The organism is Streptomyces mangrovisoli (assembly GCF_000974985.2).
In the GTDB taxonomy this organism is placed as follows: Bacteria; Actinomycetota; Actinomycetes; order Streptomycetales; family Streptomycetaceae; genus Streptomyces; species Streptomyces mangrovisoli.
Window position 1 is genome coordinate 1 of record NZ_LAVA02000005.1, and the last position, 57142, is coordinate 57142.

At 73.4% G+C, this 57142-nt stretch carries 48 protein-coding genes, 4 tRNA genes and 1 pseudogene (1 of these 53 cut by a window edge); 30 read left to right on the forward strand and 23 right to left on the reverse strand.

Annotated elements, in window-relative coordinates:
* Positions 1-203: 203 nt before the first annotated feature.
* Entirely contained in the window at positions 204-839 is a 636-nt protein-coding gene (gene upp, locus WN71_RS03050; protein WP_046583781.1) for a uracil phosphoribosyltransferase, read from the reverse strand.
* Positions 840-935: 96 nt separating this feature from the next.
* On the opposite strand from upp, the gene WN71_RS03055 reads away from it, so the two are divergent.
* The 9 genes from WN71_RS03055 to WN71_RS03095 all read left to right on the forward strand — a co-directional run bounded on the left by WN71_RS03055 (position 936) and on the right by WN71_RS03095 (position 6512).
* Positions 936-1130 (forward strand): hypothetical protein, encoded by a 195-nt coding sequence (locus tag WN71_RS03055; RefSeq protein ID WP_046583780.1) that lies wholly within the window; start codon positions 936-938, stop codon positions 1128-1130.
* Positions 1131-1408: 278 nt separating this feature from the next.
* Complete coding sequence (locus WN71_RS03060; protein ID WP_046583779.1) at positions 1409-1939, forward strand: tRNA adenosine deaminase-associated protein; 531 nt, start codon at positions 1409-1411, stop codon at positions 1937-1939.
* Positions 1940-2091: 152 nt separating this feature from the next.
* On the forward strand, positions 2092-2523 hold the full coding sequence (tadA, locus tag WN71_RS03065; RefSeq protein WP_046583778.1) for a tRNA adenosine(34) deaminase TadA: 432 nt from the start codon (positions 2092-2094) through the stop codon (positions 2521-2523).
* A 45-nt stretch (positions 2524-2568) separates the two neighbouring features.
* Positions 2569-2653: transfer RNA gene (locus WN71_RS03070), tRNA-Ser, on the forward strand.
* 182 nt (positions 2654-2835) lie between these two features.
* Positions 2836-3015 carry a hypothetical protein gene (locus WN71_RS03075; RefSeq protein ID WP_046583777.1) on the forward strand — a complete coding sequence of 60 codons (180 nt, stop codon included), beginning with the start codon at positions 2836-2838 and terminating at the stop codon, positions 3013-3015.
* 55 nt (positions 3016-3070) lie between these two features.
* Positions 3071-3364 (forward strand): Dabb family protein, encoded by a 294-nt coding sequence (locus WN71_RS03080; protein ID WP_046583776.1) that lies wholly within the window; start codon positions 3071-3073, stop codon positions 3362-3364.
* Between the two features lie 221 nt (positions 3365-3585).
* Positions 3586-4551 carry an RNA polymerase sigma factor SigF gene (locus WN71_RS03085; RefSeq protein ID WP_046583790.1) on the forward strand — a complete coding sequence of 322 codons (966 nt, stop codon included), beginning with the start codon at positions 3586-3588 and terminating at the stop codon, positions 4549-4551.
* 242 nt (positions 4552-4793) lie between these two features.
* Positions 4794-5699 carry an RNA polymerase sigma factor SigF gene (locus tag WN71_RS03090; RefSeq protein ID WP_046583775.1) on the forward strand — a complete coding sequence of 302 codons (906 nt, stop codon included), beginning with the start codon at positions 4794-4796 and terminating at the stop codon, positions 5697-5699.
* A gap of 84 nt (positions 5700-5783) precedes the next feature.
* Complete coding sequence (locus tag WN71_RS03095; RefSeq protein ID WP_046583774.1) at positions 5784-6512, forward strand: hypothetical protein; 729 nt, start codon at positions 5784-5786, stop codon at positions 6510-6512.
* 61 nt (positions 6513-6573) lie between these two features.
* On the opposite strand, the gene WN71_RS03100 is transcribed toward WN71_RS03095, so the two are convergent.
* Positions 6574-6771, reverse strand: coding sequence for a hypothetical protein (locus WN71_RS03100; RefSeq protein WP_046583773.1), 198 nt, complete (start codon positions 6769-6771; stop codon positions 6574-6576).
* Between the two features lie 195 nt (positions 6772-6966).
* Here WN71_RS03100 and WN71_RS03105 point away from each other — a divergent pair, with 195 nt between their 5' ends.
* The 3 genes from WN71_RS03105 to WN71_RS03115 all read left to right on the forward strand — a co-directional run bounded on the left by WN71_RS03105 (position 6967) and on the right by WN71_RS03115 (position 11000).
* Positions 6967-7467, forward strand: a complete 501-nt coding sequence (locus WN71_RS03105; RefSeq protein WP_046583772.1) for a MarR family winged helix-turn-helix transcriptional regulator — start codon at positions 6967-6969, stop codon at positions 7465-7467.
* An 81-nt stretch (positions 7468-7548) separates the two neighbouring features.
* Positions 7549-10074: an MFS transporter gene (locus tag WN71_RS03110; protein ID WP_046583771.1), complete on the forward strand. Its 2526-nt coding sequence runs from the start codon at positions 7549-7551 to the stop codon at positions 10072-10074.
* A gap of 104 nt (positions 10075-10178) precedes the next feature.
* Entirely contained in the window at positions 10179-11000 is an 822-nt protein-coding gene (locus tag WN71_RS03115) for a YceI family protein (protein ID WP_046583770.1), read from the forward strand.
* 48 nt (positions 11001-11048) lie between these two features.
* Here the strand turns inward: WN71_RS03115 and WN71_RS03120 are convergent, their stop codons facing one another.
* Positions 11049-11711 (reverse strand): GAF and ANTAR domain-containing protein, encoded by a 663-nt coding sequence (locus WN71_RS03120; RefSeq protein ID WP_046583769.1) that lies wholly within the window; start codon positions 11709-11711, stop codon positions 11049-11051.
* Positions 11712-11871: 160 nt separating this feature from the next.
* Between WN71_RS03120 and WN71_RS03125 the strand changes: the two genes are divergently transcribed.
* Positions 11872-12345 (forward strand): PPOX class F420-dependent oxidoreductase, encoded by a 474-nt coding sequence (locus tag WN71_RS03125; protein ID WP_046583768.1) that lies wholly within the window; start codon positions 11872-11874, stop codon positions 12343-12345.
* On the opposite strand, the gene WN71_RS39465 is transcribed toward WN71_RS03125, so the two are convergent.
* The 7 genes from WN71_RS39465 to WN71_RS03160 all read right to left on the reverse strand — a co-directional run bounded on the left by WN71_RS39465 (position 12275) and on the right by WN71_RS03160 (position 21599).
* A complete protein-coding gene (locus WN71_RS39465; RefSeq protein WP_240529546.1) occupies positions 12275-13132 on the reverse strand; it encodes a TetR/AcrR family transcriptional regulator in 858 nt (285 codons plus the stop codon). The two genes, WN71_RS03125 and WN71_RS39465, sit on opposite strands and share 71 nt — an antisense overlap.
* 160 nt (positions 13133-13292) lie before the next feature.
* The gene (locus tag WN71_RS03135) at positions 13293-15677 is read right to left on the reverse strand and encodes a mannosyltransferase YkcB-related protein (protein WP_046583767.1); all 2385 of its coding nucleotides are present in this window, start codon (positions 15675-15677) and stop codon (positions 13293-13295) included.
* Positions 15674-17095, reverse strand: a complete 1422-nt coding sequence (locus tag WN71_RS03140) for a bifunctional glycosyltransferase family 2/GtrA family protein (RefSeq protein WP_046583766.1) — start codon at positions 17093-17095, stop codon at positions 15674-15676. Before WN71_RS03140 ends, WN71_RS03135 begins: the two co-directional genes overlap by 4 nt.
* Before the next feature lie 14 nt (positions 17096-17109).
* Positions 17110-18759: a sensor histidine kinase gene (locus WN71_RS03145; RefSeq protein ID WP_046583765.1), complete on the reverse strand. Its 1650-nt coding sequence runs from the start codon at positions 18757-18759 to the stop codon at positions 17110-17112.
* Entirely contained in the window at positions 18756-19496 is a 741-nt protein-coding gene (locus tag WN71_RS03150; RefSeq protein WP_046583764.1) for a response regulator transcription factor, read from the reverse strand. The genes WN71_RS03145 and WN71_RS03150 overlap by 4 nt, the downstream gene beginning before the upstream one ends.
* A 225-nt stretch (positions 19497-19721) precedes the next feature.
* Positions 19722-20612, reverse strand: a complete 891-nt coding sequence (locus WN71_RS03155) for an amidohydrolase family protein (protein ID WP_046583763.1) — start codon at positions 20610-20612, stop codon at positions 19722-19724.
* Between the two features lie 69 nt (positions 20613-20681).
* A complete protein-coding gene (locus WN71_RS03160; RefSeq protein WP_046583762.1) occupies positions 20682-21599 on the reverse strand; it encodes a DUF2797 domain-containing protein in 918 nt (305 codons plus the stop codon).
* A gap of 131 nt (positions 21600-21730) precedes the next feature.
* On the opposite strand from WN71_RS03160, the gene WN71_RS03165 reads away from it, so the two are divergent.
* Complete coding sequence (locus WN71_RS03165) at positions 21731-23149, forward strand: FG-GAP-like repeat-containing protein (RefSeq protein ID WP_063777676.1); 1419 nt, start codon at positions 21731-21733, stop codon at positions 23147-23149.
* 51 nt (positions 23150-23200) lie between these two features.
* Positions 23201-24688, forward strand: a complete 1488-nt coding sequence (locus WN71_RS03170; RefSeq protein WP_046583760.1) for an FG-GAP-like repeat-containing protein — start codon at positions 23201-23203, stop codon at positions 24686-24688.
* A 118-nt stretch (positions 24689-24806) separates the two neighbouring features.
* Here WN71_RS03170 and WN71_RS03175 read toward each other — a convergent pair.
* Both WN71_RS03175 and WN71_RS03180 read right to left on the reverse strand, forming a co-directional pair.
* A tRNA-Arg gene (locus tag WN71_RS03175) sits at positions 24807-24879 on the reverse strand.
* A gap of 201 nt (positions 24880-25080) precedes the next feature.
* Positions 25081-25171 (reverse strand) — tRNA-Ser (locus WN71_RS03180).
* Between the two features lie 521 nt (positions 25172-25692).
* Here WN71_RS03180 and WN71_RS03185 point away from each other — a divergent pair.
* Positions 25693-30054 (forward strand): hybrid sensor histidine kinase/response regulator, encoded by a 4362-nt coding sequence (locus tag WN71_RS03185; protein WP_079177613.1) that lies wholly within the window; start codon positions 25693-25695, stop codon positions 30052-30054.
* 60 nt (positions 30055-30114) lie between these two features.
* On the opposite strand, the gene WN71_RS03190 is transcribed toward WN71_RS03185, so the two are convergent.
* From WN71_RS03190 to WN71_RS03215, 6 genes are all read right to left on the reverse strand, one after another.
* Positions 30115-31797 carry a long-chain fatty acid--CoA ligase gene (locus WN71_RS03190; RefSeq protein ID WP_046583758.1) on the reverse strand — a complete coding sequence of 561 codons (1683 nt, stop codon included), beginning with the start codon at positions 31795-31797 and terminating at the stop codon, positions 30115-30117.
* A gap of 152 nt (positions 31798-31949) precedes the next feature.
* Positions 31950-32504, reverse strand: a complete 555-nt coding sequence (locus WN71_RS03195; RefSeq protein WP_046583757.1) for a SigE family RNA polymerase sigma factor — start codon at positions 32502-32504, stop codon at positions 31950-31952.
* Between the two features lie 267 nt (positions 32505-32771).
* The gene (locus WN71_RS03200) at positions 32772-33938 is read right to left on the reverse strand and encodes a lipid-transfer protein (protein WP_046583756.1); all 1167 of its coding nucleotides are present in this window, start codon (positions 33936-33938) and stop codon (positions 32772-32774) included.
* Positions 33935-34453, reverse strand: a complete 519-nt coding sequence (locus WN71_RS03205) for a MaoC/PaaZ C-terminal domain-containing protein (RefSeq protein ID WP_079177614.1) — start codon at positions 34451-34453, stop codon at positions 33935-33937. The genes WN71_RS03200 and WN71_RS03205 overlap by 4 nt, the downstream gene beginning before the upstream one ends.
* Positions 34450-35400 carry a bifunctional MaoC family dehydratase N-terminal/OB-fold nucleic acid binding domain-containing protein gene (locus WN71_RS03210; RefSeq protein ID WP_046583755.1) on the reverse strand — a complete coding sequence of 317 codons (951 nt, stop codon included), beginning with the start codon at positions 35398-35400 and terminating at the stop codon, positions 34450-34452. Before WN71_RS03210 ends, WN71_RS03205 begins: the two co-directional genes overlap by 4 nt.
* 272 nt (positions 35401-35672) lie before the next feature.
* Positions 35673-35984, reverse strand: coding sequence for a hypothetical protein (locus WN71_RS03215; RefSeq protein WP_046583754.1), 312 nt, complete (start codon positions 35982-35984; stop codon positions 35673-35675).
* Positions 35985-36335: 351 nt separating this feature from the next.
* Between WN71_RS03215 and WN71_RS03220 the strand changes: the two genes are divergently transcribed.
* Entirely contained in the window at positions 36336-37214 is an 879-nt protein-coding gene (locus WN71_RS03220) for a bifunctional DNA primase/polymerase (protein WP_046583753.1), read from the forward strand.
* 67 nt (positions 37215-37281) lie between these two features.
* Positions 37282-37728, forward strand: coding sequence for a hypothetical protein (locus WN71_RS03225; RefSeq protein WP_338058672.1), 447 nt, complete (start codon positions 37282-37284; stop codon positions 37726-37728).
* 66 nt (positions 37729-37794) lie between these two features.
* Here the strand turns inward: WN71_RS03225 and WN71_RS03230 are convergent.
* Both WN71_RS03230 and WN71_RS03235 read right to left on the reverse strand, forming a co-directional pair.
* Positions 37795-37879 (reverse strand) — tRNA-Ser (locus WN71_RS03230).
* Positions 37880-37997: 118 nt separating this feature from the next.
* A complete protein-coding gene (locus tag WN71_RS03235) occupies positions 37998-39491 on the reverse strand; it encodes a S1C family serine protease (RefSeq protein ID WP_046583751.1) in 1494 nt (497 codons plus the stop codon).
* 287 nt (positions 39492-39778) lie between these two features.
* Here WN71_RS03235 and WN71_RS03240 point away from each other — a divergent pair, with 287 nt between their 5' ends.
* The 3 genes from WN71_RS03240 (at position 39779) to WN71_RS03250 (ending at position 42834) form a co-directional block, all read left to right on the forward strand.
* A complete protein-coding gene (locus WN71_RS03240; RefSeq protein ID WP_046583750.1) occupies positions 39779-40606 on the forward strand; it encodes a glycerophosphodiester phosphodiesterase in 828 nt (275 codons plus the stop codon).
* A 106-nt stretch (positions 40607-40712) separates the two neighbouring features.
* A complete protein-coding gene (locus WN71_RS03245; protein WP_063777675.1) occupies positions 40713-41381 on the forward strand; it encodes an ATP-binding protein in 669 nt (222 codons plus the stop codon).
* A gap of 487 nt (positions 41382-41868) precedes the next feature.
* Positions 41869-42834, forward strand: a complete 966-nt coding sequence (locus WN71_RS03250) for a DUF5926 family protein (protein ID WP_046583748.1) — start codon at positions 41869-41871, stop codon at positions 42832-42834.
* 245 nt (positions 42835-43079) lie between these two features.
* Here WN71_RS03250 and WN71_RS03255 read toward each other — a convergent pair whose 3' ends face one another.
* Together WN71_RS03255 and WN71_RS03260 are read right to left on the reverse strand one after the other, a co-directional pair.
* Entirely contained in the window at positions 43080-43823 is a 744-nt protein-coding gene (locus WN71_RS03255; RefSeq protein WP_046583787.1) for a hypothetical protein, read from the reverse strand.
* Between the two features lie 56 nt (positions 43824-43879).
* Positions 43880-44545, reverse strand: coding sequence for a bifunctional DNA primase/polymerase (locus WN71_RS03260; RefSeq protein ID WP_046583747.1), 666 nt, complete (start codon positions 44543-44545; stop codon positions 43880-43882).
* A 634-nt stretch (positions 44546-45179) separates the two neighbouring features.
* On the opposite strand from WN71_RS03260, the gene WN71_RS03265 reads away from it, so the two are divergent.
* The 4 genes and pseudogenes from WN71_RS03265 to WN71_RS03280 all read left to right on the forward strand — a co-directional run.
* Positions 45180-46586 (forward strand): PP2C family protein-serine/threonine phosphatase, encoded by a 1407-nt coding sequence (locus WN71_RS03265; RefSeq protein WP_046583746.1) that lies wholly within the window; start codon positions 45180-45182, stop codon positions 46584-46586.
* A gap of 563 nt (positions 46587-47149) precedes the next feature.
* The gene (locus tag WN71_RS03270) at positions 47150-48625 is read left to right on the forward strand and encodes an aminopeptidase P family protein (protein ID WP_046583745.1); all 1476 of its coding nucleotides are present in this window, start codon (positions 47150-47152) and stop codon (positions 48623-48625) included.
* Between the two features lie 78 nt (positions 48626-48703).
* Positions 48704-50080, forward strand: coding sequence for a MocR-like pyridoxine biosynthesis transcription factor PdxR (pdxR, locus tag WN71_RS03275; protein ID WP_046583744.1), 1377 nt, complete (start codon positions 48704-48706; stop codon positions 50078-50080).
* Between the two features lie 142 nt (positions 50081-50222).
* Positions 50223-51437, forward strand: a pseudogene (locus tag WN71_RS03280) (MFS transporter); the annotation flags it as partial.
* A 15-nt stretch (positions 51438-51452) separates the two neighbouring features.
* Here WN71_RS03280 and WN71_RS39470 read toward each other — a convergent pair.
* The gene (locus WN71_RS39470; protein WP_079177621.1) at positions 51453-51896 is read right to left on the reverse strand and encodes an ATP-binding protein; all 444 of its coding nucleotides are present in this window, start codon (positions 51894-51896) and stop codon (positions 51453-51455) included.
* 211 nt (positions 51897-52107) lie between these two features.
* Between WN71_RS39470 and WN71_RS03285 the strand changes: the two genes are divergently transcribed.
* From WN71_RS03285 to WN71_RS39475, 5 genes are all read left to right on the forward strand, one after another.
* Entirely contained in the window at positions 52108-52989 is an 882-nt protein-coding gene (locus WN71_RS03285) for a hypothetical protein (RefSeq protein WP_046583743.1), read from the forward strand.
* 124 nt (positions 52990-53113) lie between these two features.
* Entirely contained in the window at positions 53114-53848 is a 735-nt protein-coding gene (locus WN71_RS03290) for a YcnI family copper-binding membrane protein (protein ID WP_046583742.1), read from the forward strand.
* A gap of 98 nt (positions 53849-53946) precedes the next feature.
* The gene (locus tag WN71_RS03295) at positions 53947-54597 is read left to right on the forward strand and encodes an SCO family protein (RefSeq protein WP_046583741.1); all 651 of its coding nucleotides are present in this window, start codon (positions 53947-53949) and stop codon (positions 54595-54597) included.
* On the forward strand, positions 54594-55052 hold the full coding sequence (locus tag WN71_RS03300) for a copper chaperone PCu(A)C (protein WP_046583740.1): 459 nt from the start codon (positions 54594-54596) through the stop codon (positions 55050-55052). Before WN71_RS03295 ends, WN71_RS03300 begins: the two co-directional genes overlap by 4 nt.
* Positions 55053-55065: 13 nt before the next feature.
* A protein-coding gene (locus tag WN71_RS39475; protein ID WP_046583739.1) for a copper resistance protein CopC crosses the window boundary here: on the forward strand, positions 55066-57142 show its 5' portion. Its footprint extends 368 nt past the window's final position; 2077 of the gene's 2445 nt are visible here — the first part of the coding sequence; it begins with the start codon at positions 55066-55068; the stop codon falls past the right edge of the window.

A 57142-nucleotide genomic window follows, 5' to 3' on the forward strand; every position in this document is an offset into this window, starting at 1 on the left:
GCAGGTGCGCTACGACCCGCAGGCACGTCGTGGCTGATCGCGCAGTTCCCCGCGCCCCTGGGGGAGCCGCCCAGCCGTACTCCCAGGGGCGCGGGGAACTGCGCGAAAGAGCCCCACCGGGTCGCAGGCGCAGGACGACCCGCGGGCACGTCATGGCCGGTCGCGCGGTTCCCCGCGCCCCTGGGGGGCGAACCGCCGGACCGCTACTCCGCCGCGCCGTACAGGCGATCCCCCGCGTCCCCCAGGCCAGGGACGATGTAGCCGTGCTCGTTGAGGCGCTCGTCGACGGCCGCCGTCACGACCGTCACCGGCGTGCCCGCGAGCTCGCGCTCCATCAGCTCGACGCCCTCGGGGGCGGCCAGCAGCACCACGGCGGTGACATCGTCCGCGCCGCGCCGGATCAGCTCCTGGATCGCCGCGACCAGCGTGCCGCCCGTGGCGAGCATCGGGTCCAGGACGTACACCTGGCGCCCCGAGAGGTCCTCCGGCATCCGGGAGGCGTACGTCGACGCCTGGAGCGTCTCCTCGTTGCGGACCATGCCGAGGAAGCCCACCTCGGCGGTCGGCAGCAGCCGCACCATGCCGTCCAGCATCCCGAGGCCGGCCCGCAGGATCGGGACCACCAGGGGGCGCGGGTAGGAGAGCTTGACGCCGGTGGTGGCGGCGACCGGCGTCCGGATGTCGACGACCTCGGTGCGCACGTCCCGCGTGGCCTCGTAGGCGAGCAGGGTGACCAGTTCGTCGGCGAGCCGGCGGAAGGTCGCGGAGTCGGTGCGCTCGTCGCGCAGCGTGGTGAGCTTGTGGGCGACCAGCGGGTGGTCGACGACGTGGAGACGCATAAGCACCACATTAACCGTGCTCGATGTCCCCACGCGCCCGCATCAAACCGCCCGTCCGAGGGAAAGTGGGAGGGACGGACCTGGGGTGATGCACCGATGCCTGACCTGCCCGAGCGGAACGCCGAAGGACAGCAGCAGCCGCGCGAGACGGACGCCGAGCGCCGCCGACGGCGCGCCCAGTTCCTGCGCGATCTCGCCGAGGCGCGGGAGTTGCGCGACCGGGTGCAGCCGCGCCGCGCCAAGGCCGCCCGGCTGCGACATGCCATGCGGATGCGGACGTTCCGCTGGTAAAGAAGATCACGGCCGGTATCGGGGCGGGGCGGGCGGCCGTGCCGAGGCCGCGGCCAAACCCGCGTACGATCCGCAGGTGGCGGCAACGAGCGCGCTGGTGAGTCGTTTTCGGATGTGCGATCAAAACCACCGGACACAGGGTGCCGAAGACGTCCCCTGAACGCTTTGTTTCTGCCACGATTCCGAGTGGGTGGGGCTCGGAGCACAGCTCTTCCCGCCCAGAACCTCCGCCGGGGGGACCCCCAACCGGCACGCCTATGACCAGTGGGAGAGTCACGGTGTACTTCGCCGCACTGCTCGCGCGCACCGAAGACGGGTGGGAAGCGAGCGACACAGAGCTCGACGATGTGGAGACCCTGTCGGACCTGGCCGACCTGGCCCGTGAAGCCTCGCCCGAGGACGACACGGTCCTGGTGCTCATCGAGCAGGAGGACGCGTGGTTCGGCGTCGTCCGCATCGACGGTGAGGACGACCCGCGTATCTACGTCTCGGACGCCGCCGCCGCTGCCCGCAGCTCGTACGGCGAGATCCTGCTCACCGACGAACTGCTCGGGCGGGAGCCCGGCGACGACGCGGCCGATCTGGACTCGCTGGACCTCGACGGCACCGAGGACGGTGAGCCCGACGACGATGACGACGAGGAGGGCTCCGGCGCCGATTCGGTGCCGCACAGCCCCGTCGGCGACAGCGAGATCCTCGACGACCTGGGCGTCAGCGAGAAGGAGCTGCGCGCCCTGGACGCGGAGGACGCGCTGAACACGATCGCCGAGGCCCTCGGGGCCTCGGAGGTGCTGGAGACCGTCCGCTGACCGCACCGCACACCGGACCGGCCGCGCCCGCGGATCCGCCGGCGCACTCCGGCCACGGGCCCGGACCGCATTCCGGCCCCCGGCCCGGACCGCCCCCCGGTCGCGGACCGGGTCCGGCGCCGGACCCGGTCCGCGACCGCTGGCGGGCGGCCATGCGGCTCGCCCTGGACGAGGCCGGGCTGGCCGTCCGGGGCGGGGACGTCCCCGTCGGCGCCGTCGTGCTGTCCGCGGACGGTACGACGGTGCTGGCGAGCGGCCACAACGAGCGGGAGGCCACCGGGGACCCCACCGCGCACGCCGAGGTCCTCGCGATCCGGCGCGCCGCGGCGCGGCTCGGCGAGTGGCGGCTGGCGGGCTGCACGCTGGTCGTCACCCTGGAGCCGTGCACGATGTGCGCCGGGGCGCTGGTGCAGTCCAGGGTGGACCGGGTCGTCTACGGTGCCCGCGACGACAAGGCGGGCGCGGCCGGCTCCCTGTGGGACGTGGTCCGCGACCGCCGCCTCAACCACCGCCCCGAGGTGATCGAGGGCGTCCTCGCGGACGAGTGCGCGCGGCTGCTCACGGATTTCTTCCGGGACCGCTGAATACCGATTTCAGCGAGGGCGACACTGTGCTGTAGGGTCTCCCTCGGTAGCGTGTCCGAGCGGCCGAAGGAGCTCGCCTCGAAAGCGAGTGTGGCGCAAGTCACCGAGGGTTCAAATCCCTCCGCTACCGCCGAAGAAGGGCCCCGTCGCGAGACGGGGCCCTTCGTGCGTCCGCGGGCGTGGACGTCGTGTCCGTGCGGGCCCTTCGGCCCCGGTCATCGCCCATCTGCGGCCACCCCTAAAGGCGTTGTGCCGGTTAAACTCGCGCCGGCAGGCAGAGGCATTGGCCAGGGCATCACAGGGGAGGCCGCGATGGCGGTGAACGCGAAGAAGATCGCCGTCTATGCGCTCGTGGTCTTCGTGCTGTACGTGATCATCACGGATCCGGCCAAGGCCGCGGACTACGTGCAGATAGGGTTCGAGGGCATATCGGACGCCGCCAAGGCCATCGGCACCTTCATGACCTGGCTGGCCGACGGCGCCCAGAACTAGGGCCTGCCGACGGAACGGCCCAGGCCCCGCCGACAGAAAGGCCCCGGGAACCCGCATGATGCGCCATCTGGTCCTCTTCAAGCTCAACGAAGGTGTCGAGCGCGACGACCCCCGGGTCGTGGCGGGCGTCGAGGCGTTCCGGGCACTGGACGGGAAGATCCCCGAGATCCGGTTCTGGGAGCTGGGCTGGAACGTCAGCGACCGGCCCATCGCCTACGACTTCGCCATCAACTCCGGCTTCGACGACGCCGAGTCGCTGCGCGCCTACGTGGAGCACCCCGAGCACCAGGCGGGCGTCGCCCTCTGGCGCGAGTTCGCCACCTGGGTGATCGCCGACTACGCCTACTGAGCGCCCGCCGAGCCTTCCTCGGACCGGGGCGCGCGCCCGTTCGCGCGGCGCGATCCCGACCCTGTGCAGCCCCCCGCCGGAACGCGGGGGGCTGTGCCACGTTGCGTACCTCGACGTGCCCTCAACACGACGTAAGGGGGTGCTTGCACACAGTGCACATGTCTTGTGATGCTATGACCGCTTTTGACGGTTGATTGATCGAAGAAGAGGTGGCGTTGACCGTGTCGGCCAGTACTGCGCCGCCCCAGGACGAGGTGCCCGCCCAGCCTCCCGCGCCCGACGAGCGCCCCGCGCCCGACGAGCCTCCGGGGAGCGGACCGGCCGCCGGGAACGCGCAGCCGCCGGGGAGCGGACCGGTCACCGAGACCGCGCAGACTCCCGGGCCGGCCCAGCCGCCCGCACCCGCACCCCCCGCGGAGAAGCGCCGCGGCGCGGACACCCGGGCGCTCACCCAGGTGCTGTTCGCACAGTTGAAAGACCTCCGGCCGGGCACGCCGGAGCACGACCGCGTGCGCGGGGCGCTCATCGAGGCCAACCTCCCGCTCGTGCGCTACGCGGCCGCCCGCTTCCGCTCCCGCAACGAGCCGATGGAGGACGTGGTCCAGGTCGGCACCATCGGGTTGATCAACGCCATCGACCGCTTCGACCCCGAGCGCGGCGTGCAGTTCCCGACGTTCGCCATGCCGACCGTGGTCGGCGAGATCAAGCGGTACTTCCGGGACAACGTCCGCACCGTCCATGTGCCGCGCCGGCTCCACGAGTTGTGGGTCCAGGTCAACAGCGCCACCGAGGACCTCACCACGGCCTTCGGGCGCTCCCCCTCGACCGCCGAGATCGCCGAACGGCTGCGCATCGGCGAGGACGAGGTGCTCTCCTGCATCGAGGCCGGGCGGTCGTACCACGCGACCTCCCTGGAGGCCGCGCAGGAGGGCGACGGGCTGCCCGGACTGCTCGACCGGATCGGCTACGAGGACCCCGCCCTGGACGGCGTGGAACACCGCGATCTGGTACGGCATCTGCTGGTCCAGCTTCCCGAGCGGGAACAGAGAATCCTGCTGCTGCGGTACTACAGCAATCTCACCCAGTCGCAGATCAGTGCGGAACTCGGCGTCTCGCAGATGCACGTTTCCCGGCTACTCGCGCGTAGCTTCCAGCGCCTCCGATCCGCAAACAGGATCGAGGTGTAACCGGCACGAGCGAATCGCTCACCAGGGCGGTTCCCGACAGTTGTGCGCCGATAGACCGTCAGACCCCCTCTTTCCAGGGCCGATTCGCGCTCAACATGTCGACTTATCACTTCAGGGTGTTGCCGACATGTGACATTCTGCGGGAAGCGCGTTTGCCGCGGCTCCGGCTCCGGTATTCAGGTGAAGGCATCGTTCCTCCACGGAACGACGCCGCGACCGTCCCGCGACCCAAAGGGGGTGGCATGTCCGCAGAACAGGGCAGCTCGAAGGTGCTCACGCTCCAGAAGAGCGACACCACGACCGAGGCGCTCGACACACTCGGCGGCCCCATCGATGAGGTCGTGGCTCCCGAGACCGAGCCGGCTCCGGCTCCTCCCGTCTCGGAAGCCATCGACACCCGCACCCTGTCCCGCTCCCTGTTCCTGCGGCTCGCCGCACTCGACGAGCACAGCCCCGAACGCGCCTACGTCCGGGACACCCTCATCGAGCTCAACCTCCCCCTGGTCCGCTACGCGGCCGCCCGCTTCCGCTCCCGCAACGAGCCGATGGAGGACATCGTCCAGGTCGGCACCATCGGCCTGATCAAGGCGATCGACCGGTTCGACTGCGAGCGCGGCGTCGAGTTCCCGACGTTCGCCATGCCGACCGTGGTCGGCGAGATCAAGCGGTTCTTCCGCGACACGTCGTGGTCGGTGCGGGTGCCGCGGCGGCTCCAGGAGCTGCGCCTGGCCCTGACGAAGGCCAGCGACGAGCTGTCCCAGAAGCTCGACCGCTCCCCGACGGTGACCGAACTGGCCGCCGTGCTCGGGGTGTCCGAGGAGGACGTGGTCGACGGCCTGGCGGTCGGCAACGCCTACACCGCCTCCTCGCTGGACTCCCCCGCCCCGGAGGACGACGGCGGCGAGGGCTCCCTGGCCGACCGCCTCGGCTACGAGGACACGGCCCTGGAGGGCGTCGAGTACCGCGAGTCGCTGAAGCCGCTGCTGGCCAAGCTGCCGCCCCGCGAGCGGCGGATCATCATGCTGCGGTTCTTCGCCAACATGACCCAGTCGCAGATCGGCGAGGAGGTCGGCATCTCCCAGATGCACGTCTCCCGGCTGCTCACCCGGACCCTGGCCCAGCTGCGCGAGGGTCTCATCTCGGACTGACCCCCGCCGGGTCCCGGTCGGGCCGGGTCTCGCGGATCCGCCGCGAGGGTTCCTATTTGACGGAGCGTCAGCCACCATGGCGCGATGCTTCGAGCGACAGTGACGCATGGCCGTCGGGGCGCCGCGATCGGCGCGTCGGCGGCCGTCGCCGTGCTGGGCGTGGCGCTCGCGGCCTGCGGCGGGGGCGCGGGCGGCGGCTACGCGGCGGTGGGGCCCGCGGACGGCCCCTCGGGGACTCCGACGACGGGTCCGACGGGAGCGGTACGGCTCGTCCCGCTGGACGGCGCCTCCGACTCCCCACGGCCCGGAGGCGGTTCGGGCGACAGCAGCGACACGAGCGACAGGAGCGGCAGCCGCGGCGAGGGCGCCGAGGACCGCGAGAGCGGCGCGGGCGGCTCGCCCGCCGCCGCGGCAGCGGGTCCGGGAACGGACGCCGGCGCCACGGCCCCCTCCGGAGCACACGGCTCCCACACGTCACCCACGCCCACGTCGTCCCGTACGGCCGCGCCCGCGGCGCTCGCCTGGAGCGGTCCCGCATGGCAGGCCGGAGACCGGCGCTGGTGCGACGAGGTGACCGTGGAGTTCCGCAACTCCGGCGGCACACCGGTGCGTTCGGGCACGGTGACGTTCGGGACGCACATCATCGGGGCGCTCGGCATCGACTGGGCGACCGTCACGTCCACCGAGGACCTCCCGGCGCCGATCGGCGCCGGGGCGCGCACGTCGGCGACCTGGACGGTGTGCGTCGACGCCTGGCGGGTTCCGCTGGGGATGCACGTCGAGACCCGCGACGCGTCCGTCCGGTGGACGTAGCCACGGGTCCGTGCGAACCCCGGCCGTGAAGTGGAACGGGCGTGCCCCGCAGGGCACTTCGTCACATCAGCGCCAGCCAGGCCACCGCCGCGACGATCACGACCGCGGCGACCACGCCGACGATCAGGCCGATGCGCGGGCCCGCGGGCGCCGCCTGCTGCTGCTGTTGGCCCTGCGGGGCCTCGTCGACGAAGGCGCGGAACATCTGGGTGCTGCCGGCGGGGTCGTAGTTGCCCTGGGGGCCCTGGGTGTTAGCCATGGCCCGAGACACTAGCGAATCGGCGGCAGCGGCCCAAGTGGGGGACCGTGCGCAAAACCGGCCGTAGCCGTACGCGGATTTACGGTTGCCATACTTGCCTTTGCCAAGTTTTTAGCCCTGAAGCCCCCCAATTATTTGCCTGTAACAACCAACCGGTCATATGGTTGCCCAAAGCAACGAGTAGCGGGAGGTGTGATGGCGGAGCAGGCGCAGTTCGAGGAGCTGGCCCGTCAGCTCAGCGCCGTCGGAGCCGTGAAGCGGGACATGGGCCGGATCCTGCCGCCCGACTGTCCGGCCGGCTCCGCGGCCGTGCTGACCGTGCTCGGCCGTCACGGGGACATGCGCATGAGCCGGCTCACCGAGCTGCTCGCCGTCGACATGTCCGTGACCAGCCGGCATGTCGCGCACCTCGCCGACCGCGGCTGGCTCGAACGGTCCCCCGACCCCGCGGACGGACGCTCCCGGATCCTGCGGCTCACCCCCGCGGGCCGGACCATGCTCGGCGAGCTCTACGAGCGGATGACCGAGCTGCTGGCCCACCGGCTGAGCGACTGGACCGACGACGAGATCGGGCAGCTGACCGGTCTGATGACCCGGCTGCGGGAGAGCTTCGGCGACTGCCGCTCCCCGCACTCCCGGGCGCCCGCCCTCACCCCCGCACTCACCCCGACCACCCGTACACCCGCGACCACGTAGAAAAGGAAACCCATGGCAACGACCACACCAGCAGGTGTGCGGGCCCACGCGAAGCACGGGGGAGGCGCAGGCCAGGCCCCGATGTCCCATCGGCAGATCATGGAGGCGCTCTCCGGTCTGCTGCTCGGCCTGTTCGCCGCGATCCTCTCGTCGACGATCGTCACCAACGCCCTGCCGACCATCATCGGCGACCTCGGCGGCGGCCAGTCCGCCTACACCTGGGTCGTCGCGGCCGCCCTGCTGGCGATGACCGCCTCGGTCCCGCTGTGGGGCAAGATGGCGGACCTGGTCAGCAAGAAGACCCTGGTCCAGACGTCCCTCGGGATCTACATCGTCGGCTCGATCGTCGCCGGTCTCTCGCAGAACCCGGCGATGCTGATCAGCGCCCGTGTCATCCAGGGCCTCGGCGCCGGCGGTCTGTCCGCCCTGGTGCAGGTCATCCTGGCCGCGATGATCTCCCCCCGGGAGCGCGGCCGGTACTCCGGCTACACCGGCGCCACGTTCGCGGTCGCGACCGTGGGCGGCCCGCTGCTCGGCGGCGTGATCACCGACACCTCGTGGCTCGGCTGGCGCTACTGCCTGTTCGTCGGCATCCCCTTCGCGCTGATAGCGCTCGTGCTGCTGCAGAAGACGCTGCACCTGCCCGTCGTCAAGCGCCAGGTCAAGGTCGACTGGCTGGGCGCCTTCTTCATCACCGCCGCGGCCTGCCTGCTGCTGCTCTGGGTGACCTTCGCCGACGACAAGTACGACTGGGTCTCCTGGCAGTCCGGCGTGATGGTCGGCGGCACGATCGTGCTGACGCTGCTGTTCCTGCTCACGGAGACGAAGGCCAGCGAGCCGATCATCCCGCTGCGCCTGTTCCGCAACCGCACCATCTCGCTCGCGTCGCTCGCCTCGATGTTCGTCGGCGTCGGCATGTACGCGGGCACCGTGTTCTTCTCGCAGTACTTCCAGCTGGCCCGCGACAAGTCCCCGACGATGTCCGGCGTCATGACCATCCCGATGATCGGCGGCCTGTTCCTGTCGTCGATGGTCTCCGGCCAGGTCATCACCCGCACCGGCCGCTGGAAGGCCTGGCTGGTCGCCGGCGGCGCCTCGCTCACCGCGGGCCTCGCCCTGCTCGGCGGGATGCGCTACGACACCCCGTACTGGGAGCTGTCGATCTACATGGCGCTGCTGGGCATCGGCGTCGGCATGATGATGCAGAACCTGGTGCTCTCCACGCAGAACCAGGTCGCCCCGCGCGACCTCGGCGTGGCCTCCTCCGTCGTCAGCTTCTTCCGCTCCCTGGGCGGCGCGGTCGGCGTCGGCGTGCTCGGCTCGGTGATGTCCACCCGGATCACCCACTACGCCAAGGACACCATCACCGCCCTGGACCCGCAGAGCCAGGCGGCCGCGGCCAAGGCGGTCGGCGGCAGCGCGCTGCCCGACATGGACGCCCTGCCCGGCCCGATCCGCACCTGGCTGGAGGGCGCCTACGGCCACGGCATCGGAGACGTCTTCCTCTTCAGCGCGCCGGCCGCGTTCATCGCCTTCCTGGTCGTGATCTTCATCAAGGAGGTCCCGCTGCGGACCACCGGCGCCCTCGCGCAGGCCGCCGAGCAGGAGGGCCTCGCCGTCGCGGACGCCGCGGCCGTCGCCGGGGCCCCGGTCCCGGTGGAGCCGGTCTCCGACGCCGATGTGGAGGGCGCCCCGACCGGGTCGGCCGCCCCGGTCCCCGACCCGGTCCCCGCCGCGGCGTTCGCCGGGGCACCGGCCGCCCACGCCCCGGCCACCGAGGGCACGGCCCGGCTCGCCGCCGTCGCCGCACCGGCCGCCGCCTCGGCGACCGTCACCGCCCACGGCGCGGGCGTCCCGGTCCGCGGCCAGGTCCGCGGCGCCGAGAGCGCGCCCGTCGCGCAGGCCGCGGTCACCCTGATCTCGCTGACCGGCAGCCAGCTCGGCCGCTCGGTCGCGCGGGCCGACGGCTCCTACGCGGTGAGCGCGCCGGGCGCGGGCAGCTACGTCCTGATCGCCTCCGCCGACGGCTACCAGCCGCAGGCCTCCACGATCGTGGTGAACGGCGAACCCGTCGACTACGACATCCTGCTCAGCGGCACCAGCGGCCTCGGCGGCACGGTGCGCGCCACCGAGAGCGGGCAGCCGGTCAAGGACGCGATGGTGATCGTCACCGACGTGCGCGGCGATCTGCTGGCCACCGGCACCACCGGCGAACAGGGCGAGTTCGCCTTCGCCGAGCTGGTGCCCGGCACCGTGACCCTCGCGGTGAACGCGGCCGGCTTCCGGCCCCGGGCGCTGCCGGTCGAGGTGGGCGGCACCGGCGTCACCCGGATCGAGGTCGACCTCGACTCCGGCGCCCGGCTCCTGGGTGTCGTACGGGCCCCGCACGGCCCGCTGGCCGACGCCCGGGTCACCCTGGTCGACGCGGCGGGCAACGTGGTCGCCACCGCCACCACCGGCGCGGACGGCGCGTACGCCTTCGGCGATCTGGACGGCGGCGAGTACACCGTCATCGCGACGGGCTACCCGCCGGCCGCGACCGCGCTGACGGTCACCGGCCAGGGTGTCGACGGACACGACATCGAACTGGCCCACCCGGACGAGTAGTCCGGCCCCGGCCCGTGGCGCGCCCCGCGCCACGGGCCGGTTCCCTTACAGGCACGTACCGGCATTCGCCGGCAATCGCAGCGCTTTCTCCAGGAGTTGACGGGATGGGACTGACCGCGAAGATCCGTACGCGGGACGGCTGGGCCGTGTCGCACGCGGTCGTCACGGTGACCGACATGACGGGCGCGCAGGTGCTGCGCGCCGAGGCGGACCCCGAGGGGGCGGTGCGCGATGCCACCGCTCTCGCGCCGGGCCCGTACACGGTGATCGTCACGGCCGTCGGCTACGCCCCCGCCGCCGCGACCGCGCTGGTCACCGCGAGCGGCCGGGCCGAGGTCGGCACGGTGACGCTGACCCGGCAGGGCGGCACCGAACTGCCCCCGCCCGGCCCGTGGACGATCGACCCGGCGCACTCCGCGGTCGCCGCCGTCGCCCAGCACCTGGGGATCTCCAGCGTGCGGGGCCGGTTCACCGCGTTCACGGGCGCGATCGAGATCGCCCCGGACGACGTCGCCAAGTCCCGCGTGGAGGCGGTGATCGAGGCCGCGTCCATCGACACCGGCAACCACACCCGGGACGAGCACCTGCGCTCCGCCGACTTCCTCGACGTGGCGAACCACCCGGAGATCACCTACCGGAGCACCGGCCTGACCGCGGCGGGCCCGGACCGCTGGACGGTCCACGGCGACCTCTCGATGCGCGGTGTCGTACGGCCCGTCGACCTCGACCTCGCCTACCTCGGCACCGGCGCCGACCCCTGGGGCGGCACCCGGGCGGCGTTCCGCGCCACGGCCGAGCTGCGCCGCGAGGACTTCGCGATGAACTACAACCAGGTCCTCCAGGCGGGCATCGCCGCCATCGGCACCACGCTGCGGATCGAGCTGGACGTCCAGGCGGTCCAGGGCGAGTCCCTGCCGGCCGTCTGACGACCGCGGCGACCTGGCCCCGGCGGTCGTACGTCCTTCATCAGGACGTCAGTTGTCCGTCGACGCGACGATCCGCCGGGCCAGGTCGCGGAGCTTGACGTTCTCCCGCTGCGAGGCGCGCACCAGGCTCTCGAACGCGGCGACCGCGTCGATGTCCAGCCGCTCCATGAGGATGCCGGTGGCCTGCCCGATCAGATCGCGGGTGTGCATGGCCTCGGTGAGCTGCTCCCGCACGGTGACGGAGTTCAGCGCGAGGCCGACATGCGCCGTGAGCAGCCGCCCGACCCGGGTGGCGGACTCGTCGAAGGCGTACGGGTCCCGGGAGTACGCGGTCAGGACGGTGAGCCTGCGCTTGTCCGCGCGCAGCCTGAGCGAGAGCACCGAGCGCACCCCGACGCCGGCCAGCGGTCCCTCGCCGAGACCGTTGTCACCGGCCGCCACGCGCACCACCGGCGAGGCCCACAGCCGCTCCCGGTGCGGGAGTTCGGGGCTCGCGGCGTCTCGCACCAGGTCGTCGCTCCAGGCGAGAGTCCGCAGGCCCTCACCGCGGTCGATCTCCGACACACCGGCGTGGTCCGCGCCGGGCAGCAGGTCCACCGTCAGCCGGACGGCCGTGCGCAGCGTGTCCTGCGGAGTGGTCGTCCCGTGCAGTTGCCGAGCAGCATCGGTGAGTGCCTCGGCCAGCTCAAGACCGGCCGACAGGCGCGTCATATCGGAAAATTCAGACGAAGCCACCACGAACCTCTCGAATGGCATGGCCCTCGGCCATGCTCAGGGAGAGCTCCGCAGCACATTCCCGACTGCGAGCACACGACACCTGCACTTTATCTGTTCCGACTCGATCCCGGACATGCCGTCTAGGCTCGGCCCCATGGCACCCACTATCGCGACGAACACCCGTGTATCGCTGGCCGAACTGCTGGACTTCGTGCGCCCCCGGCACCGCGCGCTCCTGCTCACCCGCCGTGCCGACGGCGGTCCTCAGGGCTCCCCGCTGACCTGCGGGGTCGACGACTCGGGGCGGATCGTGGTGTCGACGTATCCGGAGCGGGCCAAGACCCGCAACGCCAAGCGCGACGAGCGCGTCGGGCTCATCGTGCTGAGCGACGAGTGGAACGGCCCGTGGGTGCAGATCGACGGCACGGCGGAGGTGATCGACGCGCCCGACTCCGTCGAGCCGCTCGTGGAGTACTACCGCAACATCGCCGGTGAGCACCCGGACTGGGACGAGTACCGGGCAGCGATGCTCAAGCAGGGCAAGTCGATCATCCGGATCACCCCGGAGCGCTGGGGGCCGGTGGCCACCGGCGGCTTCCCGGCACGGCTGGTGGACGAGGAGGCGTAGGCCGGCCCTCGCGGGCGACCGTCGCCTCGATGCCCGCGACCAGCAGGTCCAGGGCGACGGCGAAGTCCCGGTCCAGGGGCTCCGCGAGCGAGTCGGCGGCCGCCCGCTCGTCCCGGGCGGCGACCCGGCCCTCGACCGTCCCGTGGCCGTAGACGAATCCGAAGACGGCCGAGATGGCGCCGGTGATGCCGTGGGCGGGCAGGCCGGTGCGGCCGACGACCTGGCGCACGGCCCGGGAGAAGGCCGTGGAGCGCGGGCCGATGTCGGGGTAGCGGCCGACGAGCGGGGAGAGCCAGGGATGGCGGACCAGCAGCGCGCGGTACTGCGCGGCGAGCGCGCGCAGTTGGTCCCGCCAGTCCTCGGCCCCCCGGTCCCCGCCCCGGTCTTCCCGGTCCCCGCCACCCACACCGCCCTCCCCGTCCTCGCCGCCCTCTCTGTCCTCGCCACCCGCTCCGTCCTCGCCACCCGCTCCGTCCTTGCCTCCCTCTCCGTCCTGCGGTGCGGTCGGCAGGTCCAGTTCGCCGTGGACGGCGTCCAGGGCCAGTTCGAGGAGGTCGTCCTTGGTGTCGACGTACCAGTAGACGGACATCGCCGTCACGTTCAGCTCGGCGGCGAGGCGGCGCATGGAGAACCGGGCGAGGCCCTCGGCGTCCAGCAGCCGTACAGTGGCCTCGGTGATCCGTTCCCGGTCGAGCCCGGAGGGCTGCCCGCCGCCGCGGCCGCCGCGCCGCGGCCGGTCCGTGAGCCAGACGCTGGTCCGCGCGGGCCGCTCGGCCGCCTTCGCCATGGCTCACCTTCCTCGGCAGTCGCTTCCTCGGTACTCGCGTCGCCGGGGCGAACACCCGGCCGCCGCCTTCGAGTCTGCCCGTCCGGCGGCGCGGACGCGAGAAGGGCGGTGACCGTGGTCACCGCCCTTCGCTCCGCTCACCGCTTCCTGCGGCCGGCCGTCAGCTGCCGCTGCTCGTCTGCTGCGTGAGGTCGTAGAAGGTGGCCGAACCGACCGTCACCTTCTTGAAGTTGCTCTCGACCCACGAGGAGATCTGCGAGGCGGTGCCGTTGCTGCTGCCGCCCATGCCACCGCCCATGCCGCCGCCGGAGATGAAGTAGTGGATCTTTCCGTCGGCCACGTACTTCTTGAACTGCGCCAGCGTCGGGGACGGGTCGGTGCCGTTGAAGCCGCCGATCGCCATGACCGGGTCACCGGTGGCGAGCTGGTAGCTCGCGGCGTTCTGGGAGCCGATGGACGCGGCGACCCAGGTGTACGAACCGGCGTCCTTCTCCAGCAGGGTCTTCGCCTCGGAGGAGACGTTCGCGCCGTTCAGCAGGCCGCCGGCGCCACCGCCGCCGCCCATGCCGCCACCCATGCCGCCGCCCTCGCCGAAGCCGCCGCCGGGGAGGCCGCCCCCGTTCTGGGTGCTGCCGCCGCCGTTCTGCTGGTTCTGGCCCGGCATGTTCCCACCGGGGAAGCCGCCGTTGCCGTTGCCGTTCCCGTTCCCGTTGCCGCCGAAGCCGCCGCCGCCCGGGAAGCCGTTGCCGTTCTGCGTGTTCCCGCCGCCGTTCTGCTGGTTCTGGCCCGGCATGTTCCCGCCGAACCCGCCGCGGTTGCCGCCGAAGCCGCCCCGCCCGCCGCCCATGCCGCCGCCGAAGCCCATCGAGCTCGCGCCCGCCGGACCGGCCGTCGGGATGGAACCGGTGTGCGCGGAGTTCACCGTGCTCAGCGTGTACGCCGTCGGACCGGCCAGCGCCGCGACGATGCCCACGGCCGCGGCGCCCAGCGCCAGCTGCCGGGTCACGCGGCCCGCGAAGATCAGGCCGAGGGCGCCGGCCAGACCGCCGATGAGGACCAGGAACCGCAGCCAGGGCAGGTAGTCGGGGGTCCGGTTGAGCAGGACGTAGCCCCACACGGACGCCGCCACGACGGCACCGGCGAGGGTGATCGACGCCCAGTACTCCCGGCGCCGCTCCCACAGCAGGCCCGCGCCCATGCCGACCACGGCCGCGATGTACGGCGCGAGGGCGACCGTGTAGTACTGGTGGAAGATGCCCGCCATGTAGCTGAAGACGATCATGGTCATCAGCAGCGCGCCGCCCCAGACCAGGAACGACGCCCGGGTCACCGACGTCCGCCGCATCCTGCGCGTCGCGACCAGGCCGGCCACGAGCAGGACCAGCGCGGCCGGGATCAGCCACGAGACCTGGCTGCCGACCTCGGAGCCGAACATCCGGTCCCAGCCGGTCGAGCCCCAGCGCCCGCCGCCCATGCCGCCACCGCCGCCGACGCTGCCGGTCTCGTCGCCGCTGATGCGGCCGAGGCCGTTGTAGCCGAAGGTCAGCTCCAGGAAGCTGTTGTTCTGCGAGCCGCCGATGTACGGGCGCGACGAGGCCGGCCACAGCTCGACGATCGCGACCCACCAGCCGCCCGCCGCCACCAGCGCCGCCGTGGCCAGGGCCAGTTGCTTGCAGCGCTGCTTCACGCTCACCGGCGCGACCACCGCGTAGACGATCGCCAGCGGCGGCAGGACCACGAAGGCCTGGAGGGTCTTGGCGAGGAAGGCGAACCCGATCGCCACGCCCGCGTACACCAGCCACCTGGTACGGCCGTCCTCGACCGCGCGCAGCACGAAGTAGCAGGACAGCGCCATCAGGAGGGCGAGCATCGCGTCCGGGTTGTTGAACCGGAACATCAGCGCCGCGACCGGAGTCAGCGCGAGCACGGCGCCCGCGATCAGACCGGCGGCGGGGCTGAACCGGCGGCGCACGGAGGCGTACACCACCGCGACCGCACCGACGCCCATGAGCACCTCGGGGGTGAGGATCGCCCAGGTGTTCAGGCCGAAGATCCGCACCGACAGCTCCATCGGCCACAGGAAGGCCGACGGCTTGTCCACGGTGATGGCGTTGCCCGCGTCCAGCGAGCCGAAGAAGAACGCCTTCCACGACTTGCTGCCCGCCTGGACGGCCGCCGAGTAGAAGGAGTTGGAGTACCCGTTGACGCCCAGGTTGTACATGTACAGCACGAACGTGGCGACCAGCAGGCCGAGGAAGGCCGGGCGCACCCAGCGCGGGTCCTCCGGCCGGCCCCGCCACAGCCGCCGGTGCAGCGGCTGCTTCGGCTCACCAGCGGCGGGCTCGGGCGCGGGGGACTCGGGCGCGGGGAGAGCCTGCGCGGGCTCCGCGCCGGACGCCGGGGGCGTCGGCGAGGGGTCCAGGGCGAGCGGGGTCGCGGCCCCCTCGATCGCCTTCGGGCCGGTCGGCGGGGCGGTCTCGGGCGGTCCCCAGACGGAGGGGCTGTCACCCCCCGCGGGGCTCGTCCGGTCGTAGTCCGTGCTCATCGGGTGTCCCTCGGGTCGGTGTCGTGCGGGCGCACGGGCTGCAGATGCATCGTGGCGTCCCTCCAGGTGCCGTCCGCGGCTGCACCGGCGCGGACCTGATCGGTGTCGTACGAGCGGGCGGCGGGGGCGCCCGGCTGGTGCCCGGCGACCACGGTCGAGGGCCGTCGTTCGCCCTCGTCGCCGTCGTCGGAGAACACCCACGCGCGGAAGAGCAGGAACCGCAGCACGGTCGCCGCCAGGTTGGCCGCGATCAGCACCGCCAGTTCGGTGGAGTGCGCCGGGTTGCCGGTGGCCGCGTTCAGGGCGGCCAGCGAGCCGCTGGTCAGGACGAGTCCGATGCCGAACACGACCAGGCCCTGCGCCTGGTGCCGTACGGCGCCGCCGCGGCCGCGCACCCCGAACGTCAGGCGCCGGTTGGCGGCCGTGTTGGCGACGGCCGAGACCAGCAGGGCCAGCGCGTTGGCGACCTGCGCCCCGGAGAACGTACGGAAGCCGCTGTAGAGCAGCAGATAGAACAGGGTCGACAGACCGCCGATCACGCAGAACCCGACGAGCTGGCGGGCCAGCCCCTTGGGCACGTCCTGGATGTCGCGGTCGCGGGGGTCGTCGCCGAACGGCCGGGCGAGCCGGTCCAGCGGCAGGGACCCGGTCGCGAGGGCCTTGCCCACCCGCCACACCCCCTTCAGGTCGTCGGTGGCCGTCTTGACGATGTGCACCGTGGAGTCGGGGTCGTCGACCCAGTCCACGGGCACCTCGTGGATGCGCAGCCCGGCCCGCTCGGCGAGCACCAGCATCTCGGTGTCGAAGAACCAGCCGGTGTCCTCCACCAGCGGCAGCAGCGCCTGCGCGACGTCACGGCGGATCGCCTTGAAGCCGCACTGGGCGTCCGAGAAGCGGGCCTGGAGCGAGCCGCGCAGGATCAGGTTGTAGGCCCGGCTGATGAACTCGCGCTTGGGCCCGCGCACCACGCGGGAGCTGCGGGCCAGCCGGGAGCCGATCGCCAGGTCGGAGTGGCCGGAGATCAGCGGCGCCACCAGGGGCAGCAGCGCGTTCAGGTCGGTCGACAGGTCGACGTCCATGTAGGCGAGGATCGGCGCCTCCGAGGCGGACCACACCGTCCGCAGGGCGCGGCCCCGGCCCTTCTGTTCGAGACGGAAGTTGGAGACCTCGGGGATCTCCGCCTCCAGCCGGGCCGCCACCAGCGGGGTGGTGTCCGTGGACGCGTTGTCGGCGACGGTGATCCGGAACGCGTACGGGAACGTGCGGCTGAGGTGCTCGTGCAGTCTGCGCACGCACGGCTGGAGGTCCTTCTCCTCGTTGTAGACGGGGATGACCACGTCGAGTACAGGCGTTCCGGCGTCACCGGCCGGGAGGTGCTCCCGCGCCGGCAGAGTGGGGGGTGCGGAGTCGGTTCGCATAAAAGGGACTTTCGTCAGGCGCGCTGTCGCACCCATGTGGTGGTCCTGTGCTGTACCTGTGAGTGCGATTGCCAGTTTGTTTCGGGGGCCGGTCGGGGGGCCGTCGAGAGGGCCGGCAGATGCACGGTGAACACCGTGCGGCCGGGGACGCTGTCCACGGTCACCGCGCCGCCGTGGGCGGTGGCCACGGCCTGCACGATGGCGAGGCCGAGTCCCGTGGAACCGGTGGAGCGCGAGCGGGCGCTGTCGCCGCGCGCGAACCGCTCGAAGACGTGCGGCAGCAGATCGGGCGGGATGCCCTGGCCGTTGTCCTCGACGTCGATACACATCCACGGCCCGCGCCGCTGGAGCCGCGCCGTGACCGTGGTCCCGGGCGGGGTGTGGTTGCGGGCGTTGCCGAGCAGGTTGACCAGCACCTGCTGCAGGCGCGCCGCGTCCGCGGAGACCAGCGCCGGCTCGTCGGGCAGGTCGAGGCGCCAGTTGTGGTCCATGCCGGCCGCGCGGGCGTCGCTGATGGTGTCGACGACCAGCGGGATCAGGTCGGTCTGCTCGAACTGGAGCGGACGCCCGGCGTCCAGCCGCGCGAGCAGCAGCAGGTCCTCCACGAGCAGGGTCATCCGGCCCGCCTCGGACTCGATGCGGCCGAGCGCGTGCCGGGTGTCGGGGCCGACCTGTTCGCGGCCGCGCCGGGTCAGCTCCGCGTAGCCGCGGATCGACGCGAGCGGGGTGCGCAGCTCGTGGCTGGCGTCGGCGACGAACTGGCGTACCCGCATCTCGCTCTGCTGGCGGGCGTGCAGGGCGCCGTGGACGTGGTCGAGCATCCGGTTGAGCGCGGCGCCGACCCGGCCGACCTCGGTGTGCGGGTCGGTCTCGGACTCGGGGACCCGCTCGCTGAGGTTGACCTCGCCGGTGTGCAGGGTCAGTTCGGAGACGCGGGTGGCCGTGGCGGCCACCTTGCGCAGCGGACGGGTGGCGACCCCGACGATGACCCAGCCGGCCAGCGACGCGGCGATCAGGCCGGCCGCGCTGACGCTGACCTCGACGAGGATCAGGGTGCTGATGGTGTTCTGGACGTCCTTGGTGCTGACGCCGACGTAGTAGGTGCCGTTGTTGCCGTCCGCGTACTGGACGCGGTATCCGCCGAGGCCGGGGATGTCGACCGTGTGCTGCTTGCCGTCCTTGGGGACGGTCGCGAGCGCCGCGATCTGCGCCGCGGAGAGGGTCTTGGGCTCCATCTGCGGCACGTTGTTGTCGTCGTTGGTCTTCTTGCTGACCTTGGCGTCGGTGACCGTGCCGTTCTCGACCGTGGCCGCTATCGTGCCCGTCGGCTGGGGGCCGTGCACGACGAAGTCGCTGGGCTTGGTGGCCTTGCTCTGCACCTGCGGCGCGGCGCCACCGCCGGCGGCGTTTGCGTTGCCGTTGCCGACGCCCTTGAGCCCGCCGCCGGGCGGACCGAAGCCGCCCGCCGCGCGGGCCGCGACCTCGGTCAGCTGCCCGTTGAGCTGGTCGTAGAGGTGGGACCGCAGCGCGAGCGTGGTGACCGTGCTGATCACCGCGCAGACCACGGCGATCAGCGTCACGGATGCGACGACGAGCCGGGTCCGCAGGGTGCGCGGCGTACCCGCAACTCGCTTCTGCGGACGAGGCCGTCGCCGCCCGCTCATGACGCCGCGGGCTTGATCAGGTACCCGGCGCCGCGCCGGGTGTGGATCATCGGCTCGCGCCCGGCGTCGATCTTCCGCCGCAGGTAGGAGATGTACAGCTCGACCACGTTGGCCTGGCCGCCGAAGTCGTAGGACCACACCCGGTCCAGTATCTGAGCCTTGCTCAGCACCCGGCGCGGGTTGCGCATCAGGAAGCGCAGCAGCTCGAACTCGGTGGCGGTCAGGTGGATCGAGTCGCCGCCGCGGGACACCTCGTGGCTGTCCTCGTCGAGGGTCAGGTCCCCGACGACCAGCACGGAGTCGGAACGGCGGTCCGCGGCGCCGGAGCGGCGGATCAGCCCGCGCAGCCGGGCGACGACCTCCTCCAGGCTGAACGGCTTGGTGACGTAGTCGTCGCCACCGGCCGTGAGCCCGGCGATACGGTCCTCGACCGCGTCCTTGGCGGTCAGGAAGAGCACCGGCACGTCCGGCAGCTCGCGCCGCAGCCGGCCCAGCACGGTGAGCCCGTCCATGTCGGGCAGCATCATGTCGAGCACCACGGCGTCCGGCCGGAACTCCCGGGCCGTCTGGATCGCGCCCTGGCCGTCGCCCGCGCTCCTGATCTGCCAGCCCTCGTAGCGGAGAGCCATGGACAGGAGTTCGGTGATCGACAGCTCGTCGTCCACCACCAGCACGCGGACGGGGCTCCCGTCCGGCCTCAGCAGTTCGGTGCGCCCCTGGGGCGAGGTCGTGGTCATGGTGGACACCTTGTCGGGGCGCTCTGAGAACACGCTTTCACGAATCTGTGATTTCCCTGAGAAACCCACAGGCGCCTCAAAGGGAACCCCTTGCATCCCCTTGGCCTGGACCTGGCGGGCACCGATCCCGCACGCCGGGGCCATGGGCCGGCGACCCGCGTCACATCGGAAGCACCCGGTCCGCAGGGCGGATCGACAGGTTCCACACAGCCTGGAGGGGGGCGGTCACAGACCGAACAGCCGCGCCCCGTTGTCGTGGCAGACCGCCCGCAGCCAGGCGTCCCCGAGACCGAGCCGGGCCAGCGCGTCCAGCTGGTGGACGTAGGGGTACGGGATGTTCGGGAAGTCCGAGCCCAGCAGGATCCGCTCGCCCAGGCCGGCCAGCCGGGGCAGGGCGTCCTTCGGGAACGGGGCGAGCCGTTCGGCGAAGTCCGTGAACGCCATGGTGGTGTCCAGGCGCACCTCGGCGTACCGCTCGGCGAGGCCGAGGAAGTCCTCGTACTCGGGCATCCCGAGGTGCGCGACGACCAGCCGCAGCCGGGGGTGCCGGGCCAGCACCCGGCCGACCGGCTCCGGCCCGGTCCACCGGCCGGGCGCCGGTCCGGAACCGCAGTGGATCACCACGGGGATCCCGGCGTCGGCGAGCAGCCCCCAGGCCTCGTCGAGCAGCGGATCGCCCGGGTCGTACGCCCCCACCTGCACATGCGCCTTGAAGACCCGCGCCCCGGCGTCGACGGCCTCCCGGACGTAGTCCCGTACGTCCGGTTCGGGGAACAGGGTCGCGGTGTGCAGGCAGTCGGGGGTGCGGCGGGCGAAGTCCACGGCCCAGGCGTTGAGCCAGCGGGCCATCTGGGGCTTGTGCGGGTAGAGCATCGCGGTGAAGGCCCGCACGCCGAAACTCCGCAGCAGGGCGGCCCGTTCGTCCTCTTCCTTGCGGTAGCGGATGGGCCATGCGACGCCGCCGGTGAGCGGCCCCAGGGAGTCGAAGTAGCCCCAGACCTTGGCGAGTACGCGCTCGGGCATGAAGTGGGTGTGCACGTCGACGAGGCCGGGCAGGCCGAGGCTCTGCCAGAAGTGGCGTACACCGGCGGCCTCTTCGAGGGGCTGATCACTCATACGGCCACCTTGTGCCGCGGGACGGCCCGGAGTCCAGGGACCTTGCCGGACGGGATTGCGGAGACCTTCTCAGAACAGTCCGTCCTGCACCCCGGGCGCCTCCTTGAACTCTCTTACAGGCACGGTGAGTTCGCCCTCCCGCGGCGACGCGGGCCCGGCTGCGCCCGGCGCCGACGAGCGCGCCTGGGCCGGAACGAGCTGCCACCCGGTCATCAGCCGGGTGTCGAGCACGACCACCCCGCGTCCGGTCGCCAGGTGCAGATCGGGCCCGGCGGCGGCCACCAGTTCCCCGCCGACCGTGCCGCCGCCGGTCAGCTCGGTCACCTCGGCGGCCGCGGCGGGCAGCCCGGCGAGCCCGAACACCCCCACGTGGTCGACGACTTCGCAGGGCGAGCGGGTCAGCGACTCGGGCCAGCCGCCGAGCGCCACGGCCCGCGCGTGCAAGGCCTCGACCTCGGCGGCCCGCTCCGCCGGGGACCCCGGCAACCGGGACCGCACCGCCCGCTTGGCGCCGTAGGGGATGCGGTCCGGCACCCCGAGCGCGGCGCGCAGCAGTTCCTCGGCCCGCCGCGCGGCCATCAGCGGCCCGGCGCCCAGCCAGCTGAAGCAGACCGCGCCCTGCTCCAGCAGCCGCGCGGGCCCCCGCTCCAGGGCGGTGATCCCGACCTTGACCATGCCCGGCCCGAACCAGGCGAGATAGACGCGGTAGGGCCGCGGGTCGTCGGCCAGGGTGTCGGCGGCCACCGAGTGCGCCCGGTCCAGCCGCGCGCACTCCTCGCACCGGGCACCCCTGCTCCGCCCGGACACGGCCGCCCGCACGGGACACGGGTTGCCCCGCGCCCCCACGCAGCCGCGCACGGCCCCCGCGGCGACCCCGAAGGCCACCCGCTTCCCCCGCGGCAGCGGGCTCGTCCGCCCCCCGCCCCACACCAGCTCGGGCCCGCTCCCCGGCCAGCGCAGCCCCGTGCACGTCCATGCCTGTCCCATCACCGTCGAGGGTAGGCGGTGGGACCGACAGCGACCGGCGCCTCGAACGCGTTCACCTGGCGCCCCATCCGGCACAACCCTTTGTTCACCACGCAGGTCATATCCCGCTGAAGCACCTCGCTGACAGGAGCATGACTTTGCGGACTCGTACCTGCGCCGCCGTGCTGGTGGCCGCGCTCGCCCTCGCCGGGGCGGCCGCCCCGAGCGCCTCCGCGGCGCCGTCCCGGCTGTGGGACGACTTCAACGGCGACGGCTATCGCGACCTGGCCATCGGCACGCCCGGGGAGGGCGGCGGCACGGTCACCGTCCTGTTCGGCTCGGCCTCCGGCGTCGCTCCCTCCCGCTCGGTGAACATCACGCAGAACACCGCGGGCGTCCCCGGCACCGCCGAGCCCGAGGACCGGTTCGGCGCGAACGTCACCAGCGGCGACGTCGACGGCGACGGCTACGCCGACCTGATCGTCGGCGCGCCCGGCGAGCGGGTCGCGGGCAAGCCCGACGGATCGGTGACCGTCGTCTGGGGCGGAGCGCACCCCTTCACCTCCGGCGCCACCGTGCTCGACGCCCCCACTGCCGACGCGACCGCCTTCGGCACCGGCGTCGCCTTCGCCGACCTCGACGGCGACGGCATGGGCCAGCTGGCCGTCGTCGGCGACCACTCCTTCTTCTACTACGGCGAGGGGAAGCCCGGTCTCGGCGGCCGGGCGCTGCCGCCGGACGTGGACTTCCTGCCCGCGGGGGTGCGCCTGACCGGCGTCGCCGCCGGTCTCTTCTCCGACAGCGGCGTCCACGACTACGTCCTCTACGGCACCCGGACGGACGGCGGCGGCACCTATCTGGGCCTGCTGGGCGGCGGCTCCGGCGACATCGGCTATTCCTACTCCGTACTGGCCGACGGCGGCGGCGAGGCCGGCACCGGCGACCCGTCCGTCGCCACCGGCGACCTCAACGGCGACGGCTACGACGACCTCGTCACCGGCGACACGCGGGCGGGCAGGGGCGGCGCGGTCACCGTGCGGTACGGCAGGGCGGCCGGTCTGGCCACCAAGGCAACGACCTACACCCAGGACAGCCCCGGCGTGCCCGGGGCCGACGAGACCGGCGACGACTTCGGCGCGTCGGTCGCGGTGGGCGACGCCACCGGCGACGGCTACGCGGACATCGCGGTCGGCGCCCCGCAGGAGGACGTGGACGGCCACCAGGACGTCGGCGACATCGTGCTCCTCAAGGGCGGCCGCTCCGGGGTGACCACGACCGGGGCCCAGGCCTTCCACCAGGCGACGCCGGGCGTACCGGGCGCGGCCGAGGACGGCGACCGCTTCGGCTCCGCCGTGCGGCTGCGCGACATCAACCGCAACGGCAGGGCCGACCTGGCGATCGGCGCGTCCGGCGAGGACGTGGCGGGCGGCGGCCGGGACGACGGGGCGGCGTGGGTGCTGCGCGGCACGGCCACGGGCCTGACGGCGTCGTACGCGACGGCCTTCAGCGCCCCGGCCTTCCACTACCCGGTCGTCGCCGGCAGCGGCTTCGCGGACGTCCTCGCCCGCTGACGCCTCGCGCCGCGTACACACATACACACACGCACTGGAGACACGACGACGATGAGCAACAAGATCCTCTCCGCGGCAGTGGTCTGCGCGGCGACCCTGCTGGGTCTCGCCGTGCCCGCGGCGGCCCACGCCGCGCCCGCCGCCCCGCCGCAGGGGGACTTCAACGGCGACGGCTACCCGGACCTGGCGGTGGGCGTGCCCGCCGCCGCGGTCGACGGCAAGGCCGGGGCCGGCTATGTGAACGTCGTGTGGGGCGGCCCGGACGGACCCGGGAAGTACGGCTCCGTACGGATCAGCCAGGCGACGAGCGGAGTGCCGGGCACCCCCGAGGCGGGTGACTCCTTCGGCTCCGCGGTCGCCGTCACGGACGTCGACGGCGACCGCTACGCCGACCTGGTCGTGGGCGCCTCCAGCGAGTCGCTCACCTCGGACAAGAACGCCGAGCAGGGCACGGTCACCGTGCTGCGCGGCGCCGCCTCCGGTCTCACACGCGGCGGCTACACGGTCGCCCGGGGCACGAACCCGTACTCCAAGGTCGGCGCGAAGATCGCCGCCGCGGACGTGACCGGCGACGGCCGGGCCGACCTCGTGCTCAGCCTCAACGCGTCGGAGCACGGCGGCGCGGTGCTGCGTCCGGGTCCGCTCACCGCCGACTCCCCGGACACCCTGAGCGGGGAGATCGCCGGGGCCGACGAGGGCGCCGGTGTGATCGCCCTGGCCACCGGCGACTTCGACGGCGACGGCGCCGACGACCTCGCGGTCTCCCTCCAGGGTTCGGAGAGCAGGACGGTCCAGGTCTACCGCTGGCGGGCCGGTGCCCCGGAGCGGCTGTGGAGCACCCCGGCCGCCGCCTCCCTCGCCGCCGGCGACTTCGACGGTGACGGCACGGACGACCTGGCCCTCGGCTCCTGCTCGCCCGACTACGAAGCCGACACCCCGGACTGCGCGGACCGCTCCACGGGCACGCCCGAGATGTTCAAGGGCGGCCTGGTGAAGGTGGCGTACGGCTCCAAGTCGGGCGCTTTCGGCGCGCGCACCGCGGAGATCCAGCAGGACACCCCCGGCATCGCGGGCGCCGCCGAGTCCGAGGACCGCTTCGGCGCGTCGCTCTCCGCGGGCGACGTCGACGGCGACGGCTACGCCGACCTCGCCGTGGGCGACCCGTACGAGGCGGTCGGCACCCTGCAGAACGCGGGCTCCGTGGTCCTCGTGCACGGCACCGCCACCGGCCTGCTGACCGCCGCCGGCACGGCCGTCGGCACCGGTTTCACGCAGAACAGCGCCTCGGTCCCGGGCACCGCGGAGATCGGCGACCGCTTCGGCGCGTCGGTCGTCCTGCGGGACTACGACGCCGACGGCCACGCGGACCTCGTGACGGGCGCCCCCGGCGAGAACTCCTCCTCCGGCGGCGCCTGGTTCCTGCCCGGCACGGCCACGGGCCTCACGGGCACGGGCTCCCGGTCCCTGACCCCCCGAAGCCTCGGCCTCCCGGCACCGACGAGCGCCCTCCAGTACGGGCTGGTGACCGAACGCGGCTAGGACCTGTCCCACCGTCAGGTGCGGCCGCCCACCGCGAGGTGCGCGGCCGCACCTGCCACACCACCGCACCTCGGAAACGCCAGAGGCCCCGGATCTCTCCGGGGCCTCTGAACCGATGTGCACTCGGCAGGATTCGAACCTGCAACCTTCTGATCCGTAGTCAGATGCTCTATCCGTTAAGCTACGAGTGCTTGTTCTGTTGTTGTCTTCGCTTCCGGCCTTTTCGGCCGCTCGCGGCGACAGGAAGAACATTACATGACTGCCGCCGTCATGTGAAATCCATTCCGTCCACCCCTTGTGACCTGCGAAAACGCCGTACGGGTGGTCTCGGAGGCGCAGTGCGTGAACGCCGAAGCCCCGGTCCTCAGGACCGGGGCTTCGGCGATCAGGTGCGGAGGCGGAGGGATTTGAACCCTCGATGGAGCGTAAACCCCAAACCGCATTAGCAGTGCGGCGCCATAGACCGGACTAGGCGACGCCTCCAGCACAACCTCCCGCGCGACTACGCGAGTGGTGCGTGCAGATGATGACACAGTCGAGCGTGCTGTCACCAATCGCCCCCCACGGTACTAGGAGGGGCGGCCGGAGGGCAAAGGACTTCGGGACGGGTGGGCCGGGTGTGGCGCGCGGGGCGTAGCCGGGGCACTGGCCGCGGGGGCGCCCACAGGGGAGTCATGACGGAGTCATAGAGACTCCGGGACCGTTGCGCGGAGGGTGTGAAGAGCGCGCTCCCGGGCCGGCGCGCGCCCGGGGACGCGGGCCTCGCCGTCCGGGACGTGAAGGGCGCGGTCACCGAGGGCCGGACCCGCCGGAGGGCGCCGCTCGTGACCGGTTCCGGCGGGCCGCCGCCGTCACGCCGTCGTCACGTCGGCGTGCGACCTCCCTCTCATCCGGCGTCGCGAGCGCAACCACAGCCCTTAGACTCCCTCGCGTGACACGCCGCGGGCCGATTGGCAAGATGGCCTCCGCGGTCGGCAACACGCGGTAACAGGGAGGAAGCGCTCGTGAGCAGCAGGCCATCCCGAGGCGCTGCTCGCCTCGCAGCCATACTCGACGCGCTTCCGGACGCGTTGGTGCTGGTCAACGCCAACGGAACAGTCGTCAACGCCAACACGATCGCCCTCGAGGCGTTCGAGGCGCCGGGCACCGCCCTGGTCGGGCGGGGCCTTTTGGACCTGTTGCCGGAGTTCGACTCACGGCTGATCCCGGGCTCCATGCGGCGACCCGACCACATGGACCCGCAGGGCCGCACCAAGCCGACCCGCATGGTCGCCCGACGCACCGACGGCAGCGAGTTCCCGGTCGAGGTCACCAGCGCCAACCTGGAGAACGGACAGCAGGCGTACGACGGCTACGGCTACACGGGCGACGAGCTGCTGATGCTCGTCGTACGCGACCTGTCCGGGACCGTCGACACCGAGGCGGAGCTGGCGCGTTCCCAGCGCCAGACCGAGATGATCCTGCGGGCCGCGGCCGAGGGCGTCGTCGGCACCGACACCGACGGACGGGTCGTGCTCGTCAACCCGGCCGCCGCCCAGATCCTCGGCTACCGGGCCAGCGACCTCGGCGGCAAGGAGCTGCACACCCTCGTCCTGCACTCGCGGGCCGACGGCTCGCCGTTCCCGTACGACGAGTCCCCGCTCGCCGACACCCTGCGCTCCGGCCGCAAGCACCGGGTGCGCGGACAGGTGCTGTACGCCAAGAACGGCGACAAGGTCTCCGTCGACCTGACCACCGCGCCGGTGCGCGACGGGGACCAGCTCGTCGGCGCCGTCATGACCTTCACCGACCGGCGGCCCTACGACCAGCTCGCGCAGGAGAAGGTCGACGACGAGAAGAAGTACGAGGAGGAGCTGGAGCGGCTCTCCGAGGAGCACGCCTCCGACCTCACCGCGCTGCGCCAGAAGCACGTCACCGAGATCGAGGACCTCGAGGAGCGGCACGCCGAGGAGCTGGCCGCGGGCGAGGAGCGCTACGCCGCGCTCGGCGAGCGCGAGAAGGACCGCTTCGACGCGCTGGCCGGCCGCCACGACCAGCTGCTCACCCTGCTCGGCGGCTCGCTGCGCGGCCCCCTCGACGAGCTGCGCCGCGAACTGGCCGCGCTCGCCGCGGACGACGCCGGGCAGCTGTGGCCGGAGGCCAACCAGGTGCTGCACCACCTGTCGGCCGGCTACGCGCGGATCACCACCCTCATCGACAACGTCCTCGCCTTCCAGCGCCTGGACGCGGGCGGCGAGGAGATCAGCCGTACGAACGTGATGCTCGACGCCGTCGTCGCGGCCGGTGTGGAGGGCGCCGTCGACCTGATCGGGCCCGGCCGGGTGCAGTTCGCCGTGCACGCGCCGCCCATCGAGGCCGAGGTCGACCCGCAGCGGCTCGCGACCGCGCTCGCGCATCTCGTCGCGGACGTCGCCGGCGTCGACGCCACCGGCAACGCGCCCGTCTCCGCGGGCGGTTACATGGACAACACGGTCGTCGTGGCGGCCGCCCAGCGCGGCGAGGTCGTCCGCATCGAGGTGCGCGGGCCGTACGCCGGCGGGGACGCGGTGCACGAGCCGATCGTGCGCGGGATCGTGCGGGCGCACGGCGGCGTGCTCCAGACGCACGAGGTGCCGGGCATGAGCGGCAGCGCCTACGTCCTGGAGGTGCCCCTCGGCGGTGGCGCGGGAGCCGTGCAGGCTCCGCAGCCGCTCGCCGTGGAACCGCCGGCCGCCACCGGGGAGCCCGGCCGGGTCACCGGCGGACGGCGCCGGGCCCGGCGCTCCTCCGTGGACGCCTTCCTGGAGAGCGAGACGCCCGCCGAGACCGAGAGCACGGAGGCCCCCGCGCCGACCGGCCGACGGCGGCGCCGCGCGGCCGAGCAGGCCGCGATGGCCGCCCTTCCCGCCGCCGAGAGCACCGAGGCCTCGAACGGCACCGGGCGCCGGCGCGGACGTGCGGCCGACGGCTCCGCGGACGGCGGCGGCGTCGACGCGGTGAGCGAGGGCGCCGTCATGACGGCCGCCGAGCACGCCGCGGGCACCGCGGCCGTCGGCACCGGTCTCGGCGGCACCGTGCCGCCGGGCGGCGTGCCCGCGCCGAACGGCGCCCAGGACGGCGACGGCCCGCAGGCCCTGCCGGCCGCGCTGCCCGCGGGCGGCGAACAGCCGGACGACTCCGACGGCGGCGGACAGCCGACCGGGCGGCGCCGGCGTGCCCTGGCGGCGGCCAACGAGCGGGCCGCGGCGGCTCAGGAGGGCCCCCGACCGGTCTTCGCGCTGCCGCCCGCCGAGGCGGACCGCACCCCCGACGACGCGGGCGCCCAGGCGGCCGTCGCCGTGCCGGTGCCCGGTCAGCCGGTGGCCCCGGGCGTGCCGGGTGGCGCGGCCGGCGACTCCGGGCGGCACGACGCCGCCCCGCACGACCAGGCCGACGACCACACCCCGCCGCAGCCGCACCCCACGGCCGCCCCCACGGGCCGCCGTCGCCGGGCCGCCGCCCAGGCGGCGGAGCAGCAGGGCGTCGTGCAGGTGCCGGAGCAGGCTGTACCGGCGCAGGGTCTTCCACAGCAGGGACTTCCGCAGCAGAGCCTTCCCCAGCAGGCCGTGGCGCTCCCGGCGGGTGCCGAGGCGCCGCAGGCCGTGCCGGTGGCGCAGAACGTGCCGGTCGCGCCGGGGCACCCCGCTCCGGGGCAGGCCGTGCAGATGGCGCCGGGTGCGCCGGTCCAGGTCGCCCCCGGGCAGGCCGTGCCCCTCCCCGCGCAGGCGTTCGCCGCTCAGCCGGTCCCGGCGCAGGGCGTGCCCGGTCAGCCGGTCCCGGCCCAGGGCGTGCCCGGTCAGCCCGTGCCCATGTACGGCGCCCCCGCGCAGGCCCCCGTGAACCCGGCCGTCCCCGGCGGTCCCGCCGCACCCGTCGGCCAGGGCCCCGCCGGACAGCCGCAGCCCCAGCCGCTGCCGCTGCCGCCCGAGGCGGTGCCGGCCCAGGGCGGCCCCGTCGCGAGCGAGCAGGCGCAGGCGCCCCAGGCACCGCAGCCCGGCGCGCTGCCCGCGGCCCCCGGCACCGGCGCTCCCGGCACCGCTCCCGCGGCCGCCGCCCCCGGTGTCACGCCCGGCGCGGGCACCCCGCTGCCCCCCGAGCACCTCTCCGCCGTCCGGCCGCGCCCCGCGCAGCCGCTGCCGGCCGAGGCCGCCGCCCCGGTCGACCCGCACTCCACGCAGGGGCGGGCCATAAGCGTCCGCACGCTGGGCCAGGGTGTGCCGTTCAGCAGGCAGGCGGCGCAGGTGCAGGCCCCGGTGCCGGCCTCGGCGACGCCGCCGCACGGCACGTCCAGTGCGGGCCGCCGCCGCAAGCTGGGCACCCCGCCCGACCCGGCCGCGGGCCGTACGGACCAGACCGGCCGCCCGCATCCGCCGGCCGAGCAGCCCGCCCCTCAGGCGCCCGCGCCCGCGCAGCCGGCCCCGGCCGTGGCGCAGCAGGCCGCCCCGCCGGCCCAGCCGTCGCCTGCCGGTCAGGCGCTGCCGGGCCAGCCCGTCGAGCAGGCCGGACGGTCGTACGCCATAGGAGCACCGGACGAGAACGCCGCCGAGGGGCCCGAGCCGCTGGACGGTCCGGGCGGTGCCGTGGAGATCGCGGACAGCCCGCGGCTGCAGCCCATGGACGACGAGCTGCCGCCGGAGCCGCTGGACAACCCGCGGCGGCTGCTGGTGTGGCCCGCGCCCGACGCGATGACCCAGCAGGCGCTGAGCGACCGCGGCTACCGGCCGGTCATCGTGCACTCGCGCGAGGAGGTCGACGCGCAGATCGCGGCCTTCCCCGCCGCGCTGTTCGTGGACCCGCTGACCGGCCCGATCACCCGCACCGCGCTCCAGTCGCTGCGCCAGGCCGCGGTGGCGGCCGAGGTGCCGGTGATGGTGACAGCCGGTCTCGGGCAGGCGACCCGTGAGGCGGCGTACGGCGCCGACCCCGCCGTACTGCTGAAGGCGCTCGCGCCGCGGGACAGCGAGCAGCACCCGCCGCGGGTGCTGCTGATCGAGGAGCACGCGGAGATCGCGCTGGCCCTGACCGCGACGCTGGAGCGGCGCGGGATGCAGGTGGCGCGGGCCGCGAGCGACGCCGACGCGGTGGCGCTCGCCGGGCAGCTGCGGCCCAACCTGGTGGTGATGGACCTGATGCAGGTGCACCGCCGGCAGGCCGGGATCGTGGACTGGCTGCGCGCGAACGGGCAGCTCAACCGGACCCCGCTGGTCGTCTACACGGCCGCGGTGGACCAGGCGGACCTGCCCCGGCTGGCCTCGGGCGAGAAGGTGCTGTTCCTCGCCGAGCGCTCGACCAGCGACGAGGTCCAGACCCGGATCGTGGACCTGCTGGCCCGCATCGGCACCAACTGACCTTCGACAGGACGCAGTCGAGCCCCGGGCACCTTCTGGCGCCCGGGGCTCGCGCCGTACTCAGCCGAGGCGGGTGACGTCCAGGTCACCGTCGGCGTACTGGCGGCGCAGCACCTTCTTGTCGAACTTGCCGACGCTGGTCTTCGGCACGGCCGCGACGACCGTCCAGCGCTCCGGCAGCTGCCACTTGGCGATCTTGCCCTCGGTGGCGAGGAAGGCCCGCAGCGTCTGGAAGTCGGCGGTGGAGCCCTCCTTGAGGACCACGGTGGCGAGCGGCCGCTCGCCCCACTTCTCGTCCGGTACGGCGACCACCGCGGCCTCCGCGACGTCCGGGTGGGCCATCAGGGCGTTCTCCAGCTCGACCGAGGAGATCCACTCGCCGCCGGACTTGATGACGTCCTTGGCGCGGTCGGTGAGGGTGAGGAAACCGTCGGCGCTGATGGTGCCGACGTCGCCGGTCTTCAGCCAGCCGTCCTCGCTGAACTTGTCGGCGGGGCGCAGGGGGTCGGCGTCCGGGCCGTTGTAGTAGGCGCCCGCGATCCAGGGGCCGCGCACCTCCAGCTCGCCCGCGGACGCGCCGTCCCAGGGCAGGTGTTCGCCGCCGGGGCCGACCAGGCGGGCCTCGACGCCGGCCGGGAAGCGGCCCTGGGTGAGGCGGTAGGCGAACTCCTCGTCGGTGCCGACCGCGTGGGCCGGCGGGCGGGCGACCGTGCCGAGCGGGGAGGTCTCCGTCATGCCCCAGGCGTGGCAGACCCGCATGCCGAGCTCGTCGAAGGCGGCCATGAGGGCGGGCGGGCAGGCCGAGCCGCCGATGGTGACCTGGGTCAGCGAGGAGACGTCGCGCGGCCGGGCGGTGAGTTCGGCGAGCAGGCCCTGCCAGATGGTGGGGACGGCGGCCGCGTGGGTCGGCTTCTCGCTCTCGATCATCTCGGCGAGCGGGGCGGGCTGCAGGAAGCGGTCCGGCATCAGCATGTTGACGCCGGTCATGAAGGTGGCGTGCGGCAGGCCCCAGGCGTTGACGTGGAACTGCGGCACGACGACCAGGGAGGTGTCCTGGTCGGTCAGCCCCATCGACTCGGTCATGTTGACCTGCATCGAGTGCAGGTAGATCGAACGGTGGCTGTAGACCACGCCCTTGGGGTCGCCGGTGGTGCCGGAGGTGTAGCACATGGCGGCGGCCTGGAGCTCGTCCAGCGCGGGCCAGTCGTAGGCGGTGGGCTTGCCCGCGAGGAGGTCCTCGTACTCGTGCACGCGCGCGGTGGCGCCGTCGAGCAGGGAGCGGTCGCCGGGGCCGGTGACGACGACGTGCTCGACCGTCTTCAGGTGCGGCAGCAGCGGCGCGAGGAGCGGCAGCAGCGAGCCGTTGGCGATGATCACGCGGTCGGCGGCGTGGTTGACGATGAACGCGAGCTGCTCGGCCGGCAGGCGCAGGTTGAGGGTGTGCAGGACCGCCCCCATGGAGGGGATCGCGAAGTACGCCTCGACGTGCTCGGCGTTGTTCCAGGCGAGGGTGGCCACCCGCTCGTCGCCGGTCACCCCGAGGTCGTCGCGCAGGGCGTGCGCCAGCTGGGCCGCGCGCGCGCCGATCTCGGCGAAGGAACGGCGGTGGGGCTCGCCCTCCCCGGTCCAGGTGATCACCTGTGAGGTGCCGTGGATCCGCGACCCGTGGGTCAGGATCCTCGAGATCAGCAGCGGTACGTCCTGCATGGTGCTCTGCAGCACGGCGTCCTCCCAAGGCGACATTGCCTGCGTGGCGGTGAGTGTTCGCGCTGATTCTGCGCACATACCACGCGGTATGTCACTAGGGGAGGCGGTACGACGATGATCGATCAGGCGGCGGAAGCCCTGGGCTTCTCGGACCGGGCTCTTCGGGCCGGACTGGGGGAGGGCCGGGTTCAGGCCGCCGGGGCCTGCCGGGCCAGGCCCAGTTCGGGGTCCTCGCGCAGTTTGCCGAGGGCGCGGGAGACCGCGGACTTCACCGTCCCTATCGAGACCCCGAGCACCTCGGCCGTCTGCGCCTCGCTCAGGTCCTCGTAGTACCGCAGCACCACCATCGCCCGCTGCCGGGAGGGGAGTTTGAGGATCGCCCGCCACATCGCGTCGTGCAGCGCCTGCCGCTCCGCGAGGTCACCGGCGGCCGTGTCGGGCTCCGGCTCGGGCAGCTCGTCACAGACGAACTCGTCGACCTTGCGCTTGCGCCACTGCGAGGTACGGGTGTTGAGCAGCGCCCGGCGCACGTAGCCGTCCAGCGCCCGGTGGTCCTCGATCCGCTCCCACGCCACGTAGGTCTTGGCGAGCGCGGTCTGGAGCAGGTCTTCCGCGTCGTTCGGATTGGCGGTCAGCGACCGGGCGGTACGCAGCAGCACCGGCTGGCGGGCCCGGACGTACGACGCGAACGACGCGTAGGCGTACGCCGCGTTCGAAGCGCTGGTGCAGACGGGTGTGGTCATGACTCCACGCTAGGAGCGGGCCTCTCGCGGCGGATCGGCCGCAGGTCCCGAAGCGGACTCCGCCTCAGGTTGTAGGGGTGGGGCCGACCCCACCTCCTGAAGGTGGACAAAGAGGTGGGGTGTACTGCGGGATGACCCCTGGGGGGCGCGCCCGCATCCCACCCGGGGGCGCGCCCCTACAGGGGTCATCCCGCCCGGGGGCGCGTCCGCGTCCCGGGGCCGTCAGCGGTCGCCGGTGAGGACCAGACCCGACGCAGCCGCTGGCCGTCAGCCGTCATCGGTGAGGACCAGACCCGACGTCGGCACCCCGGTCCCCGCCGTGACCAGGACCGCAGCGGCCCCCGGCACCTGGTTCACGGCCGTGCCGCGCACCTGCCGTACCGCCTCCGCGATCCCGTTCATCCCGTGGAGGTACGCCTCCCCCAGCTGCCCCCCGTGCGTGTTGAGCGGCAGCGACCCGGCGGCCACGAAGTCCGCCCCCTCGCCCCGCCCGCAGAACCCGAACTCCTCCAGCTGCATCAGCACGAACGGGGTGAAGTGGTCGTAGAGGATGCCCACGTCGATGTCGTCGGGGCCGAGCCCCGAGGTCCGCCACAGCTGGCGGGCGACGACGCCCATCTCGGGCAGGCCGGTCAGGTCGTCGCGGTAGAAGCTGGTCATCTGCTCCTGCGCCCGGCCCGCGCCCTGCGCGGCGGCGGCGACGACGGCGGGCGGCCGGGGCAGGTCCCGGGCGCGTTCGAGGGAGGTCACGACGAGCGCCTGGCCGCCGTCGGTCTCCTGGCAGCAGTCGAGCAGCCGCAGCGGCTCGGCGATCCAGCGGGAGGCCGCGTGGTCGGCGAGGGTGATGGGCCGCCCGTGGAACCACGCCGCCGGGTTGGTCGCCGCGTGGCGCCGGTCCACGACGGCCACCTGCCCGAACGCCTCCGGGGTCAGCCCGTGGGCGTGCAGATAGCGCTGGGCCGCCATCGCCACCCAGGACGCGGGCGTGAGCAGCCCGAACGGCAGCGACCAGCCGAGCGCGGCTCCCTCCGCCGAGGGCTCCCGGTGGGTGACGCCCGAGCCGAAGCGGCGGCCCGAGCGCTCGTTGAAGGCCCGGTAGCAGACGACGACCTCCGCGACGCCCGCCGCGACCGCGAGGGCGGCCTGCTGGACGGTCGCGCAGGCCGCGCCGCCGCCGTAGTGGACCCGGGAGAAGAAGGACAGCTCGCCGATGCCGGCCGCCTGCGCGACGGTGATCTCCGGGCTGGTGTCCATGGTGAAGGTGACCAGGCCGTCGACGTCCGCGGGGGTGAGCCCGGCGTCGTCGAGGGCGGCGCGCACGGCCTCCGCCGCGAGGGCGAGTTCGCTGCGCCCGGAGTCCTTGGAGAACTCGGTGGCCCCGATCCCCACGACGGCGGCCCGGCCGCCCAGCCGGTCGGCGGTTCGCACGCTCATGCCGGACCTCCTGCCGGGCGTCCTGCCGGGCGTCCTGCCGGGGCTCCTGCCGGGCCTCCTGCCGGGCGTCCTGCCGGGCCTCCTGCCGGGCCTCCTGCCGGGGCTTCCTGATGATCGGCCGTGGCCGTCACCGTCACTGTCACCGTCACCGTCACCGTGCCGGTCACATGGCGGCCGAGGCTGTTGGCTCCGGTGATCCGCACGGTCGCGGTGTCCCCGTCCACCTCCTCGACCGTGCCGGTCAACACCATCGTGTCCCCCGGATAGTTGGGCGCGCCGAGCCGGATGGCGACCCGGCGCAGCACGGCGGTCGGGCCGAAGTGGTCGGTGACGTAGCGGCCGACGAGCCCGTTGGTGGTGAGGATGTTCATGAAGACGTCCGGGGCGCCCTTGCGGCGGGCCAGGTCGGGGTCGTGGTGGACGTCCTGGTAGTCGCGGGAGGCGATGGCCCCGGACACGACGAGCGTGCGGGTGATCTCGATCTCCAGCGGCGCGAGCCGCTCCCCGGCCTTCACGACGCCACCGGCCGGAACACGGGAAGCGTCAACTCGTCGTCGTAGGACTGGAATTCCAGCCGTACCGGCATACCGATGCGCACTTTGTCGTACGGCGTCCCGACCACGTTGCTGACGATCCGCACGCCCTCGGCGAGTTCGACGAGGGCGACGGCGTGGGGCGGGTCGAAGGCGGGGAAGGGCGGGTGGTGCAGGACGGTGTACGAGTACACGGTCCCCTCGCCGCCCGCCTCCACGGTGTCCCAGCCGGCGCCGCCGCAGGCGTTGCAGCCGGGGATCCAGGGGTGCCGCAGGGTGCCGCAGCCGGTGCAGCGCTGGATGAGCAGCCGGTGGTCCCTGATCCCCTCCCAGAAAACGGAGTTGTCGCGGTTGACGACGGGGCGGGGGCGGCGGGGTGCGGAGATCCGCCGATCCTCGGCGCGCGGGGCGGAAGATTCGGCGACGGGAATCCCGGCCGAACGCGCGGCTGCGGGGGCGTACTTGAGGACCCGGAAGCGGTGGGTGGCGACGAGTTCGCCGCCGACCCGGATGTCGGTGCGGGTGGTGATGAAGTAGCCGGTGCCGAGCTTGGTCGTCTTCCGGCCGGAGACCGACTCGATCACCGTGCCGAAGACGATCTCGTCGCCGGGGCGCAGCGGACGCAGGTACTCCTGCTCGCAGTCGGTCGCGACGATCGAGAGGTAACCGCCCTCGTCGAGGAGGTCGGACAGCTCGTCGTAGGCGCCGGTGCGGTCGGCGTGGCCACTGAGGCCGCCCATGGTCCAGGCCTGGAGCATGGTGGGCGGGGCGATCGCGTCCGGGCCGGTGTAGGCCGGGCTGGTGTCGCCGACGGCCTCGCACCAGTGGCGGATCATGGGGGCGTTCACCGGGTCCTTGCCCCTGACCGCCACGGCGGCGGCCCGCCCCTCGAACGCCCGCAGCCGCACCGCGAGTTCGTCGTCGTCCACGGCCGTCCACTCCTTCCCGCACGGGCAGGTCGGGGCCGACGAGAGGGCCCGCGACAGATTTCTGACTGTCCGTCAGATATCGGGGCCTGTCAAGGTCGCCGCCCACACGTCCGCGCGGCGCGCGTCCACGGATCCGCAAGCCGACGCGCCCACACGTCCGCGCGGCGGCGCCGAAGCACCACCGCGCGGACGAGTCACCCCCGGAGGTCTACCGGAGCACTACCGGAGCCCCTGGCGATGCGCCCGGAACCCCTCCCCCCTCCCCCTCCGGCTCACCACAGGTTGACGAAGTTGACGTGGACGGTCTCGTTGCCCTGGTTGAGGGCGGTGAAGGCGGAGCCGTTGACCTGCGCGGTGTTGCTCTGGTTCGTGGCGCCGGCGCCGACCGCGTTCTGTTGTGTGGTGGACGAGTTGCCGCTGTTGTCGCGGCCGACGCCGCTGCCGACGACGCTCGCCACCCCCGCGTTCGATCCGTCGCCCGCGCCGGCGCCGCTGTCCGCCGCGGCGACGCCGGTGAAGAGCGCGGCGGCCAGCGGAAGGGCGGCTACGGCGGCGAGTACGCGAGCGGTACGGGTGCTTGCCATGGTGCTTCCTCCAGAACCCGGCCCGGTGGCCGGCGGTACGTCAGGTGGGTCCTTGCGCCGGGCGGTCGGCCGACCGCCCGAGGTGTGGTGCACGACGTCGCGGGACCAGGCTGACCCGCGAAAACCCCGGCGAACCACCCCATCAGGGCTGATTCCCACTGAAGCGTGATGACAAGTCGATAAACCAGTTCACTATCCCTGGAACGGCCTGCTCAGGACAGTTCGGGCCGCCCTTACCAACGGGGGCGGGCGAGGAAGCGTTCCGGCAGATTTCCGGCAGACCGCACCGCCCTGGGCGAGTCGTCGCCGCACCCCCTTTCTTTATTCGAACGCTCGTACGAAAATGGAGTCATGGCCACCACAGACCGGCAGGCCACCACGCTGGCCCTCGCCCACGCACTGTCAGCCGCCGAACGCGGGCTGGCCGTCATCCCTCTGTCCCGGACCAAACTCCCGGCCCTGCGCTCGCCCCACCGAGACGACCCCGCGCCCGCGCCGATCTGCCACGGCGAATGCGGGCGCTTCGGGCACGGGGTCTACGACGCCTCGACCGACCCGGTGCGCATCCGCGCGCTGTTCGCCGCCGCACCCTGGGCCACCGGCTACGGCATCGCCTGCGGGCTGCCTCCGCACCACCTCATCGGCCTCGACCTGGACACCAAGGCGGACACGGACTCCTCGGCCGCGCTGCGCGAGCTGGCGCTGCGTCACTTGTTCACCATCCCGCCGACGGTCGTCGTGCTCACCCCGTCCGGCGGGCGCCACCTCTGGCTCACGGGCCCGGCCGAGGCGGTGATCCCCAACTCGGCCGGGCGGCTGGCCCCGGGCATCGACATCCGGGGCGCCGGCGGCTACCTGGTCGGCCCCGGCTCCCGCACCGACCACGGCGTCTACCGGACCGCCCCCGGCACGGCGCACCTGGCGCCCGCCCCGTGCCCCCGCGCCCTGCTGCGCCTGCTGCTGCCGCCGCCCCGCAACCCCGACCACGCCCCGCCCGCTGGGGCGGCGGGCGAGCGGCACGGGCAGGGGCTCGTGCAGTTCGTACTGGCCGCGCACGAGGGGCAGCGCAACACCCGCCTGTTCTGGGCCGCGTGCCGGGCCTACGAGGACGGCATCGGCGCCGCCCTGGTCGAGCCGCTGGTCGAGGCGGCCCTCAACACGGGCCTGACGGAACGCGAGGCCCGCACCACGATCGCCTCGGCGGCCCGCCTGACCGGCCACCACCCCTGACAGCCCGCCCCTTCCCCTCGCACTCCTCATCTCTCCCGATCGGAGCCGAATGCACCACCGCCCCAGGGTGCGGACCACGTTCTCGACCCTGACCCAGCTACTCCTCGCCTCCGACCGGACGATCGGCCTCACCGACCTGCGGTTCTGCGCCACGTACGGCGGGATCCCGCCCGGCTATCCCTGCAAACCGGTCAACGACCTGCGGATCGAGTCCTTACTCCGCCACGCCGAACTCGCCCACCCCACGGCCCCGGTCCACCTGCTGCCGCCCCCACGGGAACACCCCGCCCTGTACTCCGGCGCCTCGGGCCCGGTGGAGGTCCTCCCCCCGATCGCCTGCACGGGAACCTTCCACTCCGCCCCACTGGACCCGTCCCACGACCCGTCCCTCTACCGCTCGACCCTGACGATCGTCTGGTTCCAGCACACCCCGACCCTCCCGACGGCCACCGGAACGGACCCACCCCTGCACACCGTCCCCTGGGACCACCTGGCCCGGGACCGACGACTGTGACCCCGAAAAACACGCCGGCCCCCGACCGGACTCGCCGATCGGGGGCCGTGCGCTTCGCTCATCACGCGGTGGGTGTGGGATTTGAACCCACGGTGACTCGCGCCACGACGGTTTTCAAGACCGTTCCCTTAGGCCGCTCGGGCAACCCACCAGAGCCCTCGCCCACCTGGGGCGGAGCGGGTACAGCCTACTGGGTGGGAGCGGGGTGGTGGGGGCGCGCGTCTGTACGGCGGGCAGGGGTGGGTTCCCCTGCCCGCCTCCTGGGTGGGTCAGTTGTCGCCGACGCGGGAGCCGAGGGTCAGTTCGACCGTGTGTTCCGAGCCGCCGCGCTTGTAGGTGATCTGGACCTTGTCGCCGGGCTGGTGGGTCCAGATCTCGCCGATCAGGGTGGGGCCGGAGTCGATCACCGTGTCGTCGAGCTTGGTGATGACGTCGCCGGGCTTCAGGCCTGCCTTGTCGGCCGGGCCGCCGGACTCGACCGCCGAGGCGCCGCTCGCGCCCTCCTCGGTGATCTGCGCCCCGTTCGTGGAGTCGCTCAGGGAGACCGACGCGCCGATCTTCGCGTACACCGGCTTGCCGGTCTTGATCAGCTGCTGGGCGACGTACTTCGCCTGGTTGATCGGGATGGCGAAGCCGAGGCCGATCGAACCGGACTGGCCGGAGCCGCCCAGGCCGCTGCTGCCGGTCGACTGGATCGCGGAGTTGATGCCGATCACCGCGCCGGAGGCGTCCAGCAGCGGGCCGCCGGAGTTGCCCGGGTTGATGGAGGCGTCCGTCTGCAGGGCGCTCATGTACGACGACTTGCTGGTGGAACTGCCGTCGCTGGAGGCCACCGGACGGTTCTTCGCGCTGATGATGCCGGTGGTCACCGTGTTGGACAGGCCGAAGGGCGCGCCGATGGCGATGGTCTCGTCGCCGACCGCCACCTTGTCCGAGTCGCCCAGCGCCAGCGGCTGAAGGTCGGACGGGGCGTTCTTGAGCTTGATCACCGCGACGTCGTAGCCCTGGGCGTGGCCCACGATCTCGGCGTCGTACTTCTTGCCGTCGGGGAACGTGGCGGTCAGCTTGCCGCCGTCCACCGCGTCGGCCACCACGTGGTTGTTGGTGACGATGTGGCCCTGCTTGTCGAAGACGAAGCCGGTGCCCGTGCCGCCCTCTCCGCTGGTCGACTCCGCCTCGATGGTGACGGTGCTGGGCAGCGCCTTGGCGGCCACCGCCGCGATCGTGCCGGGGCTGCGCTTGACCTGGGCCGCGCCGCTGTCGGTGGACGCGGAGACGGTGGTGGAGCCGGTGTCGTCGTTGTTCTTGGCCAGCGTGTAGCCGAGACCGCCGCCGAGGCCGCCCGCGACCAGCGCCGCGATCAGCACGGCCGCGATCAGACCGCCGCGGCCGCCGCCCGAGCGGGGCGCCGACTGCTGGTACGACGAGCCCCAGCCGCCCGCGCCGGAACCGCCGGCGTCGGCGTAGGACGGGGTGGCGGGGGGCGGGGGCGGCCACGCGCCCGCGCCCTCGGGGTTCTGCCCGCCGTACTGCTGGTCCCCGCCGCCGTACTGCGGGCCCCCACCGTGCTGCGGGTCCCCCGGCGCTCCCGCCGACGCGTACGCCGGCGCCGGCTCCGACGCGCCCTGGACCGGCGGGAGCGGCGCGGTGTGCGCGTTCCCGTCGTAGGCCGGCTGCTGCGGGGGAGCCGTGGGAGATTCCACCGGCACGGGGGGTGCTGACGGGGCCGGGGGTACCGCGGTGCCCTCGTTCTCGGTGCTCACAGCTCTTCTCCTCGATCCACGGCTGTTGTCATCGGTCGCACTCGGTCACACTCGTTCACGTTATGTCCACGGGCCGCGCGCGATTCAGCTGTGCAGGTTCTCGTGCAGGGTGCGGTGCAGGGTGTGCTTTTGTATGCCACTCAGCTTTTCCCATGGGCCGTCAGAGCACCATAAGGCGTCGCTGTGGGTGTGCGGCGAATCTTTATATACGACTATCACGACATAGCAGACACTTTTCCCTCGGCTACGGCCGGACGGGCACCCCCGCGCGGTGGCACCATGACGCGGTGACCCACGCACGACAGCACCGCATCCAGGTCGTCGCCCACCGCGGAGCCTCCGAGGACGCCCCCGAGCACACCCTCGCCGCCTATAAGAAGGCCATCGAGGACGGCGCCGACGCCCTCGAGTGCGACGTGCGGCTGACCGCCGACGGCCACCTCGTCTGTGTCCACGACCGTCGCGTCAACCGTACGTCCAACGGCCGCGGAGCGGTCTCCGCGCTGGAGCTCGCCGACCTCGCCGCCCTGGACTTCGGCTCCTGGAAGTCGCGCGACGCATGGCGCGGCCGGGACGAGGAGCCCGACTGGGAGTTCCGCCCGGAGGACCTCCAGGACACCTCCGTCCTCACCCTGGAGCGGCTGCTCGCACTCGTCGCGGACGCGGGGCGCCGGGTGGAGCTGGCCATCGAGACCAAGCACCCCACCCGCTGGGCGGGCCAGGTCGAGGAACGGCTGCTGGTCCTCCTGAAGCGGTTCGGACTGGACGCCCCGGCCACCCCCGCCGAGTCCCCGGTGCGGATCATGAGCTTCTCGGCGCGCTCCCTGCACCGCGTGCGGGCGGCCGCGCCGACCCTGCCGACGGTCTCCCTCATGCAGTTCGTCTCCCCGCGGCTGCGCGACGGCCGGCTGCCCGCCGGAGTACGGATCGCGGGACCCTCGATCCGGATCGTGCGCAATCACCCCGCCTACGTGGAGCGGCTCAAGCAGGCCGGGCACCAGGTGCACGTGTGGACGGTGAACGAGCCCGAGGACGTCGATCTCTGCGTCGACCTGGGCATCGACGCCATCATCACCAACCGCCCCCGCGCGGTCCTCGCCCTGCTCGGCCGCTGATCACACCCCCCGCGGCCCCCGCACGCCCCGTCGTTCCGTCACGGGGAGCGCCCGCGCGGTCACGGGGAGTGCTCCGGCGCGTTCGCCGCGTGTTCGATCGTTGCGAATGCGTCACCGGCCCGGGGATGGCCGGTTTCCGGTTCAGGCCAATGGGGCATCCACACCGTGGCGTGGGGCGAAGGAGGTCTCGGGGGTGGCGTTGGTGGTGGCACAGGAAGTGCCCACGTCGTCAAGCATGGCCGTACCCCATGGCCCTGCGGGCGTGGGGGAGGCGAGACACCGGATGCGGGCACAGCTGCGCAGCGGAGGCGTCGCCGAATCGGTCATCGACGACGCCGTTCTCATTCTTTCCGAACTGCTCAGCAACGCCTGCAAACACGGCCGCCCGCTGGGCGACGCCCTGGCGGGCGACGGCGACGTACGGGCCGCGTGGCGGGTGGACACGGACGGCCGGCTCGTCGTGGAGGTCACGGACGGCGGCGGGCCGACCCGCCCGGCCCCGGCCACCCCGTCGGTCACCGCGCACGGCGGCCGCGGGCTGAACATCATCACCGCGCTGGCCGACGACTGGGGCGTCCGGGACGACGCGCGTGGCGAGGTCACGGTGTGGGTGGTGGTCCACGAGGACGTGCACGACCCGGACGCGGGCGGCGGCGCCGCTCCGGCCGTCCGCGTGGTCGCGCCGCGGTCGCCCGCGCGGGCGCGGCAGTTGCCGGACGTGGCGGGGTTCGCCCTCGCGGAGTCCTTCGCGGACGCGTTCGACGACCTGGACTGAGGGTCCAGGGTCCCACCCGACGCTCCCGCACCCGCCGCACCGTCCGTCGTGGTCGTTCGCGCAGTTCCCCGCGCCCCTTTGAATCCGCGGCCCGATGGGGGCCTTTCGCGCAGTTCCCCGCGCCCCTGTTCGTCTGCGGCTCGGTGGGGGCTGGTCGCGCAGTTCCCCGCGCCCCTGACGGGGCACGACCACCGAAGCCCCTGCAAGGGGCGCGGGGAACTGCGCGAGGAACCACGACGGACCCGCACGTCTCCAGGGCCGCGGATTCAAAGGGGCGCGGGGAACTGCGCGAACAACCGACCACCAGGCCGCAAACGAACAGGGGCGCGGGGAACTGCGCGAGCGACCGACCACCGGGCCGCAGACGAACAGGGCCGCCGGGAACTGCGCGAACACCCCGAACGCCCCGCAGGGAACCGCGCCCGTGGAGACGGAACGGCTAGGCTCCCGCCCGTACGAGACGAGCCGTAACCGGGAGACACCCACGATGGCCAAGAAGCGACCTCAGACGAAGGCCCAGCGGCCGCAGATCACCGACGGAGAGGTCCCGGTCGTCGGCGCCCGCGAGCCCTGCCCCTGCGGCAGCGGCCGGCGCTACAAGGCGTGCCACGGCCGGGCCGCCGCGCACGCGGTGACCGAGCTGGTGCACCGCCCCTTCGAGGGCCTGCCGGGCGAGTGCGACTGGGTGGCGCTGCGCGAGCTCGTGCCCGCGGCCACCGCCGAGCTGACGCTCAAGGACGGGCTGCCCGAGGGCGTCCCCTCCGTCACGCTCGCCACCGTCCTGCCGATGGCCTGGCCCGCGCTGCGCCGCGACGACGGCTCCGTGCTGATCGGCCTCCAGAACGACACCGCCTCCGGCGACATCAGCCGCGACATGGCCGACACCCTGCTGCGCGCCCTGGAGGCCGAGCCGGGCACGCCGGTGCCGGGCCGCCGCGCGCCGGCCGAGGGCCCGCGGCTCCAGGATCTGCTCGCCGAGGAAGGCGCGTTCGCGCCAGTTGTGCACAGCGGCTTCGAGTTCTGGGTGCCGGACGCGGAGAACGCGACCCCGGACGTCGCCGCGTCGCTGGAGCGGGCCAACGCCGCGGCCATCCCGACGGCGAAGCTGACGGGCGTGGACGCGGCCTACTGGTGCCGTACGCCGGAGAAGAACCACCTGCGCTGGGTCATGCCGCATGCGGAGGAGCAGCTTCTGGACGCTCTCGCGCGGCTGCACGCGGCGGGCCGCTCCAGCCTCGGCGAAGGCACCCGACTGGTCGGTTCCTTCCGCGCTCACGGGCTCACCGTGCCGGTCTGGGACCTGCCGACCACGGTCGAGGCGGACGACATCGAGAAGCCGGCCGCCGAGTTCGCCGAGCGGCTGGCCGCAGCGCTCGCCACGGACGAGCCGCTCACGCCGGACGAGCGCCGGGCCCGCGGCGGTCTCACCAACCGCCAGGTCACGCTCAGTTGACGGACCGGAACGGTCACGCGGTCTGCTGACCGACCGGTCAGCCGATCGCGTCCGGTCGGTTTCGGTGAATCCGGTCACAACTGCCGCATGAACGCGGCCGGTCCGTGTCCGAATAGCCGAGATCGAATTTGCTAACAGCCGATCTCTTGTTACCGTTCCAGTAGCCCGGTTGCTGGTGCATCCCCCGTCGCCAGCAACCGGGTCATTTTTATGCCCCGACGGTCTGTACACCGGAACGGGATACGTCAACTCCCGTTGGGCTGGGCGAAGTTGCTGCCGGAGCGCAGCAGCAGGGGACCGCCCTCGGACTCCGCGAACTCCGCCACCGCCGTATAGCCGCCGAGGGCGCCCACGGCCCGTTCGCGAGGGGTGTCGCAGCTCGCGGGTTCGGTGTCGGAGCCGATCGCGCAGTGCATCTCCACGATCCGGTCGTCCGGCCCCATGAGGGTCAGTACGGCGTCCAGCGCGCGGCCGGTCGCATTGCGGTAGTACGTGCGCGCCCAGGTCCGCGTGCCCTGCACCAGGACACAGGTCTGCGCCTCGACACCCTCTGGCGAGGTCAGCCGGGGGCCGCAGCGGGCGGCGGTGGCCAGCCCGATGCCCAGCGGGGAGGGGGAGGGGGAGGTGCGGGGCGCGGCGGTGGGCACCTTTCCGTCGTCGACCGCGCGCCCGGAGGCCGTGCCGTCGAACGAGCCGGCCGCCTCGCCGGGGCCGGCCGCAGCCGCCGCGTCGCCGGCACCCGCACCCGCACCCGCACCCGCACCCGCACCGAGTACACCGGCCGCGTCGCCGACGCCCGTCGAGCCGCCTGCCGCCGGACCGCCCGCCCTCGCCGAACCGGCCGTACCCGCGGGACCCGCCGACTCGTCCACCGGCCCCGCCGACGCGAACGCGAGCGGCAGCACGACGGCGCCGACGACGACGGCCGCCAGGGCCAGCAGACGGATTTTCCGAGGGTCCCGGGGTCGGCCCCCGGAAAGACGCAGCATGGTGCGGAAGATAACGGCCCGCGACGGGCGCGCCGTTCCGCGCGCGCCCGACACCCTTACAACTCGGGCGCGCTCACACCCGTACGAGTGAGGGCCTCGACCACCGCGTCGACGACGGCCTCCACGTCGGGCACCCAGGGGGTGGCCGAGCCGGGGAGCGGGGCGCGCTCCCAGCTGATGCGGCCGAGGCCGGTCTCGGACGGCGGCAGCGCGAGATAGCCGCCCTCGCCGTGGAAGCGCAGGGAGCCGGGGACGAAGTCCTTGGCGTAGAGCAGCTCGCCCAGCTGCTCCATGGAGTAGGGCCGCACGAGCAGCGACCAGCGGGTGGGCGCGGCGATCACCGGCCCGAGCCGCATCCCCGCGCGGTCGAGGGCGTCGAGGGCGCGGGCGGCCGCCGGAGCGGGCAGGCTCACCGCGCAGGGCGCCTGGCCGCCGGTGGCGAGGACGATCGGGGCGGCCGGCCGGTTGGTCCACCACCAGCGCACCATGCGCGGGTCGGTGGTGGCCGCGAGGAGGCCGGGGTCGAAGGGGTGGGCGCCGGGCACCGTGCACTCCGCGTCGGGACAGGCGCAGCGGGCCCGCCCCTGCGGATCCGGCGCCACACCCGGGAGTACGGGCCACTGCCATTCGGTCGCGAAGGCAAGAGCCGCGCCGAGCATGTCAGGCCGCCCGTCATTTCGCCTGGACAGGAGCCTGCGTCGCCTTCCGAGGATCTCGCGCATGAGCGCTCGTTCCTTTCCGTTGCACCGCTGGCAACACCGTGGACCACATCACATCATGTGTCGATCACTTCACTGTGCGTACCTGTTGGCGCATCACACCCCTGCGCGTGGCAAGGGGAACCCCTGTGGGTAGAGCGTTGGCTGCGTCCGCGTCCATAGTGCGTCTAACAGAACCACGGCTGCGGCGTGGGGGTGGCGAAGCCTGGCGTTTTGCGGTTCCGCGTATTTCTCTCCGCCTCCGCCACGGGAGGATGGGGCACGGTCGTCGGTGGTTAAGACGCCCGGGTCCGTCGCCAGGTTCCGGGTGGCCCCCACCACCCCTGGCCTTCACCGAGTACGTACCCATCACGACCGCTGTGACGCTCCGTCGAGCAAGCCCAGTCGACCGCAATGAGCCCATACCCGAGTCAGTTTTAAGCCAACTTTGCTTTTCTGCAAGGGGTCCGGAGCCATTGCGCACAAAGCCCACGGACACCAGGAATCCCGGCAGGACAATGCTGGACATCCCCTTACGAGTGCGTGTACATGTGGAGACACTGCTGCGACGCAGAATGACATGGGGGTTTGCGATGCTTTTGAGCAGTAAGCACCGGTCGGAAAGCCGGATGCCATGAGTGCCCCGCACCCTCCGAAAGTGGCCGGAATCGACTCAACGGTTCCCCCACCCGCACACACTGTCGCGCCCGCGCCCGCAGCCCCGGGTACCCCGGCCGCGCTCGGTTCGAACACCGTCCCCGACCGCACCGGCGCCGACGCCGGGCCCGGACCGGGCGTCCTGCTCCAGGACCGCCTCGCGGGCTGGGTCTCCGATCTCACGACCCTGCACGAACTGACCGAGCGGATGGCCCGCACGGCCTCGCTCGACGACGCGCTCCAGGAACTGCTGCGCGCCGGATCCGCCCTCGTCGGTGCCCGGCGCGGGCTGGTCGTGCTGGAGCCGGACGACGGGCTCGGTCCGACGACCACCATCGGCCTCGGCCTCGGCCGGGCCGAGCTCGGGCACATCGAGACCGTGCCGCGCGGCTCGATGGCGTACGGCAAGATCCTCGACGGGCTGCCCGGCGGGGAGGGCGAGGTGGTCTGCCCCGACCTGCTCGCCGAGGACGGCCTCGACCCGCGCCACCGCGAGGTCGCGGCGCGCCTCGGGTACGCCGCGAGTTACGCGCTGCCCCTCGCCACCGACGCGGCGGGCCGCCTCGGGGCCGCCGTGTGGCTGTACGACGAGCCCGCGGAACCGGACGAGCGGCGGCGGCACCTGGTCGGCCTGTACACCCGGCACGCAGCCGAGCACCTGGCCCGGCTGCTGGACGTGCGGCGCGCCCGCGCGGATCTGGCCGTGCTGGCCGAGGAACTGCTGCCGTCCCGGCTCCCCCGGGTCGCGGGCGTCCAGCTGGCCGCCCGGCACCGGACCGGGCCGCGCGGTGGCGGCGACTGGTACGACGCGCTGCCGCTGCCGGACGCCGCGCTCGGGCTGGCCGTCGGCTCGGTGACCGGCTCCGGGCCCAGCGCCGTCGCGGCCATGGGCCGGCTGCGCGCGTCCCTGCGGGCGTACGCCGTGATGGAGGGCGAGGACCCGGTCGCGGTCCTGTCCGACCTGGAGCTGCTGCTGCGGCTGACCGAGCCGGCGCGCTCGGCCACCGCCCTGTTCGCCTACTGCGAGCCCGCGCTGCGCAAGATCACGCTGGCCGGGGCCGGGCACTGTCCGCCGCTGCTGGTCGGTGAGCGGCGCACCGAGTTCGCGGAGACGTCGGTGTCGGCGCCGCTCGGGATGCTCGCGTGCTGGGAGGCGCCGAGCGTGGAGTTCCAGGCGGAGGCCGGGGAAACGGTGCTGCTGTACACCGACGGGCTGCTGCGTCGGACCGGCGAGGCGACGGACCGGGCCTTCGCCCGGCTGCACGCGGCGGCGGCGGGGGTACCGCGGTCGCTGCGCGGCGAGCCTGCGGCCGTCGCCGATCATGTGCTGCGCACGATGTTGCCGGACGGGCTGGACGCGGCGGACAGCGAGGAGGACGTGGTCCTCCTGGCAGCCCGCTTCGACTGACCCCCCACGGCCGGCGAAGCCCTCTCGCGCAGTTCCCCGCGCCCCTCGAAACCCGCGGCCGCGTGGTGGCTGATCGCGCAGTTCCCCGCGCCCCTGGAAATCTGCGGCTCAGTGGGGGCTGATCGCGCAGTTCCCCGCGCCCCTGACGGGGCACGACCACCGAAGCCCCCGCAAGGGGCGCGGGGAACTGCGCGAGCAACCACGACGAACCCGCGGAGACCCACCCCCCGGACCACCCCAGGGGCGCGAGGAACTGCGCGACCAACCCCCACCGGCCCACGGAGACCCACCGGCCAGAACACCCCAGGGGCGCGAGGAACTGCGCGACCAACCCCCACCGGCCCACGGAGACCCACCGGCCAGAACACCCCAGGGGCGCGGGGAACTGCGCGATCAGCGGTCACCGGCCCGCAGCCGCCCATCCGCCGCGCGCCAAGCCGCTCCTGCACCACGGTTCAGCAGCCCGCGCGCAGCGCCCCCGCACCGGTAAGAGTCACTCCGGCCCAGGACCCCCTTCCGCACGACCGTACGATGGAAGCCGGTCCAGTGCCGTAGCAAGGAGGATGACCGTGGCGGAAGAGCTCCCGGAGACCCCGGAGACTGCCGGCGATGAGCCCCAGGAGGAGCCCATCAAGCAGCGCAAGAACGGCCTGTACCCGGGCGTGTCCGACGAGCTGGCCGAGAGCATGCGCTCCGGCTGGGCCGACACCGAGCTGCACGGCCTGGAGCCGGTCGAGCAGGCGGAGCACACCGCCCGCCGCCGCGCCGACCTGTCCGCGCGCTTCCCGGGCGAGCGCATCGTCGTCCCCGCGGGCAACCTGAAGACCCGCTCGAACGACACGGAGTACGCCTTCCGCGCCTCCGTCGAGTACGCGTACCTGACCGGCAACCTGACCGAGGACGGCGTCCTCGTCCTGGAGCCGACCGCCGACGGCCACGCCGCGACGATCTACCTGCTCCCCCGCTCCGACCGCGAGAACGGCGAGTTCTGGCTCTCCGGCCAGGGCGAACTGTGGGTCGGCCGCCGCCACTCCCTCACCGAGGCCGAGAAGCTGTACGGCATCCCCGCGTCCGACGTGCGCGAGCTGCCCGCGAAGCTCAAGGAGGCCACCGGCCCGGTCCGCGTGGTGCGCGGTTACGACGCCGGCATCGAGGCGGCCCTCGCCGACAAGGTCACCGGCGAGCGCGACGAGGAGCTGCGGGTCTTCCTCTCCGAGGCCAGGCTGGTCAAGGACGACTTCGAGATCGCCGAGCTCCAGAAGGCCGTCGACTCCACCGTCCGCGGCTTCGAGGACGTCGTGAAGGTCCTCGACAAGGCCGAGGCCACCAGCGAGCGCTACATCGAGGGCACGTTCTTCCTGCGCGCCCGCGTCGAGGGCAACGACATCGGCTACGGCTCCATCTGCGCCGCCGGCGCCCACGCCTGCACCCTGCACTGGGTGCGCAACGACGGCCCGGTGCGCTCCGGCGACCTGCTGCTGCTCGACGCGGGCGTCGAGACGCACACGCTGTACACCGCCGACGTCACCCGCACCCTGCCGATCGACGGCACGTACACGGAGATCCAGAAGAAGATCTACGACGCCGTGTACGAGGCCCAGGAGGCCGGCATCGCGGCCGTGCAGCCGGGCGCCAAGTACCGCGACTTCCACGACGCCGCGCAGCGCGTGCTCACCGAGAAGCTCGTCGAGTGGGGCCTGGTCGAGGGCCCGGTCGAGCGCGTCCTGGAGCTCGGCCTCCAGCGCCGCTGGACGCTGCACGGCACCGGCCACATGCTCGGCATGGACGTCCACGACTGCGCCGCCGCGCGCACGGAGACGTACGTGGAGGGCGTGCTGGAGCCGGGCATGGTGCTGACCGTCGAGCCGGGCCTGTACTTCCAGGCCGACGACCTGACCGTGCCGGAGGAGTACCGCGGCGTCGGCGTGCGGATCGAGGACGACATCCTGGTGACCGCCGACGGCAACCGCAACCTCTCGGACGGGCTGCCCCGGCGGTCCGACGAGGTGGAGAGCTGGATGGCTTCGCTGAAGGGCTGAGCCGGGGATCGATGGCCGGGTACCGCGGGTACCCGGCCATCGGTCTGTCGGGAGCGAACGCAGCCGCATGGGGGGATCGTGGACGACTTCTGGTCCGGCGTCGGTGTGGACCTGCACCTGGAACCGGACGCCGGTGACGGGCGGCGGGCCGGTCTGGAGCGGGCGCTGCGGGACGCCGTGCGCGGCGGCCGGCTCGCGCCGGGCACCCGGCTGCCCGCCACCCGGCGGCTCGCCACCGAACTCGGCATCTCCCGGGGCACCGCGAAGGCGGCCTACGACCAGCTCGTCGCCGAGGGCTATCTGACCGCACGTCAGGGCTCGGGCACCCAGGTCGCGTCGCTGCCCTCCGTCGACACCGGGCAGCCCGACCGCACGGCCCGCGCCCGCGCGCCCCGGTTCGACCTGCGCCCCGGCAGCCCGGACGTCGGCGCGTTCCCGGCCGCCGCGTGGCTGCGCGCGCTGCGCCGCGCCATCGCCACGGCGCCGTCCCTGGCCTACGACTACGGCGACCCGCGCGGCCGCCTCGAACTGCGCACCGCGCTCTCCGGCTATCTGGGCCGGGCGCGCGGGGTGCTCGCGCCGCCCGAGCGGATCGTGATCACCTCGGGGTACGTCCAGGGGCTGGCGCTGCTCACCCGGGTGCTGGAGGGCGCCGGGATCGCGATGGAGGACCCGGGGCTGCCGTTCCACCGCGAGGTGGTCCGGCGGGCCGGCGGCACGGTCGTACCGGTGCCGGTGGACGAGCGCGGCGCCCGCGCCGACCGGCTCGGCGACGCGGCGGCCGTGGTGGTCACGCCCGCCCACCAGTACCCGACCGGCGTCACCCTGCACCCGGAGCGGCGCCGGGCGCTGACGGAGTGGGCCCGCGAGCGGGGCGGGCTGATCGTCGAGGACGACTACGACGGCGAGTTCCGCTACGACCGCCAGCCGGTGGGCGCGCTCCAGGGCATGGCCCCCGGTCAGGTGGTCTACCTGGGCACCGCGTCCAAGACGCTGGGGCCCGCGCTGCGGCTCGGCTGGATGGTGCTGCCGCCGGACCTGGTCGACGCGGTCGCCGACGCGAAGCTGCACAGCGACCACCACACCGAGTCCATCGGGCAGTTGGCCCTCGCCGAGCTGATCGGTTCGCACGCCTACGACCGCCATGTGCGCGCCTGCCGGCTCCGCTACCGCAGACGCCGCGACCAGCTGCTCGCCCGGCTCGGCTCCCGCCACCGGGTGCGCGGGATCGCGGCCGGGCTGCACGCGCTGGTCGAGGTCGACGACGAGGACGCGGTGCTGGCCCGCGCGGAGCGGGCGGGCCTCGCCGTGGGCCGCCTCGGCGAACACTGGCACGAGCCGGACGCCGAGGGGCGCCCGCAGGGTCTCGTCGTCGGTTACGGCACTCCGCGGGAACGGGCCTACCCGGAGGCGCTGGAGGCGCTCGGGACGGTGCTGGCGGGCGCGGGCGGGTGACGGCGGCCGAAGCGCGGGGGGATCGATCGGACCACTCTCGATCGGACACCACTCTCGATCGGACACCACTCTCGATTGGACCACTCGAAGCGCGGCGGATTGGTTCTGTCGGCAGGTCCATCCGCTCCCTAACGTCGTCGGTATGACGCATCGACCGCAGCGCACCCTGGCCCTCGCGCAGCTCACCGACGCCGTCGGCAACGGCGCCTACTACACGACCTCCGCGCTGTACTTCACGCAGGTCGCCGGTCTCCCGGCCACCCGGGTGGGGCTCGGTCTGACGGTGGGCTGGGCGGTGGGCTCGCTGGTGGGCGTGCCACTCGGGCGGATCGCCGACCGGCGCGGGGCGCGCGGCACGGCGGTGCTGCTGGCGCTGGCCACGGCGGTAGCGGTGGCGGGGTTCACGGTGGTGCGCGGCTTCGTGCCGTTCGTGCTCGTCGCGTGCGGGTACGCGGCCGCGCAGTCGGGGCTCGCGGCGGCCCGGCAGGCGCTGCTGGCCGGGCTGGTCACGCCGGACGAGCGGACCGGGCTGCTCGCCCGCCTCCAGGCGACGCTGAACGCGGGCCTCGCGGTCGGCGCGGGCCTCGGCGGGCTCGCGCTGCGCGCGGGGACGCGGGAGGCGTACCGGGCGGTGTTCCTGCTGGACGCGGTGGCCTTCGCGGGGTGCGCGCTGCTGCTGCTCGCGCTGCCGGCCGTGGCGCCGGGCCCTGCACGGCCGACATCGGCGCCGGGTGCGGCGACGGGCACGGCGTCGGCGGTGCGCCGGCCGGCACGGCTCGGGGTGCTGCGGGACCGGCCGTACGCGCTCGTGGCGCTTCTCAACACCGTGCTGCTGCTGCGGATGCCGCTGCTGAGCCTGGTGCTGCCGCTGTGGATCACCGAGCGGACCGGCGCCCCCGTCTGGCTGGTGTCGGCGCTGTTCGTGCTCAACACCCTCGCGGTGATGGCGTTCCAGGTGCGGGTGGCGCGCGGGGTGCGGGGCCTTGCGACCGCGACCCGGGCGCTGCGCCGCTCCGGTCTGCTGATGGCCGCCGCGTGCGGGGTGTTCGCGCTGTCGGCGGGCGGGTCGGCGCTGTGGGCCGCCGGGGCGCTGGTGCTGGGCGCGGTGCTTCAGGTGGCCGCCGAGACGGGCCAGTCGGCCGGCGCCTGGCAGCTCTCCTTCGACCTGGCCCCGGCCGACCGGGTGGGCGAGTACCAGGGCCTGTTCGGCACCGGTGTCACCGTCGCCCGCACCCTCGGCCCGCTCCTGCTGACCTGGCTGCTGGTGGACGGGGGGACGCCGGGGTGGCTGCTGCTGGGCGCCGTCACCGTCGGGGCGTCGTACGCGATGGGACCGGCGGCGCGGCGCGCGGCGGGGCCGGGCGCGCGGCGCTCACGCCGTCAGCAGCGACGGGTCCTTCTTCCACTTCAGCATCTTGTCGAAGCTGACGATCGTCCCGGCCCGGCCCGGCTTGTCGCCGATGTGGACGTGGTCGGCGAGTTCACGGATCAGGAAGAGGCCCCGGCCGTGCTCGGCGTCCACGCGGACCGGCCGGGCCGACGGGGTGCGGCCGAGTCCGGGGCCGGAGTCGGTGACCTCGATCCGGCACTTCTCGCCGTCGAGGTACGCGGTGACGCGGTACGCCTCCGAACCGGGGCCCGGCGCGTCCCCGCCGTGCTCGACGGCGTTGGCGCAGGCCTCGCTGAGGGCGACGGAGAGGTCGTAGGAGACGTCGGGATCGACGCCCGCGGTCTCCATCGTGCCGATCAGCAGACGCCGGGCCAGGGGCACGCTCGCGGCGTCACGGCGCAAGTGGAGTGACCACCAGATGCTCATGCTCCAGCCTCCAGGCCGCGGCTCGACATACCGTTACGTTTGCCCCGAGTGGCCCGGCGTAAGCACCCAGTTGACGTGACGCCGCCCATACGGGGGATGCGTCGGGGGCCTGAACGGTGTATGGCGTGGCGAATCGTGATGTTCCCGTCGTACGGCATCAAGTGGACCTGCCGTCCGGGGCGGAGGGGGCCAGTGCGATGATGGGGCCGCCATGAGTGCCCCTCACGCGCGCGCGACGCGCTCCGCAGACGGGCTGCGGACCCTGCGGGCCGCGGTGTTCGCCGCGGTCTGCGTCGTGCTGGCCGCGGCCGGTCACACCCTCGCCTCCTGCGGGACCGTTCCGCTGTGGGCGCTCGGGGCGGGCTTCGCGGGGACGCTCGTGGTCGCGATACCGCTCGCCGGGCGCGCCCGCGCGCTGCCGGGGATCGCGGTGCTGCTCGCCCTCGGGCAGACCGTGCTGCACACGCTGTTCGGACTGGGCCAGCAACTGGCCTCCTCCGGCACGGCGTCCGGGGGCTCCCCGGGCATGGCGGGCATGAACATGGGCCTGACGGATTCCACGGGGTCGGGTTCCGTGACCGACGCCACCCTGATCGCGCGGGCCGCGCGACTGCTGTGCGGGACCACCGCGTCGGCCGTCACCCCGGACCGCGCGCGGGAACTGCTCACCCAGGCGCATCTCTACGACCCCACCACGGGGACGCTCGTCGGCGGCACCGCGGGCGGGCGGACGGCCGTCGCGCACGCGACCCTGGCCTCGCTGCTGCCCTCCCTGCCGATGCTGCTGTGCCACCTCCTCGCCGCCGTGGCCGCCGGATGGCTGCTGCGCCGCGGGGACCTGGCCCTGCTGCGGCTGATCGAACTGTCGGCGACCTCCGCGCACTCCGTCGCGGAGACGGCCGCCGCCCGCTCCCTGCGCGCCGCGCTCGCCCTGACCCGCGCCCTGTGCGCCGGGCTGCCGACGGCGCCCGGGACGGGCCCGCGCCCGCCGCGCACCGCGCCGCTCGCCGTACCCGAGCCGCGCACCGTCGCGCTCCAGCACACCGTGATCCGGCGCGGCCCGCCGGCCGCCGCGCTCGTCCTCGCCGCCTGACACGACCGCGACCGCTCCACCGAACCGTTCGGGAGGAGGCCGCCGTCGTGCGGCCGTCCCACGCGCGCGCCCACGGCCGCGCGTTTCCCTCACGAACACTCACTCGAAGTGGAGTTCTCCGCGCATGAAGGCTTCTCGTCTCGCCGCCGCCGGCGCCGTCGCCGGTCTCGCCGTCCTCTCCCTGGCCACCCCCTCCTTCGCGCACGTCAGCGTCGCGGCCGAGGGCACGGCCGCCAAGGGCGGCTACGCGGTGGTGGACTTCAAGGTCCCCAACGAGCGCGACGACGCCTCGACCACCAAGGTCGAGGTCAGCTTCCCCACCGACCACCCGCTCGCCTCCGTGCTGGCGCAGCCGGTGGCCGGCTGGAAGGTGCAGGTCACCAGGTCCACCCTGGCCAAGCCGATCGAGATGCACGGCAAGAAGATCACCGAGGCCGTCACCAAGGTCACCTGGACCGCCGACGGCAAGGGCATCGAGCCCGGCTACTTCCAGAAGTTCCCGCTCTCCCTCGGCGCCCTGCCCGAGGACACCGACCAGCTCGTCTTCAAGGCCCTGCAGACGTACTCCGACAAGGAGGTCGTCCGCTGGATCGAGGTGCAGCAGAAGGGCCAGGAGGAGCCGGAGAACCCCGCGCCGGTGCTCGAACTGACCGACGCCGCCACCGAGGACACCGCGGCGGCGGGCTCGACCGCCGCGGAGAACACGTCCGACAAGTCCACCGGCGCCACCACCGCCGCCGACTCCTCTTCCTCCGGCAGTGACACCACCGCCCGCGTCCTCGGCGGCGTGGGCATCGCGACCGGGGTGGCGGGTGTCGCCTACGGCGTGTTCGCCGGCCGCCGCCGCACCACCGTCTGAGACCCGACCGCCGTCTGACGCGCCGGGGGCGTGCAACTCTGTCGTATCCGCCGTACGCCCCCGGTGCGCACCGGAGCTCTCACCCCTGGGATTTCGCTATGCGCAAGAAGACCCTCGCCGTGGCCGCGCTGCTGGCCGCCGCGGCTCTGACCCTGTCCGCGTGCGGCAGCGGCGACAAGGGCGACAGCCCGGTCGCCGTCGTGTCCGAGGACACCTCGCACAAGGCCGCGACGGTCCTCGACACACCGTTCGAGAAGCCCGACCTGGTGCTCACCGACACCCACGGCAAGAAGTACGACCTGCGGGCGGAGACCAAGGGCCGTCCGACGCTGATCTACTTCGGCTACACCCACTGCCCCGACATCTGCCCGCTGACGATGAGCAACATCGCCGTCGCCAAGAAGGCGCTGCCCAAGGCCGAGCAGGCCGAGCTGCGCGTGGTCTTCGTCACCACCGACCCCAAGCGGGACACCCCCAGCGAACTCGGCACCTGGCTCAAGGGCATCGACACCCAGTTCATCGGCCTGACCGGCGACTTCGCCACCATCCAGGCCGGCGCCCGCAGCATGGGCATCTCCATCGAGCCGACCACCAAGGACAAGAACGGCAAGACCGTCTCGGTGCACGGCACCCAGGTCGTGGCGTTCTCGCCGAAGACCGACGGCGGTTACGTCCTCTACGACCAGGACGCGACGGTCGACGACTACACCAAGGACCTCCCCAAGCTCATCAAGGGGGAGAACCCGTGAACCGCCTGACCGTGCCCGGCTGCGCCCTCGCGGGCGCGCTGCTGCTCGCGGGCTGCGGGTCCGGCTCGGACGGCTCCTCCGCCGCCGAACTGTCCGTCAGCTCCTCCTACATGCCGCAGCCCGTCACCGCCGAGATGGCGGCGGGTTTCCTGACCATCGCCAACAAGGGCGGCACGAAGGACGAGCTGACCTCCGTCACCAGCGACGCGGCCGGCAGCGTCACCGTCCACGAGACGGTGGGGCAGTCGATGAAGGAGGTCAAGGCCCTCCCGGTGCCCGCGCACGGGCAGCTCGTGTTCCAGAGCGGCGGCAACCACCTCATGTTCGAGAACCTCAGGCGGCAGCTGAAGCAGGGCCAGACGGTGACCCTGAAGCTGCACTTCGCGAAGTCCCGTCCGCTCACCGTCGAGATGCCGGTGAAGTCGGCCACGTACAACCCGGCGACCGGACACTGACGGAGGGACCACCGTGACGCAGACCATCACCCCCCGCGCACGCACCCTGGTGCTGCTGCTCCTGGCCGTCGCCGGGATGCTGCTGGCCGGTGCCGCGCCGGCCTCCGCGCACGCCGCGCTGCTCGGCAGCGACCCCCAGCAGGGGGTGGTGGTCACCGAGCCACCGACGCAGGTGACGCTCACCTTCTCCGAGAGGGTGGCGATGAGCGACGACTCGCTGCGCGTGCTCGACCCCAAGGGCCGGCACGTGGAGGTCGGCAAGCCGGCCAACACCGGCGGCACCACCTACGCGATACAGCTCAAGAGCGGCCTGGGCGACGGCACCTACACCATCACCTACCAGGTGATCTCCGCCGACAGTCACCCCGTCTCCGGTGCCCTCACCTTCTCCGTCGGCAAGCCGTCCGCGACCGCGGTCTCCGCGTCGTCCCCCGCCGTCGGCGGCGGCGTCGTGGGCTGGCTCTACGGCTTCGGGCGGTACGTCTCCTACGCCGGCTTCATCCTCATGGTGGGCGGCGCGACGTTCGTGCTCGCCTGCTGGCAGCGGGGTTCCGGCGTGCGGGCCGTGCAGCGGCTCGTGGTCTCCGGCTGGCTCTCGCTGACCGGCGCCACCCTCGCGCTGCTGCTGCTGCGCGGCTCCTACACCACCTCCGGGAAGGTCGGGGACGTCTTCGACCTGGGCCTGCTCGGGCAGGTGCTCCAGACCAAGCCCGGCGCGGCCCTCGTCTCCCGGCTGCTGCTGCTCGCCGCAGGCGCGCTGTTCATCGCCGTCCTGTTCGGCGCGTACGACAAGCGCGAGGACGAGGAGAAGCGGGACCTGACGTTCGGGCTCGCGGTCGGCGGCGGGGTCGTCGCGGCCGGGCTCGCGGCGAGCTGGGCCATGGCGGAACACGCCTCGACCGGCCTCCAGCCCGGGATCGCGATGCCCGTGGACGTGGTCCATCTGCTCGCGGTGGCCGCCTGGCTGGGCGGGCTCGTCACCCTGCTCGTGGCGCTCTACCGGGCGCCCGCCGAGGCCCCCATCGAGGCCGCCGCCGTGCGCCGGTTCTCCCGCCTCGCGTTCGGTTCCGTGCTCGCGCTGATCGCCACCGGCACCTACCAGTCGTGGCGCCAGCTGGGCTCCTGGTCGGCGCTGGTCGACACGTCGTACGGCCGTCTGCTGCTGGTCAAGATCGGACTCGTGACGGCGATGGTCGCCATCGCGACGGTGTCGCGTCGCTGGACGGGACGGCTGACGGCTCCCGCCGGGGAGGCGGCGGAGGCCTTCGAGGCCGGGGAGACCCGAGAGGTCGAGGAAGCCGCCCCGGAGTCCGGGGAGACCGCCGAACCCGCGGTGGCCATGGTGCCCGCGGGGCGGGGCACCTCCGCCGCGGAAGGCTCTGACGGGGCCGGGAGTTCCGCCGGGGCCGGGATGTCCGCGGCGGGGACCGCTGCCGTCTCCACCGACGTGGCCTCCGGCACCGAGCCCGGGGCTCCGGGCGAGGCCTCCGATGCGGGCGGCACGGCCGCCGGGTCCGGCACGAGCAGCCCCTCCGGCACGGGCAGCGCATCCCCCGCATCCGGCACGGCCCCCGCCTCCGCCGGGTCCGGCACGAGCGGCCTGTCCGGCACGGGCAGCGCATCCCCCGCATCCGGCACGGCCCCCGCCTCCGCCGGGTCCGGCACGAGCGGCCTGTCCGGCACGGGCAGCGCATCCCCCGCATCCGGCACGGCCCCCGCCTCCGCCGGGTCCGGCACGGGCGGCGCGTCCGCCGCGCCGGGCACGGGCGGCGCGTCCGTCGCGGGCGGTGCGGCCGGGGACGGTCCGGCCGGGGACTCCGGTCGCGCGGGCGAGGCAGCGGAAGCGGCCGCCGGCTCCGGCGACGGTTCCCCCCGGGCCGCGCAGCTCGCCCGGCAGGAGGCCGCGCGGGAGTCGGCCCGCCGCAAGCGGCTGCGGGACGCCGATCCCCAGCGCTTCGGGCTGCGCCACTCCGTGCTCGCGGAGGCCGGCATCGCGGTCGTACTGCTCGCCGTCACCACCGTGCTGACCCAGACCGAGCCCGCCCGCACCGTGGCCCAGGTCGACGCGGCGAAGGCCGCCGCGTCCTCGT

Bases quoted from the DNA above. Each gene is read 5' to 3' on its own strand.
- upp (WP_046583781.1), bottom strand. From the start codon at position 839: ATGCGTCTCCACGTCGTCGACCACCCGCTGGTCGCCCACAAGCTCACC.
- WN71_RS03055 (WP_046583780.1), top strand. From the start codon at position 936: ATGCCTGACCTGCCCGAGCGGAACGCCGAAGGACAGCAGCAGCCGCGC.
- tadA (WP_046583778.1), top strand. From the start codon at position 2,092: ATGCGGCTCGCCCTGGACGAGGCCGGGCTGGCCGTCCGGGGCGGGGAC.
- WN71_RS03075 (WP_046583777.1), top strand. From the start codon at position 2,836: ATGGCGGTGAACGCGAAGAAGATCGCCGTCTATGCGCTCGTGGTCTTC.
- WN71_RS03080 (WP_046583776.1), top strand. From the start codon at position 3,071: ATGATGCGCCATCTGGTCCTCTTCAAGCTCAACGAAGGTGTCGAGCGC.
- WN71_RS03090 (WP_046583775.1), top strand. From the start codon at position 4,794: ATGTCCGCAGAACAGGGCAGCTCGAAGGTGCTCACGCTCCAGAAGAGC.
- WN71_RS03095 (WP_046583774.1), top strand. From the start codon at position 5,784: ATGCTTCGAGCGACAGTGACGCATGGCCGTCGGGGCGCCGCGATCGGC.
- WN71_RS03100 (WP_046583773.1), bottom strand. From the start codon at position 6,771: ATGGCTAACACCCAGGGCCCCCAGGGCAACTACGACCCCGCCGGCAGC.
- WN71_RS03105 (WP_046583772.1), top strand. From the start codon at position 6,967: ATGGCGGAGCAGGCGCAGTTCGAGGAGCTGGCCCGTCAGCTCAGCGCC.
- WN71_RS03110 (WP_046583771.1), top strand. From the start codon at position 7,549: ATGTCCCATCGGCAGATCATGGAGGCGCTCTCCGGTCTGCTGCTCGGC.
- WN71_RS03115 (WP_046583770.1), top strand. From the start codon at position 10,179: ATGGGACTGACCGCGAAGATCCGTACGCGGGACGGCTGGGCCGTGTCG.
- WN71_RS03120 (WP_046583769.1), bottom strand. From the start codon at position 11,711: ATGACGCGCCTGTCGGCCGGTCTTGAGCTGGCCGAGGCACTCACCGAT.
- WN71_RS03125 (WP_046583768.1), top strand. From the start codon at position 11,872: ATGGCACCCACTATCGCGACGAACACCCGTGTATCGCTGGCCGAACTG.
- WN71_RS39465 (WP_240529546.1), bottom strand. From the start codon at position 13,132: ATGGCGAAGGCGGCCGAGCGGCCCGCGCGGACCAGCGTCTGGCTCACG.
- WN71_RS03135 (WP_046583767.1), bottom strand. From the start codon at position 15,677: ATGAGCACGGACTACGACCGGACGAGCCCCGCGGGGGGTGACAGCCCC.
- WN71_RS03140 (WP_046583766.1), bottom strand. From the start codon at position 17,095: ATGCGAACCGACTCCGCACCCCCCACTCTGCCGGCGCGGGAGCACCTC.
- WN71_RS03145 (WP_046583765.1), bottom strand. From the start codon at position 18,759: ATGAGCGGGCGGCGACGGCCTCGTCCGCAGAAGCGAGTTGCGGGTACG.
- WN71_RS03150 (WP_046583764.1), bottom strand. From the start codon at position 19,496: ATGACCACGACCTCGCCCCAGGGGCGCACCGAACTGCTGAGGCCGGAC.
- WN71_RS03155 (WP_046583763.1), bottom strand. From the start codon at position 20,612: ATGAGTGATCAGCCCCTCGAAGAGGCCGCCGGTGTACGCCACTTCTGG.
- WN71_RS03160 (WP_046583762.1), bottom strand. From the start codon at position 21,599: ATGGGACAGGCATGGACGTGCACGGGGCTGCGCTGGCCGGGGAGCGGG.
- WN71_RS03165 (WP_063777676.1), top strand. From the start codon at position 21,731: ATGACTTTGCGGACTCGTACCTGCGCCGCCGTGCTGGTGGCCGCGCTC.
- WN71_RS03170 (WP_046583760.1), top strand. From the start codon at position 23,201: ATGAGCAACAAGATCCTCTCCGCGGCAGTGGTCTGCGCGGCGACCCTG.
- WN71_RS03190 (WP_046583758.1), bottom strand. From the start codon at position 31,797: ATGTCGCCTTGGGAGGACGCCGTGCTGCAGAGCACCATGCAGGACGTA.
- WN71_RS03195 (WP_046583757.1), bottom strand. From the start codon at position 32,504: ATGACCACACCCGTCTGCACCAGCGCTTCGAACGCGGCGTACGCCTAC.
- WN71_RS03200 (WP_046583756.1), bottom strand. From the start codon at position 33,938: ATGAGCGTGCGAACCGCCGACCGGCTGGGCGGCCGGGCCGCCGTCGTG.
- WN71_RS03215 (WP_046583754.1), bottom strand. From the start codon at position 35,984: ATGGCAAGCACCCGTACCGCTCGCGTACTCGCCGCCGTAGCCGCCCTT.
- WN71_RS03220 (WP_046583753.1), top strand. From the start codon at position 36,336: ATGGCCACCACAGACCGGCAGGCCACCACGCTGGCCCTCGCCCACGCA.
- WN71_RS03245 (WP_063777675.1), top strand. From the start codon at position 40,713: ATGCGTCACCGGCCCGGGGATGGCCGGTTTCCGGTTCAGGCCAATGGG.
- WN71_RS03250 (WP_046583748.1), top strand. From the start codon at position 41,869: ATGGCCAAGAAGCGACCTCAGACGAAGGCCCAGCGGCCGCAGATCACC.
- WN71_RS03255 (WP_046583787.1), bottom strand. From the start codon at position 43,823: ATGCTGCGTCTTTCCGGGGGCCGACCCCGGGACCCTCGGAAAATCCGT.
- WN71_RS03260 (WP_046583747.1), bottom strand. From the start codon at position 44,545: ATGCGCGAGATCCTCGGAAGGCGACGCAGGCTCCTGTCCAGGCGAAAT.
- WN71_RS03270 (WP_046583745.1), top strand. From the start codon at position 47,150: ATGACCGTGGCGGAAGAGCTCCCGGAGACCCCGGAGACTGCCGGCGAT.
- WN71_RS39470 (WP_079177621.1), bottom strand. From the start codon at position 51,896: ATGAGCATCTGGTGGTCACTCCACTTGCGCCGTGACGCCGCGAGCGTG.
- WN71_RS03285 (WP_046583743.1), top strand. From the start codon at position 52,108: ATGAGTGCCCCTCACGCGCGCGCGACGCGCTCCGCAGACGGGCTGCGG.
- WN71_RS03290 (WP_046583742.1), top strand. From the start codon at position 53,114: ATGAAGGCTTCTCGTCTCGCCGCCGCCGGCGCCGTCGCCGGTCTCGCC.
- WN71_RS03295 (WP_046583741.1), top strand. From the start codon at position 53,947: ATGCGCAAGAAGACCCTCGCCGTGGCCGCGCTGCTGGCCGCCGCGGCT.